This is a genomic window from Bacteroides sp. HF-4919, assembly GCF_018860125.1.
This window is the reverse complement of sequence record NZ_JAHKNF010000005.1, coordinates 288,357-346,027: the sequence shown is the minus strand read 5'-3', so window position 1 is coordinate 346,027 and position 57,671 is coordinate 288,357. Positions and strand designations below refer to the sequence as shown.

General features: G+C 40.6%; 53 protein-coding genes (2 of these 53 cut by a window edge). 16 read left to right on the top strand and 37 right to left on the bottom strand.

Annotated elements, in window-relative coordinates; translation table 11 throughout:
• The 9 genes from KO473_RS11285 to KO473_RS11245 all read right to left on the bottom strand — a co-directional run.
• On the bottom strand, positions 1-1,213 hold the 5' portion of the coding sequence (locus KO473_RS11285) for a transglutaminase domain-containing protein (RefSeq protein ID WP_005823422.1). 749 nt of this gene lie to the left of the window's left edge; the window shows 1,213 of its 1,962 coding nt (coding positions 1-1,213); it begins with the start codon at positions 1,211-1,213; its stop codon lies beyond the left edge, outside the window.
• A gap of 172 nt (positions 1,214-1,385) precedes the next feature.
• Entirely contained in the window at positions 1,386-3,347 is a 1,962-nt protein-coding gene (locus tag KO473_RS11280; protein ID WP_122130641.1) for a transglutaminase domain-containing protein, read from the bottom strand.
• A gap of 141 nt (positions 3,348-3,488) precedes the next feature.
• Complete coding sequence (locus KO473_RS11275) at positions 3,489-4,355, bottom strand: DUF1573 domain-containing protein (RefSeq protein WP_101603323.1); 867 nt, start codon at positions 4,353-4,355, stop codon at positions 3,489-3,491.
• Between the two features lie 9 nt (positions 4,356-4,364).
• Complete coding sequence (locus KO473_RS11270) at positions 4,365-5,366, bottom strand: hypothetical protein (RefSeq protein WP_122130640.1); 1,002 nt, start codon at positions 5,364-5,366, stop codon at positions 4,365-4,367.
• On the bottom strand, positions 5,356-6,348 hold the full coding sequence (locus tag KO473_RS11265; protein ID WP_101603325.1) for a BF3164 family lipoprotein: 993 nt from the start codon (positions 6,346-6,348) through the stop codon (positions 5,356-5,358). The genes KO473_RS11270 and KO473_RS11265 overlap by 11 nt, the downstream gene beginning before the upstream one ends.
• 27 nt (positions 6,349-6,375) lie before the next feature.
• Positions 6,376-7,506, bottom strand: a complete 1,131-nt coding sequence (locus KO473_RS11260; protein WP_250716559.1) for a 6-bladed beta-propeller — start codon at positions 7,504-7,506, stop codon at positions 6,376-6,378.
• 69 nt (positions 7,507-7,575) lie between these two features.
• The gene (locus KO473_RS11255; RefSeq protein ID WP_032542529.1) at positions 7,576-7,812 is read right to left on the bottom strand and encodes an NVEALA domain-containing protein; all 237 of its coding nucleotides are present in this window, start codon (positions 7,810-7,812) and stop codon (positions 7,576-7,578) included.
• Positions 7,813-8,044: 232 nt separating this feature from the next.
• Positions 8,045-9,106: a TolB-like 6-bladed beta-propeller domain-containing protein gene (locus KO473_RS11250; protein WP_216035113.1), complete on the bottom strand. Its 1,062-nt coding sequence runs from the start codon at positions 9,104-9,106 to the stop codon at positions 8,045-8,047.
• Between the two features lie 9 nt (positions 9,107-9,115).
• Entirely contained in the window at positions 9,116-9,325 is a 210-nt protein-coding gene (locus KO473_RS11245) for an NVEALA domain-containing protein (protein ID WP_005780273.1), read from the bottom strand.
• Between the two features lie 229 nt (positions 9,326-9,554).
• Between KO473_RS11245 and KO473_RS11240 the strand changes: the two genes are divergently transcribed.
• Positions 9,555-10,652: a helix-turn-helix domain-containing protein gene (locus tag KO473_RS11240; protein WP_005780275.1), complete on the top strand. Its 1,098-nt coding sequence runs from the start codon at positions 9,555-9,557 to the stop codon at positions 10,650-10,652.
• Between the two features lie 268 nt (positions 10,653-10,920).
• Here the strand turns inward: KO473_RS11240 and KO473_RS11235 are convergent, their stop codons facing one another.
• The 4 genes from KO473_RS11235 to KO473_RS11220 form a co-directional block, all read right to left on the bottom strand.
• Positions 10,921-11,715 carry a hypothetical protein gene (locus tag KO473_RS11235; protein WP_005780277.1) on the bottom strand — a complete coding sequence of 265 codons (795 nt, stop codon included), beginning with the start codon at positions 11,713-11,715 and terminating at the stop codon, positions 10,921-10,923.
• 8 nt (positions 11,716-11,723) lie between these two features.
• A complete protein-coding gene (locus KO473_RS11230) occupies positions 11,724-12,116 on the bottom strand; it encodes a DUF3244 domain-containing protein (protein WP_005780278.1) in 393 nt (130 codons plus the stop codon).
• Positions 12,117-12,281: 165 nt separating this feature from the next.
• Positions 12,282-14,045, bottom strand: a complete 1,764-nt coding sequence (locus tag KO473_RS11225) for a hypothetical protein (protein ID WP_032541780.1) — start codon at positions 14,043-14,045, stop codon at positions 12,282-12,284.
• A gap of 42 nt (positions 14,046-14,087) precedes the next feature.
• Entirely contained in the window at positions 14,088-14,816 is a 729-nt protein-coding gene (locus KO473_RS11220) for a DUF4369 domain-containing protein (protein WP_005807430.1), read from the bottom strand.
• A gap of 239 nt (positions 14,817-15,055) precedes the next feature.
• Here KO473_RS11220 and KO473_RS11215 point away from each other — a divergent pair, with 239 nt between their 5' ends.
• From KO473_RS11215 to KO473_RS11205, 3 genes are read left to right on the top strand one after another with little or no spacing between them, the layout of a single operon-like run.
• Positions 15,056-16,294, top strand: coding sequence for an anaerobic sulfatase-maturation protein (locus KO473_RS11215; protein ID WP_005821013.1), 1,239 nt, complete (start codon positions 15,056-15,058; stop codon positions 16,292-16,294).
• A gap of 41 nt (positions 16,295-16,335) precedes the next feature.
• Complete coding sequence (locus KO473_RS11210) at positions 16,336-18,501, top strand: S46 family peptidase (RefSeq protein ID WP_181996054.1); 2,166 nt, start codon at positions 16,336-16,338, stop codon at positions 18,499-18,501.
• A gap of 2 nt (positions 18,502-18,503) precedes the next feature.
• Positions 18,504-20,666 (top strand): S46 family peptidase, encoded by a 2,163-nt coding sequence (locus KO473_RS11205; RefSeq protein WP_216035117.1) that lies wholly within the window; start codon positions 18,504-18,506, stop codon positions 20,664-20,666.
• Positions 20,667-20,772: 106 nt separating this feature from the next.
• Here the strand turns inward: KO473_RS11205 and KO473_RS11200 are convergent, their stop codons facing one another.
• The 3 genes from KO473_RS11200 to KO473_RS11190 are packed head-to-tail and all read right to left on the bottom strand — an operon-like array spanning position 20,773 to position 22,879.
• The gene (locus KO473_RS11200) at positions 20,773-20,955 is read right to left on the bottom strand and encodes a type II toxin-antitoxin system HicB family antitoxin (RefSeq protein ID WP_216035112.1); all 183 of its coding nucleotides are present in this window, start codon (positions 20,953-20,955) and stop codon (positions 20,773-20,775) included.
• Positions 20,952-22,076: a glycosyltransferase family protein gene (locus tag KO473_RS11195; protein ID WP_005780293.1), complete on the bottom strand. Its 1,125-nt coding sequence runs from the start codon at positions 22,074-22,076 to the stop codon at positions 20,952-20,954. The genes KO473_RS11200 and KO473_RS11195 overlap by 4 nt, the downstream gene beginning before the upstream one ends.
• A complete protein-coding gene (locus KO473_RS11190) occupies positions 22,073-22,879 on the bottom strand; it encodes a UDP-2,3-diacylglucosamine diphosphatase (protein ID WP_005780295.1) in 807 nt (268 codons plus the stop codon). Before KO473_RS11190 ends, KO473_RS11195 begins: the two co-directional genes overlap by 4 nt.
• A 174-nt stretch (positions 22,880-23,053) precedes the next feature.
• Here KO473_RS11190 and trxA point away from each other — a divergent pair, with 174 nt between their 5' ends.
• Entirely contained in the window at positions 23,054-23,365 is a 312-nt protein-coding gene (gene trxA / locus KO473_RS11185) for a thioredoxin (protein WP_005807441.1), read from the top strand.
• Positions 23,362-23,829, top strand: coding sequence for a co-chaperone YbbN (locus KO473_RS11180; RefSeq protein ID WP_005780298.1), 468 nt, complete (start codon positions 23,362-23,364; stop codon positions 23,827-23,829). The genes trxA and KO473_RS11180 overlap by 4 nt, the downstream gene beginning before the upstream one ends.
• Positions 23,830-23,895: 66 nt before the next feature.
• On the opposite strand, the gene KO473_RS11175 is transcribed toward KO473_RS11180, so the two are convergent.
• The 5 genes from KO473_RS11175 to KO473_RS11155 all read right to left on the bottom strand — a co-directional run bounded on the left by KO473_RS11175 (position 23,896) and on the right by KO473_RS11155 (position 28,475).
• Positions 23,896-24,531, bottom strand: coding sequence for a SagB/ThcOx family dehydrogenase (locus KO473_RS11175; protein ID WP_022012470.1), 636 nt, complete (start codon positions 24,529-24,531; stop codon positions 23,896-23,898).
• Between the two features lie 133 nt (positions 24,532-24,664).
• Positions 24,665-25,222: an NADH peroxidase gene (locus KO473_RS11170; protein ID WP_005780311.1), complete on the bottom strand. Its 558-nt coding sequence runs from the start codon at positions 25,220-25,222 to the stop codon at positions 24,665-24,667.
• Between the two features lie 21 nt (positions 25,223-25,243).
• A complete protein-coding gene (locus KO473_RS11165) occupies positions 25,244-25,663 on the bottom strand; it encodes a Fur family transcriptional regulator (RefSeq protein WP_005807446.1) in 420 nt (139 codons plus the stop codon).
• A 169-nt stretch (positions 25,664-25,832) separates the two neighbouring features.
• Positions 25,833-26,180: a DUF805 domain-containing protein gene (locus KO473_RS11160; protein ID WP_005780313.1), complete on the bottom strand. Its 348-nt coding sequence runs from the start codon at positions 26,178-26,180 to the stop codon at positions 25,833-25,835.
• Positions 26,181-26,363: 183 nt separating this feature from the next.
• On the bottom strand, positions 26,364-28,475 hold the full coding sequence (locus tag KO473_RS11155; protein WP_005821022.1) for a M3 family metallopeptidase: 2,112 nt from the start codon (positions 28,473-28,475) through the stop codon (positions 26,364-26,366).
• 110 nt (positions 28,476-28,585) lie between these two features.
• Between KO473_RS11155 and KO473_RS11150 the strand changes: the two genes are divergently transcribed.
• The 5 genes from KO473_RS11150 to KO473_RS11130 all read left to right on the top strand — a co-directional run bounded on the left by KO473_RS11150 (position 28,586) and on the right by KO473_RS11130 (position 36,912).
• The gene (locus KO473_RS11150) at positions 28,586-30,511 is read left to right on the top strand and encodes an NAD(+) synthase (protein WP_005821024.1); all 1,926 of its coding nucleotides are present in this window, start codon (positions 28,586-28,588) and stop codon (positions 30,509-30,511) included.
• Between the two features lie 69 nt (positions 30,512-30,580).
• Complete coding sequence (locus KO473_RS11145) at positions 30,581-31,117, top strand: hypothetical protein (RefSeq protein ID WP_005780318.1); 537 nt, start codon at positions 30,581-30,583, stop codon at positions 31,115-31,117.
• Positions 31,118-31,220: 103 nt separating this feature from the next.
• The gene (locus KO473_RS11140; RefSeq protein ID WP_005821026.1) at positions 31,221-34,379 is read left to right on the top strand and encodes a SusC/RagA family TonB-linked outer membrane protein; all 3,159 of its coding nucleotides are present in this window, start codon (positions 31,221-31,223) and stop codon (positions 34,377-34,379) included.
• Positions 34,380-34,410: 31 nt separating this feature from the next.
• Complete coding sequence (locus KO473_RS11135) at positions 34,411-35,883, top strand: SusD/RagB family nutrient-binding outer membrane lipoprotein (protein ID WP_005821028.1); 1,473 nt, start codon at positions 34,411-34,413, stop codon at positions 35,881-35,883.
• A 24-nt stretch (positions 35,884-35,907) separates the two neighbouring features.
• Complete coding sequence (locus tag KO473_RS11130; protein ID WP_005780325.1) at positions 35,908-36,912, top strand: metallophosphoesterase family protein; 1,005 nt, start codon at positions 35,908-35,910, stop codon at positions 36,910-36,912.
• Between the two features lie 141 nt (positions 36,913-37,053).
• Here the strand turns inward: KO473_RS11130 and hisB are convergent, their stop codons facing one another.
• From hisB to KO473_RS11105, 5 genes are all read right to left on the bottom strand, one after another.
• On the bottom strand, positions 37,054-38,178 hold the full coding sequence (hisB, locus tag KO473_RS11125; RefSeq protein WP_005807455.1) for a bifunctional histidinol-phosphatase/imidazoleglycerol-phosphate dehydratase HisB: 1,125 nt from the start codon (positions 38,176-38,178) through the stop codon (positions 37,054-37,056).
• A gap of 5 nt (positions 38,179-38,183) precedes the next feature.
• Positions 38,184-39,221 carry a histidinol-phosphate transaminase gene (gene hisC, locus KO473_RS11120; RefSeq protein WP_005821031.1) on the bottom strand — a complete coding sequence of 346 codons (1,038 nt, stop codon included), beginning with the start codon at positions 39,219-39,221 and terminating at the stop codon, positions 38,184-38,186.
• Positions 39,218-40,504, bottom strand: coding sequence for a histidinol dehydrogenase (gene hisD / locus KO473_RS11115; RefSeq protein WP_216035111.1), 1,287 nt, complete (start codon positions 40,502-40,504; stop codon positions 39,218-39,220). The genes hisC and hisD overlap by 4 nt, the downstream gene beginning before the upstream one ends.
• Before the next feature lie 36 nt (positions 40,505-40,540).
• Complete coding sequence (gene hisG / locus KO473_RS11110; protein ID WP_005807457.1) at positions 40,541-41,392, bottom strand: ATP phosphoribosyltransferase; 852 nt, start codon at positions 41,390-41,392, stop codon at positions 40,541-40,543.
• A 246-nt stretch (positions 41,393-41,638) separates the two neighbouring features.
• Positions 41,639-42,130 (bottom strand): PaaI family thioesterase, encoded by a 492-nt coding sequence (locus KO473_RS11105; protein WP_005780335.1) that lies wholly within the window; start codon positions 42,128-42,130, stop codon positions 41,639-41,641.
• 121 nt (positions 42,131-42,251) lie between these two features.
• Between KO473_RS11105 and KO473_RS11100 the strand changes: the two genes are divergently transcribed.
• Positions 42,252-42,959, top strand: coding sequence for a pirin family protein (locus KO473_RS11100; RefSeq protein ID WP_005821036.1), 708 nt, complete (start codon positions 42,252-42,254; stop codon positions 42,957-42,959).
• Positions 42,960-43,036: 77 nt separating this feature from the next.
• Here KO473_RS11100 and KO473_RS11095 read toward each other — a convergent pair whose 3' ends face one another.
• Positions 43,037-45,046 (bottom strand): protein-disulfide reductase DsbD, encoded by a 2,010-nt coding sequence (locus tag KO473_RS11095; protein ID WP_005821038.1) that lies wholly within the window; start codon positions 45,044-45,046, stop codon positions 43,037-43,039.
• A 97-nt stretch (positions 45,047-45,143) separates the two neighbouring features.
• Positions 45,144-45,443, bottom strand: a complete 300-nt coding sequence (locus KO473_RS11090; protein WP_005780342.1) for a Dabb family protein — start codon at positions 45,441-45,443, stop codon at positions 45,144-45,146.
• A 101-nt stretch (positions 45,444-45,544) separates the two neighbouring features.
• Here KO473_RS11090 and udk point away from each other — a divergent pair, with 101 nt between their 5' ends.
• Positions 45,545-46,153, top strand: coding sequence for a uridine kinase (gene udk, locus KO473_RS11085; protein WP_005780344.1), 609 nt, complete (start codon positions 45,545-45,547; stop codon positions 46,151-46,153).
• Between the two features lie 2 nt (positions 46,154-46,155).
• Complete coding sequence (locus KO473_RS11080; protein WP_005780346.1) at positions 46,156-47,547, top strand: transglycosylase SLT domain-containing protein; 1,392 nt, start codon at positions 46,156-46,158, stop codon at positions 47,545-47,547.
• Between the two features lie 53 nt (positions 47,548-47,600).
• Here KO473_RS11080 and KO473_RS11075 read toward each other — a convergent pair whose 3' ends face one another.
• From KO473_RS11075 to KO473_RS11040, 9 genes are all read right to left on the bottom strand, one after another.
• Entirely contained in the window at positions 47,601-49,154 is a 1,554-nt protein-coding gene (locus KO473_RS11075) for a sodium:solute symporter (RefSeq protein ID WP_005780348.1), read from the bottom strand.
• Positions 49,151-49,276 carry a symporter small accessory protein gene (locus tag KO473_RS23790; protein WP_005821041.1) on the bottom strand — a complete coding sequence of 42 codons (126 nt, stop codon included), beginning with the start codon at positions 49,274-49,276 and terminating at the stop codon, positions 49,151-49,153. The genes KO473_RS11075 and KO473_RS23790 overlap by 4 nt, the downstream gene beginning before the upstream one ends.
• A gap of 154 nt (positions 49,277-49,430) precedes the next feature.
• Positions 49,431-50,036, bottom strand: coding sequence for a nitroreductase family protein (locus KO473_RS11070; RefSeq protein WP_122130637.1), 606 nt, complete (start codon positions 50,034-50,036; stop codon positions 49,431-49,433).
• Positions 50,037-50,049: 13 nt separating this feature from the next.
• Positions 50,050-52,800: a methionine synthase gene (gene metH, locus KO473_RS11065; RefSeq protein WP_005821045.1), complete on the bottom strand. Its 2,751-nt coding sequence runs from the start codon at positions 52,798-52,800 to the stop codon at positions 50,050-50,052.
• Between the two features lie 19 nt (positions 52,801-52,819).
• On the bottom strand, positions 52,820-53,272 hold the full coding sequence (smpB, locus tag KO473_RS11060) for an SsrA-binding protein (protein ID WP_005780358.1): 453 nt from the start codon (positions 53,270-53,272) through the stop codon (positions 52,820-52,822).
• A gap of 9 nt (positions 53,273-53,281) precedes the next feature.
• Positions 53,282-53,824, bottom strand: coding sequence for a Yip1 family protein (locus tag KO473_RS11055; RefSeq protein WP_005780359.1), 543 nt, complete (start codon positions 53,822-53,824; stop codon positions 53,282-53,284).
• Positions 53,825-53,855: 31 nt separating this feature from the next.
• Positions 53,856-54,659, bottom strand: a complete 804-nt coding sequence (locus tag KO473_RS11050) for a hypothetical protein (protein WP_005780360.1) — start codon at positions 54,657-54,659, stop codon at positions 53,856-53,858.
• Positions 54,660-54,741: 82 nt separating this feature from the next.
• Positions 54,742-55,242: a DMP19 family protein gene (locus KO473_RS11045; protein WP_005821047.1), complete on the bottom strand. Its 501-nt coding sequence runs from the start codon at positions 55,240-55,242 to the stop codon at positions 54,742-54,744.
• A 248-nt stretch (positions 55,243-55,490) separates the two neighbouring features.
• Complete coding sequence (locus KO473_RS11040) at positions 55,491-55,895, bottom strand: HsmA family protein (RefSeq protein WP_005780362.1); 405 nt, start codon at positions 55,893-55,895, stop codon at positions 55,491-55,493.
• Positions 55,896-56,134: 239 nt separating this feature from the next.
• Between KO473_RS11040 and KO473_RS11035 the strand changes: the two genes are divergently transcribed.
• Both KO473_RS11035 and KO473_RS11030 read left to right on the top strand, forming a co-directional pair.
• Entirely contained in the window at positions 56,135-56,836 is a 702-nt protein-coding gene (locus KO473_RS11035) for an iron-sulfur cluster assembly scaffold protein (protein WP_005780363.1), read from the top strand.
• A gap of 20 nt (positions 56,837-56,856) precedes the next feature.
• A protein-coding gene (locus KO473_RS11030) for a GGGtGRT protein (RefSeq protein ID WP_005780364.1) crosses the window boundary here: on the top strand, positions 56,857-57,671 show its 5' portion. The gene runs 196 nt beyond the window's last position; 815 of the gene's 1,011 nt are visible here — the first part of the coding sequence; its start codon is at positions 56,857-56,859; the stop codon falls past the right edge of the window.

Here is a 57,671-nt window from a genome sequence, read left to right as displayed (position 1 = left end):
TCCATGTAGCCAAACAACCAATCACACTACCCTCCGTATCTTGAAAGCGCAATGAGTCTTCTTCAAAAACAGTCCATTCTACAGGTACCCAATCCATCCTTGTGGAAAGGCAAAAATAGACAATATCTCCTTTGTGAACTTCCTTACACAAAATATCAGAAGACACTACCAGATCACGATTCAAGCTGTCGGCATACACAGCCGTGACATCCTGATATAGAGGTTTTCGAAACGCCGGATGCATCATTTTTCCCTGTTGTCTCTTTACATCTTTCCAGTTTAAGCCATACGTATTCCGATATACCTTTGCCTTAGGATTATACATACTCACAGCCCGTTTCCAGTTAGGATCGGGAAATTCCGTAATATACGTTTTGCCATCTTTATCCAATGTAAAATTCCAGAAATGCGATACGTTATTATCGCCACGCATCGCCATATAATCCGTCCCGCAAGGAATGCCCAAAGCACGCATTACATACACTACCAAATCGGCGAACTCGCGACAGCTCCCCGCACGCCATGATACTACCGAAGGACCTAAATGCGGACCGGCGGGAAACAGACCGGTAAAATGGGATTGTTCCACAACAAGCGAATCCATCAACACCTTTGCAGCAACCAACGGATCCTGAGCTTGAGGTAACAACCGGATACTATCTAATATCGGATTATAGCGTTTATAAATATCTTCCCGCCAGAAGCCAAGCGGTTCATCTCCCAATCGATAAGGTAGAATAAACTCACAAAAATTATCAAAACTTACATTCTTTCCCCAAGGCTGCTCTCTCCACACCTTAAAAGCCCAATCCACATTCTGCACCAGCAAAGAAGAATCTATATTGGCAATATCCTCTATCCGTCTTAATTGCGAAACAGAAAACGTATTTTCCTTTAAAGAATCAATCACTTCATGCGGTCCTAATTTTCCCTGGGCGTAAAGATCAAAATATTGATAGTAATGCTTCAAAGCATTTCCTTCATATCCGGCATGGAAAGGCATACTCTGGATCAGAAAGCAAACAGCCTGATACTTTAAGCTATCTCCTTTATAATGATCCAGTACTTTTCGCAATTCTTCTTTATTAGCGTACGGGAGAGATAAAGCATCTTCAAGATGTTTCTCCTCAAGTGTTTGGCAAGAAATAAGCCCCCATATCGTGATTAATGGAATCACCCATAAAATTCCACGAACTCTCAATTTTTTTTTCATGATCATCAAACTTTTATGTCAGCTTTACACCACAAAGTTTGAGAAAAAAAAGGGCTTTAAGGGACAATTACAGGTCAAAAAGCAGTAAATTCAGGTCATTTGAGCGTTTGTATCATATCCGACAAAGAAAATCAACATAGCTTTCTTTTTATGGTCTGATATTTTCATCTTTCTACCACTTCACAAAGAAAACCTGCCGGCCCTCTTCGTTCCGAAATACAGTTTCCTCTCTTCCTCTTGATAAATTTCGGAGCCAAAGCACTGCATTTTGGGGAATATTATCATAATGCAATGTTAATTCTGTGGCCACTTGCTTACCCAACGAGATCCAACCATTAAATCCATCCTGATAATACAACTCATACTGATCTCCTAACCGAATAAAGTTATCATCGTTACGAGGCATATAGACAATCTTTCCAATCTTTTCTGTTTTCCCTAAATCAAGTGTCACAAAAGCTCCTTTTTCTTTGGTGAGAAAAAAAGTCAGCCCATCGCCATCATTCACTTTTAAACTATCGAACCGGTCATCCGCAATAAAAGTATGACTGCCACCAACAACTTTCGCAGAAAGCTTCTCTTGATCATCTGAATTTCGGAACAACTGTAGTTCAGCCAGTTGAAGTGGCTTATCGGGAGGTGATGTGTAACGAATATACCGATACTTCTTTTCCGATGGCGGATAAGCTGCCTGATAGCTTACCTTAGGAGTATCTACTATCTGATACAGCAGGCAAGCATCCGAGAAGTCCAAATGATTAGCCCCTTCTATCTTACTTCCCACCACAGCACTGAGATAATCTTTCAGATATTGCCGTAGCAAGAATTTACGATTCAGATCCATACTTTCTTTTTTGGAAAAATCAGGCTTATGATACTTCACCTCTCCCTTTTCATCCACAAGAAAAGGGTATCCGGCCGCTACCCACTTCATGCCATTAAAATAAAGTGGTTGAAACAAAATGCCCGGTTCCACATTTGTAAATGTAGCTTTGTTTCCTTTCTGTGATGTAATATCTATTGGCATACACCCTTCCAACGTAAACACGCCTAAACAAATGTATTTCTTGTTAACCTGAGAATCAATTTCGATTTCAACCTGGTTTGCCGGAAAATAATCATCAGTCACATCTTTCAGATACGGATCTTTCAGTGGGAACGGAACCGACTGATCACGCCGGATACCCGATATCTTTTCCTGCTGCGCTCCAAAGCATTGCCTGTACACCTTCCCTTTTTCACGTTTATCATTTCCTCCCCGTTCCACTTTAGTCTGAATAAACCAGAAAGGTACATATCCCCCTGTTGTATCCCTCAATACATTCCAGACATGTCCGGCCCCTTTCCCAGGACCATAATGATAAATGTCTGTAGCGGCGGGAATACCCAGAGCACGTAAGACATAAACCGTAAAATCACAAGAAGCCTCACAACTTCCAACCCTATTGGCCAGCAAAAATCCTGCACCCAGATGCGGTAGTTCCAGCTCGACACTATACCTGAAATCTTTTTCCTGACGCAAATAGGCTCCCAAACAATCAGTAGCTTCCACAACATCTGTCCCTTGGTAGAGCGAATCCAATATAGATTCATAACGCTCTTTATACCAACTACGCCACTCCTCTAAAGGTTCATCCCCGACCCGATACGGTAAAATCAACTCGCAAAAATCATCAAACGGCAAATATTTATTCCAAGGTCGTTTTTCCCAAACCTCAAATGCTTGATCAATGTGATGAATCAGGAACTCAGCTCTAATTACCTTAGCATCATATACCCTTTTTAAAGTCCGATAAGAGAAATGCTCCCACTTTTTACGAGCTTCCTTATTTACCCAACCATCCGTATGTACTGTAGCCGCATGAATTGCTTTTAAAGTATCCAACTGCCACCCCTCATAACTAAAATAACGAGGCATATTTTCAATCAGAAATCGTGCGGCATCCTGTTTCAGCCCGCTATCCTTATAGTGTTCCAAAACTTTCTCAAGTTCTCCCCTATTCTCTCCGGCAAACTCCAAAGCATACTTCAGCCGCTTGTTCTCCGTACAAGAACAGCAGACAACAGCACCCAATAATCCGCAAAGCAAATAGATCTTCATCATAATTTTCTTCTTTCCTAATACCCCAATCATACTATGTTTCATAAAAAGCCGGCTTACAATGAATTGCAGCAAGTTTACCAACTACTCCTAGAAATAAACCATTGAACAAAATCGCCCCCCTTGGTTATTTGTCCACCACAACCCAATCGTCAGCCGGCAATATTTTTACCTTTATTTAGCGTCTCCTTTTATCTTCAGTTGCAAAGGCGAAGATTCCGAATTGCAATAAACCGTGATTGTTTTATTAAAATGCTCCGGATGCTCAGCTTTATAAGTTACCGCTATATCTATCGATTTTCCTGATTGAACCGGTTCTTTTGAATACTCTACGGTAGTACACCCGCACGAAGTGTTGATATCATCAATCACTAATAGATTCTTACCGGTATTCTGTATAGTAAAAATACATTTTTGTTCTTTCTTAGAATCGAAAATTCCCAAATCCACTAATGTGTCTTCAAGCTCGACATCGGTCTGAGTGCGATTTTCTTTTAAATCAGCTTTATCACCGGAAATAATATTTAAATATAAATCTTTTATTTGAGGATTTTGCACAGGATTACCCATTGCCACAACCTTATTGTCTTGATTAAGTAAAAAGGTCTGGAATCTTACATCTGAAGGAAAATGATTTAATTGGTTGAAATGATCAAGAGTATCAATGCAAACCGGATAAGTAAATTTATCCATCCGCATAGTATGATATATATCTCTACCATTCTTAGGAAAAAAGAAAAACAAAAACTGCACACGCTCAGGCTGCACAGAATCCATATAGTGAATTAACTCTTTCCATTTAGATAAATGTAACTTACAACTGGTGCAACCGGCAGAATCAACATAGGCGACAATCTTATATTCGGTGTCTTTTATACGAAAATCAACATTCTCTTTACCTTGAATACTAAAATACATTTTCTTTGGAAAAACAATTTCCTTATTCATCCATTCTTTCAAAATAGACTCCGCTTGTTTCTTGTTCTCATCTTTACAAGAAAACAAAAAGGAAAAAGCTAACAATACATACAAATATTTCATAAATATCTACTAATTTATATCCAAATCGAGAAAATAAAAGGACCGCTCATGATTCGAATTAATACCACAAAAAAGATTTCGGTCGGAATCGATAAAAAAGAAAAATATCTTTTCATTCAAACGATAACGCGCTATTGGCCTGCCTTCCCAATCTACTATAACCAGACTGGATTTCTCACCTTCCGGACATAGCAAATAAATATATTTATCGGTAACAAAACAGCCTTCAATAAACGTCGTCCAACGATTAGGGTCTGCATCCACAACATATTTATTAGATGCATAATCAAGACATACATCGTGCAATAATCTAAAATCTATATCATAAATACGAAATCGCCGAGTCCTTATATAAGAAACCAATATGCGGTCTCCATCGGGCTTTACCTGTATTTCATGCGCATAAGCAAACTTAAAATCTGATATTGATTTAAATCTACTGGTAGAACTTTCCGGATAACGTCCCTTTGAAGATAAAGTATGTGTTTCTGCATTCAGTACAAAAAATTCATTTAGTCCGGCATCATCAGAAGAACCTGAATAAACATACAATATATCATTCATTCTTTTCAGTCCTAACACTCTTCTATAATTCCAATTACATAAAAAATGAACAGACTTTTTTTCCAACTGATTATCATTTGTCAATTCATATATATATAAAGAATCTCCATTTACTAAAGAGAATGCCTTATCATATCCCACTAATGGTGTTACAAACTCCGACTGATTACCTGTGTAATTTAAAAATCTCATTTCCGGATAAGCAAACACGGCATAAATAGAATCTGAAGTCGACGTACGAACCAATACCCGCTTATCACCATCCCACACCATACACCGTGCATTTACCTGTATAGGATTCATCTCTACTTCAGAAAGCATAACAGTAGTATCTTTCAAAAGGAAAGACGAACAATAAGTAACAGGTACATCAACCTCCGCGGGTTTACATGAGACAAAAAGTACACAAGTTATCCCAATGCCCCCAAGCCAATTTCTATAAATCATATTTCGCCAACACAAAATCAGGATTAACTCCTATCGCATACAGGGCATTGCTTCGTCCGTCAGCAGCAATACGCATTACAGGCATGCCCAAATCTACTATTTTCAGTAATTTGCCATTATAATCATATACAAAAACCGTACGGGGACATTTACTTGCATTACGTCCAACAGTCCTTTCATCCAACGGATCAACTTCCCGGTCGCGCTCCAGAGTAACAATATACTCTTTAGTCATGCATATGTCTCTCACTCCCATCACACTACGATCAAACCTAATTGCCCCATCAACAACAGAATAGTTTTCTTTTTCAGGCATACGTTCCCATAATAACTTAAAATTGTCTCCTTCCTTTTTATATAAGGCCAAATAAGAAAAATTAAAAGGACCAAAAGCAAGCAGTCCACGATCTTTATCGTATGTTTTATAAGTACCCATATGCTGTTTCACTTCACGAACCGGATAGACTCCAAATGTAGATTCTTTCCCATTTGAACTCACCTTGAAATAATCGTTCTCGCCATTTTCTGTTTCAATCAGATACAGTTGTTTGTCCAGTTTAGCCATTTGTATATTCCGGTCAAAATCTGATAAAGACATAAAAGGTTCTTTTCCGGCAATTAAACTGTCAATAGATAAATAGCCCCTGGTTTTCCCGTTAGCATCATGAGCAGCAATACAGCGATTAATGGAAAAGCGATTGATCAAAGGACTTACAAATTCCTGCGGACCCTCTCCCTTCTGCCCCATAGAACCGATATATTTTCCATCGGAAGAACGATGTACATGCAGAAACTTGTTATCAGAGAAAGGATCAGACCATACTAAATAATCGTCTATCAGCAATAAATCACCAGGCATAGTCGTCAAAAGACTATCATTCATTACCTGAGGTTGTAAACTCATTTTATCAGGTACATCTGTGGATGTACAGGAAGTAAACACTGTTAAAACAGAAATAATATAAAAAGCAATCTTGTACATAACTATAATAAATAGATAAAAAACTTCTTATATCTCACCTCTTATTTTATTCAAACATAAGACAAATGCCCCTTGATCTATCTTGTTTTTTAACTCAAAGTTCAATTCATCTGATTGAGAATAGCTCGAATATATATCTTTATTAAAATAAGATACCAAAAAATTAGATCCTATAGAAGTAATCGGAAGATTAATATTCTTACAAGAAAAATCAGCTAACCTATTTAAAGCCATTTCATCTCGTTTCTGATCATAAATGAAAGTATACAATTCCCCTTTCTTATTAAGAACCCCCATTATCATACTATCAATCATAACCGGTGGGCAAGCTATGTAGCAATAATCTTTATCCGAATCCAGTAGAGCATTGATATCTTTCAAATCCTCCGCAACAATATTATAATCGCCAAAATCAAAGTGAAGAATCTGCTTATTTTCACCTTTGCTTCCCAATATATATATATTATTATTTATGACACGATTGTAAATTACATCATCACCAACAGGAATCATTGGAGAGAAAAATTCATAATTACTATCTATATTTTTATCATATTCCAATGCCGTGGCAAGAAGAGCAAACTCATTATCAGTATACGCTATTTGCTTGCCTAATGTCATATCATCCTGATTATATGGAGCCAATCCAAATAGAAATCCATCTTTAGTTGCCTGAAATTGTTCTGCCTTAAATGATATCGGATAATCTCTCAAAAAATTTGATTCTTTACCATATACAAGTATTTTGTTACTCGCACTATCATAAATATAAATGCTCCCATCTTTTTTTACACAAAAATCCGATAAAGAAGCAAACTCTCCGGGGCCCCCACCTAAATTTCCTATTTTTCCTAATATATTTCCCTGCATATCATACATAAGCAATCGCTTCAGATAAGTATCAGCAATATAAATAGTATCATTTAAAATGATTATTTTATCTAACTGTCCTAAAACAAGATCGTTTTCAACATCTTCTGCTAATGCTATTAACAAAGTTGTATCTACCACATTTAATCTCTTGAAATTTTCAAAAGAAGCTTCACTGAAATCAACACGAATGTTACTAATTAACGCCGACTTATTTTTAAGTTTTTGATCACAAGCTGTTAATACTAAAGTTATAATCAAAAATAAATAAAAGATTCTATTCTTCATACATCTATATAAAAAGTAGTAAAAGCATATCATAAATCTCTTTATCAGTATTTATGATATGCCATACATTTAATAAGCACAATCTACCTGATTCTCATTTTTACAATATTTTTTTCCTAAGAAAGGATTTCTTGTTGGACCATGATTATGAGTACCAGGTTCACCACCTCCTGTAGCCAATGCTTCAACATTAGCTAAAGCCAAATCCGACAAAGTGGCTTCCGCACTCTGGCCCTGATAAATATTGTAACCTGTAAACAGTGCAACAACAGCGACTATCGGTATCGCAAATATTTTTTTTTGCATTTTTCCAAATTAATATAAATTAAAGACTAAACATTTTCTGCCTCCTTTCTCGGAAGAGCCAACTCCCTCCGGCAGAAAATCGAAATGCCTCATTAATGTTTTTCATCAGTTTTTTTTATTATATTTGTGCCTGTTAAACCTCCTTTTCTAAAGGTTGTCAGGAGCGGAGAAATAGCTTCCCTATCGACAAGTCGGCTTTACCCGCTCCTTTTCGAACCTGTTACACTTGACCTTAACTAAAGCGGAACTCCACAATGGGCTGGTCATTATTAACATCTGTCGCTGTAATAGTCTTATTTTTTTCATCTACATGGAAACCTGTGATATAACGATCTAAGGTGTATTTACACAAAGGTTCACCCTCAAGATTAAATACATAAATATACTGTCCACCGTCTGTAGCTCTTCCTTCCTTCTGGTGTTGCGCCATGATCTCTTTAAATGTGCGTCCATGAAAAATAGCATAAATAGCATCATCTGTAACCTGTACATCCGAGAATCCCATGATCCCGTCAGGAATTGCATAACCACCTGCCAACTTAAATTCCGGCTCCCCTTTTGGACCTTGACAGACTTTATGAGAACCATTTTGAAGATTATAAATTTCAAGAACCTCTCCTAATTGAGTAGCGGCAATCAACACACCATTGTGAGGATTGTAGTCAATAAAACTACGCCAAGCTTGTGCCAAAGCCGGACGAGCTTCCTTCAAGGCTTCTTCATTGGAAGAAGGAATTGTCCCACTTTTCTTCAAGAACTTCCCCTGCCGGTTCACCCAGCAAAAACGACTATCTCCCGAATAATCGGGTATTAGAAAAGTAGTATCATTGAATGCAACAAAATCAAGAGCACGCAGAATGCTGTCTTTATCGAAAGAGATCGCTTCTGCACGCAGAAGCGAATCTCTATCCGAAACAAACTCAAACCTAGTTAACTCGCCTTTGTTGGCATCTAAAGTCCAATACGAACCATCTATACATTTCACTGTTTCTACTGAAAGCATCTCTTCCGGTGAGTCTCCCCGCCTGCCAAACGAAGACAGATAGTGGAAATCAGGGTAATGAAAAAGATGACAATACACATCACTACCATGTAAATCCAAAACGACCGCCTGATCACCGGACACATGAATCCGAAACGGATAACGCATATAAACTGAATCAAGCTGAATGACCTTGGAGTGTAGTGTCTCTTCCTTAGGGAAAGAAGCATACAACACTCGATCTTTCGGCAAATCCAAAGTGCACCCGGTAAATATTACCAAAAGAACGAGAAATGTCAGATAGTATTTCATAATTCTTAATTACCGATAATATAATACTTTGGATCCGTCATTGGGACAAACCACTGAACCATATCCAAAACATATAGCAGGTGAAGTCCCTTCACCTGTCGCCAATGCCTCTATGTTCATCATTACTAATGATGAAGGATTTTCTCTCTTTTCTCTTATAAACATAGAGACTATAACTACTGTAATAACGGCCAATACTGCCAAAATCTTTATTTTCATTTTACCAATAAATTAATAAATATCAGCAAAGATAAGCGAGCAGACAAAAGCATGCAAACATTCTACGTCAACACTTTTATTGATAACGTCATTTTATTTGATGACGTCTAAATATCAATATATTAAGTTCTAATAAAGTAGTAATTGATTTTATCACTAATTCAACAAATAAGGCGGTAAATTAAAACTTTTAAAGTAACTTTGCAGCACCAACACAAGATATGGCAATATGAATAAAAGAATATTTTTAATAATCGGAGTCATTATACTATTTATTATGATTGCTATGGGTGCTTCAACCTATACAATTATCCACTCCCTTATTCAAAAAGAAAAAGAAACATTCAAGCCACAAGTCGAAAATATTTTAAAAGAAGCGGTAATTAACAGCATAGCTCAAAAGTGCAAGGATTTACCTTTGAATGGACTTAGTAATTCACCTAAAAAAATAGGAACATACGAAACTCGTACTTTTTGTTCAAAAGATACGCTATTTACTTATCAACATAAAATTCAAGATATCGATACCGAAATATTCTTCGCCCGCCAATTAGGGTTACTTATGATGGAGCGTTTACAAAGCTATGATATAGAAGATCTAATAATTAAGCACTTAAATAAAAACGATATACAGGGATATGTCAATACCGGAATCATTGTTTCCAAACATCTACAGAGAGAAATATGGAGTCAGCCCCCAAGTAGTATCCCTCATAATTCAGAAAAGATTATCTACCATTTGGAGGATGAAATTATTAGCGTAGATTACATTATGTATATCGACTATAGTTTCTCAACTTTGTGGAAGCGAATGCCTAAAACCAATATCTACATCAATTTAATAGTGGAACTGATTCTCATCTACATCATCATTCTGTTTATACGGTATCATAGGAAGTATCGAAAAAAGACATCAGTACCAGCAGCCGATACAGCAGAGCCTGCACCTCATATCATCGAAACCATACCAGTCGGCAGTAGTGTAGAAACAGAAAAGCAAACTAATTCTACTATAAAAGAAGAGTTATCATTAAAGGATCAATTTGTTTTTGAAAAAGATTTTGTCTTATTCAACAACCATCCGATCAAAATGCCTAATCAGCAACAAAAAATATTAACTTTTTTCTTAAACAGTCCAAATTACAGAATAAACAAAAGTGATTTAAAGAAAGAATTCTGGCCTCAAAATGCTGATCCAACCAATAATATGACAAGTGCCATCAACAAATTAAAAAGAATTTTAGAAGAAATAGGCAGCAAATATACGATCATAACAGATAAAAAAAACGAAGAATGTTATATATTGGTAGATGACAAAACTACATAAAAACAGGAAGTTAACATTGTAACTTTACGAAGTTAACATCGTAATTGCAAGAAATTAACTTCGTAAAATTACGATGTTAACTTCTTGTAGACTATCTTATTGATTTCTTCCTCTCCATAAGAACCCTAAAAGCATACAGAATAAAAAAATGTGCGAGATACATCACGCACCCCGCACACAGCAACCATTTAAGTATTAAACAATTAAACTAAAAACATATGATAGTACTATATAAAAAAACAAGTCCCAATCCAGTGTTACATCAATGTTAACACCGAGATGAAACTACTCTTAGAATTTTCTCACACATATACTCATTCTCCTGTAGGAGTTTATTAGAGCAACTTTTCAACTCAGACTGCTCCATTTCAAATGCCTTATTTATCGCAATAGATAAATCATATAATGGAAAATACCCTCTATCACTCTGAACAGGTTTTGCAGTAAAACCGGCAACATATTGACTCATAAACGTAGCATCAGTAACTAAACCATTCCAACCATAAGAATCAACAATAATCACAGGCTTATGATTTAAAACAGCTTGAGCAGCGAAAAGTCCATCACTTATGATTAAATCAGCCTTCGAAGCATGCTCCATCACTTCGGAGGTCTGGCATAGCTGCGCTTGGAAAGTTTGTACAACCCGAGTGAAATCACGTAGTTTCAAATCGACTACAGACGTAGTACTCCACGTGGAATATCCTTTCAGCAGAGCTAAGACCCTCAATATAGAATGAAACTCATTAACCCAAATCAAAATAGATTTCTTTTCATTATCATTCACATTATTCGTCCATCTGTCACGAGAGGGCAACAAACAAGTATCACCCATTAATTCATTGACTGACAACAAATTGTTTTGCAAATTCATTTCTTTAACACGAACATACTCTTCATCTTTAAAAGTGATAATCAAAGGATAATTTACCCACTCTTGTTCACTTACTTCCGATGTATAGTTCACGTCATACCCCGCACCTTTCAATAAGGAAACCAAGGCTTCCAGATTACCTAATTGCGTATACGTTCTGTCGCATGTTGATAATAAAATTCTCTTCATTATAACAACTATTCTACAATAAACTGTCCATATACATACCCACCAGCTGCATTGGTAAATTCAAGCACATAAGTTCCCGGAGTTAAATCAGCAATAGAGAACGAAGTAATCTGACCGGCAGCATTTACATCCATAGAAGACGAATAAACTTCTTTTTTAGCATCTGTAATTTCTTTCACTGCGATATCTACATTACCTATAGCCTTTGAGAACTTAATAAATAAGGTAGAACCATCGATATCTGCAGAAATAGGAATGAGTGGATTGATGGAACGGCTACCTTCCTCTATAATTTCTCCATCCAAGATAATAGGTCTACGAAGGACTTCATTTGACATAGCATACATGGATTGTCCAATGAACAATGCCACAATCAATGATAAAATAACACGCAATTTCATATTTTATTTGTTTTGGTTTCGTCAAATATAGCGCATTTGGCTAAGATAGCAAAACAAATCACCCGGACAAATACAGCAAGGGTTAATACCACATAAAACACTATATATAAACAGTTTACACAAACAAGTAGAGGCATATACCCGGACAGATAGCATAAAATTAAACTAATATTTCTGCAAGAAATCATCCAAATCATCGGATACTGATAAATTTAATCGTTTTTTTAAACGTCCTTTAGCTTTTGTCACCGACTCAGAAGTCGTTAGAAAAGCGAGTCCCAAAACTTCATGTGTAATGCCAAATTTCAACAAGCAACAAATTTCGATATCATGCTTAGTCAAATTAGGAAATTCCTTTTTAATACGTATAATGAAATCATTGTGTAAAGCATTGGATAGATGAAATAACTTATCCCAATCACCATCCAAAAGTTGTTTTTTATCAGAGGCATTTTCCATGTCCTCTTTCTTTCTCAACATTAGTAGTATACGAAGTCCTTGCATGTAGATAGCATAAAGATCACCATCATCACTATCTGGTATATTCCCCTTCTTCTCAACTAAATGAACAGATAATGTTCTATTCTGATCTTCAAGAACGGACACCTTTCCTTGTAATTCTCCTATCTGATTTCGATAATCTCGTAATGTCTCTTTTTGCAAGTTTCTATAATTGAGTATTTGCTCTTGATACATTTCTATCTCGGTAACGTTCTGACGAATTCTTTGGCTAATATCTCTGATCAACTTCTGATTGGTTCGATATTTATAATAGATGTATACAATAACCAATATAGCAATAAAGCCTATAAACGAACCGATCAAGAGAATGTTCTTTTTCTCAATACTGGCTTGCAAACTTTCTTTCTGCCATTTTTCACTATCATACTTACCCTGCAAGTCCGCTATGTTATTCCGAGTTTCAATATCTCGAGTTATTATTTGTAAAGAATCTGCTATATCCTTATATCCAACAGCACTCTTAAAATCATTCAATTCTTTTTTCAAATCATATAGGCACTCACAAGCATCTCTCTTTACTATTAAATTCGCACTCTCAAGACACAATGCAAGATACATTTCTGCATCCTTCAACCTACCCATATACAAATATAAATTACCTAAAGCTAAATATCCAGAATATAATTTCTCCTGATCCTTTTCTTTCTTCAAGAAAGACAGAAAATAATATTCAGCCCCAACATAATCCCCTTGAGAACGATGAATAACCCCCAATTCTAAAAGTATAGATCCCACAGCCGAATATTCTTTCTGACTAGAAATATACAAAGCCTTATCATAATAATAATATGCACTATCTATTTGATTCTTATATAAAAACGCCCTTCCTATATTTCTATTAGCATATGTCATACAAAGTGAATCTGAAATACCAGAATAGTAAGCAAAAGATAATCTATAGTCATTCAATGCTGCATCAAATAATTTTTGCCTTCTGTTCAAATCTCCTATTCCTTCTGACACTAACCCTAACAATTTAAACTGCTTAGTATTCTGAAGTACATCTTTCGCCTTCAAATAAAATTTCATAGCGTCTTCCACTTTATCAAGACTTTCCATCACTCTTCCATAATAATAGAAAGCTTTTCCTTTGGATACAATATCTTCAGTATAAGATCCATAATAACCAACCGCAAATTTAATAAGGGAATCCGAAGTAAATTTCATGTAATTCTTGTCCATAGCCTGAGTCATTAGCAGGCTATAATCTGCTTGAGCTTTGCCATGAAGGCTTTCAGGAGTTGGGATGTGCTTTAAAATAGTCATAGCACTATCCGGATCAGATTCCATTATTCTCTCAGCTTGAGACAATGATAATACAACTGTATCCGGTGTCGAATGACATGATACAACCAAAAGACCAAATAAAACAACAAAAAGATAACCAAATCGTAAGTGCGTGTTCATTTTCATTAAGTTTTTCGCAAAAATACGGAAAAAACTTAAAGTTTAACGATTTAAAGTTGCATTTTGTTCCATGCGCTGATGCTCTTCAATCAGCTCCATGTTTGATTTCGCTTTTGTAATAAAATCTTTTACTAATTTATTATTTTTAAAAGAATAAGGAGCATCTTTCATGATGTCCTCAATTTGAGGAGTCATAACCGGATAAGGCAAAGTACTGCAAAGCATCATAAATACACTTGGACCTAAAACCGTTTCGTAATTATCGGAAATAAATTTTTTGATAAAACCATTCATATCCTGCATCAACGAATCACCTTCGTGAGTCAGTTGTTCATGAATATCTGCCAAGTCAGCACCATCCATCACCATGCGTGCCTCTTTACGTTGCAACTCTTCTATCTGGATATCTAATGAGTTCTTTTTATCAATAAAAGCATAAAGTGCATTGTTCAAGGAGGTGCCTTTCGCAACCAATTCAGTATTTGTAATTGAAACTTGAATATTACCTTTTTCAATTACCAAAGGCATGATACTCTCGTCGCCAATATAAAGTGTAGCCATCACTACCGAATCCACTTTGCCTTTCATCGAAAACAATCCATGTATCACTTCTGCAGAATCAATATTAAGCCACTCACCGTTCTGAAGCACTTTAATAAAAAGCATCTTACCATCCAGGCTGGTTACAGAAGAGGCGCCTTCAATCTTATACTTACGGCTACAAGAAGTGAAAACAAAAAGCAAAAGTAAAAAAGGCAATACTTTATTCATAGGATACACAACTTTTTCGGTGACAAAGGTACAACGGATTCGTAAGCAAATGAAACATTTTATCAATATTTAAAACTTGTAAGACTCTTTTCTTTAATAATCCTTATAAACATCTATATAAGGACGGATTTTTCATTTACTTTATCTAAATTTGCACTTTCGGAGTTGACAAATAGTCAATGAGTTATTGAATTAGTCAGCCCGTTAACCCGTAAAATTGTAATCGTATAATATAGAAAATGTCTACTACCTACGCACCCTTTGCCAAGCCGCTATACGTAATGCTCAAGCCCGTAGGGGCTGTATGCAACCTTGCATGTGATTATTGTTATTATCTGGAAAAGTCCAGACTTTATCAAGAAAATCCCAAACATGTGATGAGTGATGAATTACTCGAAAAGTTCATCGAACAATACATCAATTCGCAAACTATGCCGCAGGTACTCTTCACCTGGCACGGAGGAGAGACATTGATGCGTCCACTCTCTTTCTATAAGAAAGCGATGGAACTGCAAAAGAAATATGCTCGCGGAAGAAGCATAGACAACTGTATACAGACCAACGGTACCATGCTAACTGACGAGTGGTGCGATTTTTTTCGTGAGAACAATTGGTTGGTAGGAGTTTCGATAGATGGGCCTCAGGAATTTCACGACGAATACCGAAAGAACAAACTTGGAAAGCCATCGTTTGTGAAAGTCATGAATGGTATCAATCTTTTAAAAGAGCATGGAGTAGAATGGAATGCCATGGCGGTAGTGAACGATTTTAATGCAGACTATCCGCTCGACTTTTATCATTTTTTCAAGGAGTTAGATTGCCATTATATTCAGTTTGCCCCAATAGTGGAACGAATTTTTCCCCATAAAGACGGACGCCATCTGGCATCCCTGACACAACGGGAAGATGGAAAAATAGCTGAATTCTCCGTTACTCCTGAACAATGGGGAAACTTTCTCTGTACACTTTTCGACGAGTGGGTGAAAGAAGATGTAGGTAACTATTATATCCAACTTTTCGACTCAACGCTTGCCAACTGGGTAGGAGAACAACCGGGTGTCTGTTCTATGGCAAAAACTTGCGGACATGCCGGTGTAATGGAGTTCAATGGCGATGTATATTCATGTGACCATTTTGTGTTTCCGGAATTCAAATTGGGAAACATTTACAATCAGACTCTGGTGGAAATGATGTACAGCGAACGCCAGACGTCTTTCGGACAAATGAAACAGAACTCACTGCCCACCCAATGTAAGGAATGCGAATTTCTGTTTGCCTGCAACGGCGAATGCCCTAAGAATCGTTTCAGCCGCACAGCAAACGGCGAACCGGGGCTCAACTACCTGTGCAAAGGATATCATCAGTTCTTCAAACATGTGGCTCCTTACATGGACTTTATGAAAAATGAACTAATAAACCAACGTCCGCCCGCTAATGTGATGGACGCTATCAAAGGAAACAAATTGATCATAGATTAAAATAGAAAAGCAACAAATCATACTAATTTTTTAATAAACTAATGAACAGACTCAAACTTTACTTACTGGCGCTGACTGCGTTGGTCGTTTGTTCCGCAAAGGCGGACGAGGGTATGTGGTTACTGCAACTGATGCAGGAACAACACTCTATCGATATGATGAAAAAACAGGGACTGAAACTTGAAGCCCAAGACCTGTATAATCCGAACGGAGTTTCACTGAAAGATGCTGTAGGTATCTTCGGTGGGGGATGTACCGGAGAAATCATTTCACCGGAAGGATTGATATTAACTAACCATCACTGCGGATACGCTTCTATCCAACAACATAGTTCTGTTGAACACGATTATCTGACAGATGGCTTTTGGGCAACCTCAAGAGACAAAGAGCTGCCTACACCGGGGTTAAAGTTTACATTTATCGAACGTATAGAAGACATCACTAATATCGTAAATGCCAAAATCGCTGCAAAAGAAATCACCGAGACAGAATCATTCAGCAGTGCTTTTCTCAATAAACTGGCCAAGGAATTGTTCGAAAAGAGTGACCTGAAAGGAAAAAAAGGAATCGTTCCGCAAGCATTGCCTTTCTATGCCGGAAACAAATTCTACATGTTTTATAAGAAAGTATATCCGGATGTACGCATGGTTGCCGCCCCGCCTTCATCAATCGGCAAGTTCGGCGGAGAAACCGACAACTGGATGTGGCCACGCCATACCGGTGACTTCTCAATGTTCAGAATCTACGCCGATGCCAACGGAGAACCGGCAGAATACAATGCTTCCAATGTACCCTTGAAAACTAAAAAGCACCTGAACATTTCTATCAAAGGGCTTAAAGAGGGAGATTATGCAATGATTATGGGATTCCCGGGAAGTACCAGCCGTTACCTCACTGTATCGGAAGTAAAAGAGCGTATGGAAGCAAGCAATGCTCCCCGTATCCGCATCCGCGGCACCCGTCAGGACGTACTGAAAGAAGCCATGAATGCCAGCGACAAAGTACGTATTCAATATGCCAACAAATATGCAGGTTCCAGCAATTATTGGAAAAATTCTATCGGTATGAACAAAGCCATTATCGATAATAATGTTTTAGGCACGAAAGCAGACCAGGAAGCAAAATTTGCACAATTCGCCAAAGAAAAAAATAACACTGACTATATGCAGGTTGTATCTAAGATCAATGAAGCCGTATCAAAAACCTCTCCGATCAAATATCAGCAGACCTGCCTGACCGAAACATTCTTCGGCGGTATTGAATTTGGCAGTCCTTATCTGGTGATGGATAAACTGAAAGAAGCGTTAGAGCAGAAAAACGACTCTAATATTCAGGCTAACATCAAGGTATTAAAAGAGGTGTTTGACAACATCCATAATAAAGATTACGACCACGAAGTAGATCGTAAAGTAGCCAAAGCTTTGCTACCACTTTATGCAGAGATGGTTCCTGCCGGACAGCGTCCCGCTATCTACGAGGTGATTGAAAAAGAATATAAAGGAGACTACAATGCATACGTGGATGCAATGTATGATACTTCAATTTTAGCAAATCAGTCTAATTTTGATAAGTTTATCAAAAAGCCAACTGTAAAGGCAATCGAAAAAGATATAGCCACACAATACTCACGTGCTAAATTTGATAAATATACCGACCTGGCTGCACAGATGGGCAAACTGCCGGAAGAACTGACTTTATTACATAAAACATATATCCGTGGATTGGGTGAAATGAAATTGCCTACACCATCTTATCCCGATGCAAATTTCACAATCCGACTGACTTACGGAAATGTGAAGCCATATAGCCCCAAAGATGGTGTATATTATAAATATTACACAACAACCGATGGAATCCTTGAAAAAGAGAACCCGGAAGACCGTGAGTTCGTGGTCCCGGCCAAACTGAAAGAGCTGATTGAGAAAAAGAACTTCGGACGCTACGCATTACCGAATGGTGAAATGCCTGTTTGCTTCCTGTCTACTAACGATATTACCGGTGGTAACTCCGGAAGTCCGGTATTGAATGAAAATGGAGAACTGATTGGCTGTGCGTTTGATGGTAACTGGGAGTCACTGAGTGGCGACATCAATTTCGATAACAACCTGCAACGCTGTATCAATCTGGATATTCGCTATGTACTATTTATTCTTGAAAAACTGGGAGGATGCGGACATTTGATTAACGAAATGACGATTGTTGAATAATGATGAAAAAGCAATTATTATCTACTACGTTCGCACTGATGGCACTGACCATCAGTGCCGACGAAGGAATGTGGATGCTTACTGACCTGAAAGCGCAGAATGAAGCTGCCATGATGGACCTTGGATTACAAATCCCCATTGAAGAGGTTTACAATCCGGACGGAATAGCTTTAAAAGATGCTGTTGTGCATTTTGGAGGCGGATGTACCGGTGAAATTATCTCAGCGGAAGGATTGGTACTGACCAACCACCATTGCGGATATGGGGCGATCCAGCAACACAGCAGTGTAGATCATGACTATCTGACAGACGGATTCTGGGCAATGAGCCGAAACGAAGAGTTACCATGCAAAGGACTGACAGTAACCTTTATCGACCGTATTCTCGACGTAACGGACTATGTAAATGAACAGCTCAAAAAAGATGATGATCCTAACGGAGTCAATTATTTGTCTCCCAAATATCTGGCAACGGTTGCCGACCGTTTCGCAAAGGCGGAAAAAATCCAAATCACACCGGCAACACGCCTGGAACTGAAACCGTTTTATGGCGGTAACAAGTACTATCTGTTTGTAAAGACCGTCTACAGTGACATCCGCATGGTAGGTGCTCCTCCCTCCTCTATTGGCAAATTCGGAGCTGACACAGATAACTGGATGTGGCCGCGTCACACAGGAGACTTCTCTTTATTCCGCATTTACGCAGACCCAAGTGGCCAGCCGGCAGAATATTCTAAAGACAACGTGCCCCTACAAGTAAAAAAACACCTGACAATTAGTTTGGCAGGAGTAAAAGAGGGTGACTTCACCTTCGTTATGGGATTTCCCGGACGTAACTGGCGCTACATGATTGCCGACGAAGTAAAAGAACGGATGCAAACCACTAACTTCATGCGCCATCATGTACGCGAAGCAAGACAAGCTGTACTGATGGAACAAATGCTGAAAGATCCTGCGGTGCGCATACATTACGCAAGCAAATATGCCTCTTCAGCTAATTACTGGAAAAATGCCATTGGCATGAACGAAGGGCTTGTTCGCCTGAAAGTGTTGGATACCAAAGAAAAGCAACAAGAACAGTTATTGGCAATGGGACGTGAGAAGAAAGATGATTCTTACCAGAAGGCCTTCGACGAAATACGTTCGATTGTAGCTCACCGCCATGATGCGATGTATCATCAACAGGCTATTAACGAAGCATTGGTAACTGCACTTGATTTTATGAAAATCCCTTCAACCGACGGATTGAAAAAAGCGCTTGAAAGTAAAAATGCTTCAAAAATTAAAGAAGAAACCGATAAACTGAAAATTGCAGCAGATAAATATTTTGCATCTGTCCCTTTCCCGAAAGTAGAACAAATCGTAGGCAAAAAAATGCTCGAAACCTATGCCGGATATATTCCGGAAGATCAACAGATCGGTATTTTCAAAGTAATAAACAGCCGTTTCAAAGGAGACAAGAATGCCTTTATCGATGCTTGCTTCAAGTATTCAATCTTCGGGTCGAAAGAAAACTTCGACAAGTTTATCGCTCGTCCTACCCTGAACAAGCTCGATAAGGACTGGATGGTTCTCTTCAAATACTCCATCACAGACGGATTGCTGCAAACAGCTCTCGCAATGAAAGATGCCAATAAAAACTATGATGCCGCCCACAAAGTATGGGTGAAAGGCATGATGGACATGCGCCAGGCCGCCGGCACACCTATCTATCCGGATGCAAACTCGACTCTCAGATTGACTTATGGTCAGATATTGCCGTACGAACCTGCTGACGGAACAGTATACAACTACTATACGACTCTGAAAGGTGTGATGCAGAAAGAAGATCCTGGCAATTGGGAGTTTGTAGTACCCACCAAACTGAAACAACTATATCAGGCGAAAGACTTCGGACGCTACGCTATGAAAAACGGAGAAATGCCAGTATGTTTCATTGTCAATACAGACAACACAGGAGGAAACTCCGGAAGTCCGGTATTCAATGGAAAAGGTCAACTGATTGGTACCGGATTCGACCGTAATTATGAAGGTTTGACAGGAGATATTGCTTTCCGTCCTTCTTCACAACGTGCAGCAGTGGTTGACATCCGCTATACTCTATTTATTATTGATAAATATGCAGGTGCTTCACATATCATCAAAGAACTCGATATTGTGGAATAATATAAAAAGAGAGTGCACTTCACTTAAAGTGTACTCTCTTTCTTTAAAATATCAATGGAAGTATTTTTCAATAAAATTCTTCACTCCCACTGATTACCTGATAGCTTCAGACAAAATCTTCTACCAAATACATCTCTTCAACCATATCTTCTATGGTTTGTTCCAGATTTATTACCGCTTCTTCAGGTGAATCACCATACGCATTACACTGCATACTTACAGTAAGCCAGGCATAATAACCTCCATCGGATGTACGTTCAAGCACATAATCAGTTTTATTCAATTTCATATCGGAAAATAATTAGTTAATGTAGGTACAGTAATGACCGACTGCTGGTCGATAAGTCGTTCGAGTTCTCCTATAATCTGCCGCTCACTACTACGGGCCCAACGAATAAACTCTTTGTTGGGAACATACGTCCCGGCAAAACGTAGCAACGACTCCAAATCAAAAGATTCGCCAATAATTCCGGCACCGGACCGGTAAGCATCATAGGCATTGCAATCCTGTTCGATATGGGCAGGTACCATCAGTACAGGTTTTCCCAAATACATTGCCTCACAAATAGATTCAAAACCGGCCGTACTGGCATATGCTCTGCAACCGGCCATTCGGTTGAGGAATTTCACATCATCAATCTGATGGAAACTTAGGGTAGCATCTACCTTGATTACCTCGTCAACATCCTGTTTATCCCAGAAAAAATGCATAGGTACTTCAGGATGTAAGACATGAAAGGCTTCTACACTATCTGCAAAACCGGAATTAACCATATATCCGTGAATATAATTGCCTTGTTCCGGTTGGATGGCAGTCACTTCCCTACGAAGCAGAGGAGGAACGACGGTTATACCTTCTGCCCGGTCCGGATTCATCTTATGGAAAGAAAGCGCTAACCGCCTATTGGCACGCAGACTCGTCAAACGTGTAAAAAAGCGAAGTATGGAAAGTTGGATCATAGATTTCCGTGGAAACTCAAAGTTTTTATGCAAGAACAGATATTGATGCCCGACGCAGACATAAGGAACAGAGGGACGGAAGAGTGCGTAGGTAAGTCCGGTCAGAAGTTCGTAGAAGTTGATCACGACTTCCGCCCCTGTTTCCTTAATACGCTGATCGATATAACACATGCTGCGAAAGTATTCCGGTGTACGTATCAGGTTATAAACAAAACTCTTTTTCAGATTAGCCCGCTTATTTTCAGTGGTAGGCAAAAAATTCGGACTGGTGAAGCGCTTTACGGGTGCCTGAATACTCCGGTTAAAGAAACCGGGTAAAGTACGTGATGAACTTTTCCCGACAAGTACTTCCACTACTTCGTGTCCATTACGCAACAACATATCTTCCAGAGTAATGGCTTGGGTAAAATGTCCCCTCCCCTCTCCTTGAACGATAAACAAAAATTTCATGATGCTTTAGTTATTGGTGTAGTTTTTTTCTCTTTGTTATTATTTTCTTTCAATAGTTCACTATCAAAATAACGGATAGTCCAGTTTCCTTCTTCATCTTCTGTCAAAGCTGAAAGTGTTTCTACCCAGTCACCCGAATTAAGATAATGAATACCATCACAATAAGTATTGGCAGGGTGATGAATATGCCCGCATATCACCCCATCACACCTTTTAACTTTTGCCAGTCCTACAAGCTCTTTTTCAAAATCAGAAATATAAGAAACAGCGGTCTTCACTTTATTCTTGATAGATTGAGAAAGAGAATAATAAGGCTTACCCTGCTTCATTCTGCGGGCGTTATAAACTTTATTCAACCACAACAGAAAAGTATATCCAGTGTCTCCCAGTTTCGCCAACCACTTCATTTGGGTGGTCACTGTATCGAAAATATCTCCATGGGTCACATAATAACGTTTGCCATGACTCTCATAGATGCAGTCTTTCACAATTTGGACATTATAAAAGTTCAAAGGTGCCAGATTATCCAGAAAGTCATCATGATTGCCACGAACATAAATCACCTGTGTTCCGAAATTCTCCATCATTTTCATAATCACTTTAAAGAAGTCCGTATGTTTAGCTTTCCATTTGCCCAAACCGCTTTTCTGTAAATGCCATCCGTCGATGATATCACCATTCAGGATCAGGCGGTCACAATTAATCGATTTCAAAAAGTGAGTAACCTCTTCTGTTTTGGAATGCTGTGTTCCCAGATGAATATCCGAAAGAACTACTGTGGGATAATACGTGCGTAAATGCATAACTTTTTGTTTTTTCGTTACGCAAAGATCCTGTTTCCAGATTACAGGAGGATGAATGCAAGGTTACTATATGATGAACAAAATCGGGGTTTCTCTGTTATTATAATAAAACAAATAGCTATATTTGCCCTGTCTAAACGAGGGCTTATATTTATCAAAAGAAAGGAAAAAATTATGGAAAAATTCGAAGATTTGATACAGTCACAAAGTCCCGTTTTAGTAGATTTTTTTGCAGAATGGTGTGGACCTTGCAAAGCAATGAAACCGATTCTTGAAGATTTGAAACAACAGATAGGAGAAAAAGCCCGCATTGTAAAAATAGATGTGGATACCCATGAGGACTTGGCGGTAAAATACAGAATCCAGGCAGTGCCTACTTTCATCCTTTTCAAAACGGGAGAAGCAGTCTGGAGACATTCCGGTATGATCCAAGGTAGCGAACTGAAAGGAGTTATTGAACAATACACAATAAAAGACAAAGAATGAAGAAAGTATTATCATTAGTAGCTTTGGCCATGATCAGCACCATTATGTTTGCTGTAAACGATGGAGCCAAGACAAATCAAAACAAAAAGGAAGCAAAAAGCGGTGAAGTCATTGTGATGAATAAAGAGATGTTTATCAACGATGTGTTTGATTACCAAAACTCAAAAGAGTGGAAATACAAAGGTGATAAACCAGCTATCATCGACTTATATGCCGATTGGTGTGGTCCTTGCCGCATGACAGCCCCTATCATGAAATCGCTCGCTAAAGAGTATGACGGGAAGATCGTGATATATAAAGTGAATGTAGATAAAGAAAAAGAATTGGCTGCCCTGTTCAATGCAACAAGCATTCCTCTTTTTGTATTTATTCCCATGGAAGGCGAACCTCAATTGTTCCGTGGAGCAGCAGATAAAGCCACTTATAAAAAAGCAATAGACGAATTTTTGCTGAAACAGAAATAAAGTTTTAATAAAAAACATGATAAAAGGGTATGGTGCCGTCTTTGGCAAACCATACCCTTTTATCAATTACTTAAAGTATCCAACCGGATGATTCATCATCGGAATCTGACCATCTTTCAATTTCAAGGCACTTCTGAGCCGGGTTGTATCCATTGTTGCGCGTGGAACCGTAGCCAGTCGCGCTGCGGAACAAAATAATGAAATATTCTGAGAAACAATCCCTACATCCATAGCTCCTGTCATTTGAGTGCGATTATTTTTCACATCTCCCAATTTTGATAAATCACTGACCAGTACCAATGATAGCGGAGCACTATTGACAAAAGCCTGTCCCCCTGCAACTGCCGAACGATAATCGCCCTCAGAAATCAAGTTAAGCTTATGTCCTTTAGCATCATACAAATAAGTACCTTGCGGAAGGACTACGTAGATATCAACATCTTGACGATTCATGGCCGACGGAGCAGTGCGCTTGCCCTCTGCCGGACGACTAATCCCATTGGCGGCCCACAACAGGTCGGATAAATCGGTGTTGCTCAGAGCTTGGGAAGCATATTCACGGACAGAATGGCGCTCGGATAACGCTTTCATTAACTGTCCGCTACGATTTATATTGGGCTTGGGCAGCTGAATCACCTGATCGGCAGCATAAATTGTCATTGACAAAAGAAGAAAACACACTAAAGACTGTAGTTTTTTCATAATCCTTTTTCTTTTAAGTGAAATACAAATATAAAAAAATCATCAGTTAACGGCCCCATTTCAAAAGAAAGTTTAACAAAAAAGGCCTGTATCCGTATAGATACAAGCCTTTTTCTATAATCATCTATATGATTTATTTCTTACCGAAATAACGGTTATAAAGTCCTTCAAAACCTTTACCGTGACGAGCTTCGTCTTTACACATTTCGTGCACTGTATCATGGATAGCATCCAAATTCAAAGCTTTAGCACGTGTAGCAATGCGCTTTTTATCTTCGCAAGCACCGGCTTCAGCATTCATTCTCTTTTCAAGGTTTGTCTTAGTATCCCATACGCAATCTCCCAGCAGTTCGGCAAACTTAGAAGCATGCTCAGCTTCTTCCCAAGCGTAACGTTTGAAAGCCTCAGCTACTTCAGGATAGCCTTCACGGTCAGCCTGACGGCTCATAGCCAGATACATACCAACTTCAGTACATTCGCCCATGAAGTGATTGTTCAAGTCTTTGATCATTTCTTCGTCACAACCCTTAGCCACACCGATTACGTGCTCGTCAACAAAAGTGAGTGCACCACCTTCTTCTTCAACAACTTCTACGAATTTGCTTGCAGGAGCTTTACACAAAGGACATTTCTCAGGAGCTGCGTCACCTTCATAAACATAACCGCAGACAGTACATCTAAACTTTTTCATTTCGTCTTAATTTTAAATTAATTAGTCAATACGTATATCATTTAAACAATTCTTACAAATACCTTTATAATAGTAATGCATTTCACTTACTTCATGTCCATTCATTTGAAGTCCTTCTATTTGTTTCATTTCAACCTGGCACTTCAAATCATAAATACGTCCACAACGTTTACACAAAAAATGAGCGTGTTGTGAAGTATCTCCGTCAAAATTGGTATTCCGTTCGTCGATAGTAAGCATTTGTGCCGCTCCCTGTTCCGAAAACAGTCTAAGAGTATTATAAACCGTTGTCTTCGAAAGTGTTGGCATAGAGGGAGATAATGCAGTGTATATTTCATCAGCCGACGGATGTGTCCTATGTTCCATCAAATAGTTCATGATAGCAATACGCTGCATGGACGGTTTGATGTTATGCTCTAATAATCGGTTGTATGATTCCATCTTCTTCCTCTTTTACAAAATTGTATTCATTACAATTTTAAATCTGATGCAAAGATAAAGAGTTCTTTTATTTTCGCAAACAAAATACGGATATTTTTTTGATAAAATAGAAAAACGGCATACAAAATGACTTTTGCATGCCGTTTCTTATGACAATAATATGTACGTATTAAACTCCTTTGGGGTTTTCACCATATTGGTTGCTGCCCGGCTGTCCATCTTGGATAGTCAGGAAGAGATACCAAAGGCTACCGATTACCGGCACAAAAGTGATAAACAACCACCATCCACTTTTACCGATATCGTGCATACGACGCACGCTAACAGCAATCATAGGCAGGAGCATAGCCAGATAATAAAGCCCTACAAATACACAAACTGTACCTAAAATGCCATCAATAATACCTGCAACAATAGCGAAAATAGCCATAAACAAGACAAACATCCAGTATTCACGTCTTCTGGCTCTTCCGTCAAAGTCTTTCCACTTCTTCAAAACATCAATGTACTCTTTCATTTTTCTAATTCTTTTAATAGTTAATAATTGTTGGTATTTTGTGTTTATTTCAATAAACCGCTGCAAATATAATAACTATTATTTGTATTTTTTATATTTTCTGCGTTTATTTTTAGCAAAAAATAAAAGGGGAAGATTGTTTCTTCCCCTATAGTACAATGTAAAAGCCCTGTATAAGCCAATCTACAATCCTCTGTTCCGTAACAAAGGTTCTATACCCGGTTCCTTTCCGCGAAAGTTCTTATACATATTCATAGCATCGTCAATTCCTCCCGGAGTGAGAATATAGCGACGGAATCTGGATGCTACTTCCTGATTAAAAAGATCTCCAGTCTCCCTATAGGCTTCAAAAGCATCACTATCAAGCACTTCAGCCCAAATATAGCTATAATAACCAGCCGTATATCCACTATTCATAATATGGTTAAAATAAGTAGTACGATAACGGGGAGGTATCTGATTCGGCAACCCTCGTTCTTTAAGTACAGTTGTTTCAAATTTAACGATATCCATATCTCCGGGAATTTCTTTGAGCACATGATAATCCATATCAAGCAAAGAAGCAGCAAGATATTCGGTCGTAGCAAATCCTTGTCCATACTTGCCACTCTTATCAAGTTTTTCAATCAAAGCAGAAGGAATCACCTCACCGGTCTGGTAATGTTTTGCATATACCTTCAGTACTTCCGGCTCAAATACCCAATGTTCCATAACTTGGGACGGTAGCTCTACAAAATCGCGCGGCACTCCGGATACTCCATAAAAACGTACATCTTTAAACAAATTGTGCAATGCATGCCCAAACTCGTGGAATAAAGTGCTGGCTTCATCTGCACTGAGCAAAGCAGGCTGACCCGAAGAGGGTTTGGTGAAGTTGCACACAATTGTTACTACCGGTGCCAAACGTTTGCCGTCACGATAGGTTTGAGAGCGGTAAGTCCCGCACCATGCACCTGCTCGCTTGCTTGAACGGGGAAAGAAATCCATATAAAGCACCCCCAGATGACTACCGTCCTTATCTTTGCACTCGAAAGCCTGTGCTTCTTCATGCGGTTTTGGTATGTCATTTATTTCGGAAAAAGTGATACCATAAAGTTTATTAGCCACATAGAAGGCGCCGTCACGAACATTATTCAATTCAAGATAGGGACGTATTTCATTTTCGTCCAGACTGAACTTTGCTTTCTTTGCTTTCTCAAAATAGTAGCGCCAGTCCCATCCTTCAGGGGTGAAGTTAGCTCCTTCTTTTTTAATTTCAGCCTGAATGTCAGCTAACTCTTCCTTAGCTTTCGCAACTGCAGGAGTCCAGATCTGATTCAGTAAACGATACACATTCTCCTCGTTCTTCGCCATACGGTCTTCCAAAACATAAGAAGCATAATCGGCATATCCCATCAGTTTAGCTTTCTCCAGACGTAAAGTAACCAATTTCTTCACAATTTCATTATTGTCTGTCTCGTTACCATTATTGCCACGATTGATGTATCCCTTAAATATCTTTTCACGCAACTCACGATTATCCGCATATTGCAAAAAAGGCATCACACTCGGATTGTGTAAAGTAAAAAGCCACTCTCCTTCCAGCCCCTCTGACTTAGCTGCTTCGGCTGCAGATGCCACGAGACTTTCCGGCAATCCGGCAAGGTCCTCTTCCTTATCTATAACCAACCGGAAAGCATTGGTTTCTTTCAGCAGATTCTGCCCAAAAGTCAACTGCAACATTGAAATCTCGCTATTCAACTGGCGCAACTTTGCCTGGTCAACAGAATCGAGATTAGCACCTCCACGAACAAATTTCTTGTAAGTCTCTTCCAGTAATTTATTCTGTTCTTTATCTAAACCCAATTGCTCGCGTCGTTCATAAACCTCTTTCACACGAGCAAACAGAGCAGGGTTCAGACTAATATCATCACGGTGTGCCGAAAGCAATGGGGTAAGCTCTTTGTTTAGGGCCTGCATTTCATCGTTCGTATTACAACTGTTCAACCCATAAAATACTGTATTCACCTTATTTAATAACTCTCCACTCTGATCGAATGCAGCAATAGTATTATCAAAATCCGGAACCGAACGTTGATTTACAATAGCATCGATTTCTTTTTTCTGCTCTTCCATCCCTTTCAGGAAAGCCTCTTTGTAATGCTCTACTTTGATCAGGTCGAACGGTGGAACACCAAAAGGAGTTGAATACTCAGCCAGAAAAGGGTTTCCGGCATCGGTGGCTGCTTTCTGTGCACTTGTGCCGCAAGCAGTCATCACGGCAGCCATTCCGGCAGCCATAAGCATCTTCTTCATGTTTTTGTGCGATTTAATATTATAATGTATCAATTCAAATTTGACAAAAATACAAAGATTCGATTAAAATGCCTACTTTTGCCAGTAGAAATGATAAACCCTGATAGAAAATGAACTACGGATTCGTAAAAGTTGCGGCGGCTGTTCCCCGCGTAAAGGTTGCAGATTGCAAATTTAATTCAGAAAGACTGGAGGGTCTTATTGCCATTGCCGAAGGCAAAGGGGTGCAGATCCTTACTTTTCCCGAAATGTGTATTACCGGATATACCTGCGGAGATTTGTTCGCCCAGCAACTTCTGCTTGAACAAGCAGAAATGGCGTTAATGCAGATTCTGAACAATACCCGCCAGTTGGACATCATTTCTATATTGGGTATGCCGGTAGTAGTCAATTCCACGATTATCAATGCCGCAGTCGCTATCCAGAAAGGCAAAATACTGGGAGTAGTACCTAAAACCTATCTACCTAATTATAAAGAGTTTTATGAACAGCGTTGGTTTACATCTGCTTTGCAGGTCTCGGAAACCAGCGTACGTTTGTGTGGACAAATTGTTCCGATGGGCAACAACCTGTTGTTTGAAACAGCAGAAACAACTTTTGGAATAGAAATATGCGAAGACCTTTGGTCTACGGTTCCTCCAAGTTCTTCACTGGCGCTGCAAGGGGCTGAAATCATTTTTAATCTTTCTGCCGACGATGAAGGGATCGGCAAGCATAGCTATCTTTGTTCTCTGATCAGCCAGCAATCCGCACGGTGCCTCTCCGGTTATGTTTTTTCATCCAGTGGTTTCGGCGAATCAACGACGGATGTGGTTTTTGCAGGAAACGGACTCATATACGAAAACGGTGGCCTGCTTGCACGAAGTGAACGGTTCTGCCTGGAAGAGCAATTAGTTATCAGCGAAATAGATGTAGAATGTATCCGTGCCGAACGCCGTATTAATACAACTTTTGCTGCCAACAAAGCCAATTGCCCAGGTAAAGAAGCAATCAGAGTCTCTACGGAATATACCAACAGTAAAGACCTGGATCTTACCCGTACATTCAACCCACACCCTTTTGTTCCACAAGGAGCTGAACTCAACAATCGTTGCGAAGAAATCTTCTCCATACAGGTCGCCGGACTGGCACAACGCTTAGTACATACAGGAGCCAAAACAGCTGTAGTGGGAATTTCCGGAGGGCTCGACTCTACACTGGCATTATTAGTATGCGTCAAAACATTCGACAAGCTGGGATTATCCCGTAAAGACATTTTAGGTATAACCATGCCGGGATTCGGAACGACCGACCGCACTTATCATAACGCCATCGCTTTGATGAACTCGTTAGGGATTTCGATTCGCGAAATCAGTATTAGGGAAGCATGTATCCAGCACTTCAAGGACATCGGACATGACCTCAACGTACATGATGTAACATACGAAAACTCACAAGCGCGCGAACGCACGCAAATCCTGATGGATGTAGCCAACCAAATCTGTGGATTAGTAATCGGGACGGGTGACCTCTCTGAACTTGCATTGGGATGGGCCACATACAACGGTGACCACATGTCGATGTATGGCGTCAATGCAAGCATACCCAAGACACTGGTACAACATCTTGTACAATGGGTAGCTGAAAATGAAGTCGACGGGGAATCTAAAATAACCCTGCTGGACATTGTAGACACTCCTATCAGTCCTGAACTGATACCGGCAGATGAGAATGGAGAAATCAAACAAAAAACGGAAGATCTGGTAGGTCCTTATGAACTCCACGACTTTTTCCTGTACTATTTTCTGCGATTCGGCTTCCGCCCGTCGAAAATATACTTTCTGGCACAAACCGTATTCAACGGAATATACGATGCTGAAACCATAAAAAAATGGCTGCAAACCTTTTTCCGCCGGTTCTTCAATCAACAATTCAAACGTTCGTGTCTGCCCGATGGTCCAAAGGTAGGAAGTGTCTCCATCAGTCCGAGAGGTGACTGGCGTATGCCAAGCGATGCCAGTTCGGCTGCATGGCTGAAAGAAGTATCCGAATTGTAACAATGACGATACCTCTTTTTAATATGATGTCGCGACCTTTGCAACGTCATATTAAAAAGAGGTAAAGTTATGAAAAGACAATTTATTTTAGCATTTGTACTATTTGTATCCAGTATTGCCCTGAACGCTGCAAATTCAGTGCCGGATGATGACAAATCCGACAACAAGAATAAAGCGGAAGTAAGCTCAGTCGTAAAAACAACATGGGAGTTCTATTCTGCCATTAAACAGCCATCGGCAGAAGCACTGGCCAATGTAACTAATTACAAATTCGGACAAGAAGCCGGTTATCTCTATAACCAGTTCATGAATATCTATGTGGTAAGGGAAGAAGTAGTTCCGGGTGATCCTACCCGTCGTACCGTCATTCGGAAACCTACTATCTACAATGCCGTACGTTCTATCGAAAAACAACTGAACAGAGAACTCAAAAGTAACAAAATGGGGCAGGAACAAGTAACTGCCGAATTTACAAATGTACTCAAAATAGCCATCTCTGCTTTCGACTCTGAAACCGAATCATTCGAAGACGCTTTACAACAAAATCGCAAAAATGCAGCCGCCCTTCTTTCCGTTTTCCAAAACGTAAAACTAACCGATATTTAAACTTTTTCAATAGGTAAACTTATACTTGTAGCAAGCCTCGGACAATGGTAAATCTCTTGTCCCGGCATCTGCTATGCCCAAACACTAAATTAGTACATAACTTATGAACAGTAAATTTTATCTGTTTCTTTGTTGTATGTTTTTGTGCACATCACTTGCTTTTGCACAGACAATCAAAGTAACAGGAACAGTAACAGACAAAATGGGACCGGTAATCGGTGCCACAATCATGGTAAAAAACTCAACGAACGGTACGGTCACCGACATAGACGGACGTTACCGTCTCGAGGCCTCCATAGGTGATATCCTGACTTTCTCTTTCGTCGGATACAATACGGTAGAAAAAGAAGTGAAAAGCAATAATCCTATGATCAACGTTGAACTGACAGACGATGTACAGGCTATAGATGAAGTAGTAGTAACTGCTATCGGTATCAAACAACAAAAGAAAAAGATCGGTTACACCACCCAGCAAATCAATAGTGACGTATTGAATGCAACTCCCAGCCTGAATGTCGGTTCTGCACTTTCCGGGCAAGTAGCCGGCTTATTGGTAGCCAATCCGACCGGTATTTTTCAGGCACCAAGTTTCAAATTACGCGGTAATACTCCTTTGATTGTATTAGACGGTGTTCCGGTAGAAACGGACTTTTTCGATATATCGAGTGAAAACATCGAAAGTGTCAACGTGTTGAAAGGTACAGCAGCTTCGGCGTTATATGGTTCACGCGGAAAAAACGGAGCTATCTTAATTACCAGCAAAACAGCCAAGAAAGAAGGGTTGGAAATCAACTTTTCCACCAACAATATGATTACTGCCGGTTTTGCCGTATTACCCGAAACACAGCATCAATATGGTAGTGGTTCGAACGGCAAATACGAATTTTGGGACGGTGCCGACGGTGGTATCTCAGATGGTGATATGACATGGGGTCCCAAACTAAACGTCGGGACCAAAGTAGCCCAATGGAATAGCCCCATCCGAGACAAAGTGACCGGGAAAGAAATTTCTTGGTGGGGAGATGTGAAAGGGACTCAATATGATGACAAATCACGCTATGAACGAGTTCCTATCGACTGGGTATCTCATGATAACCTGAAAGACTTCCTGCAAACAGGATTAGTAACCAACAACAACATCTCTATCGCCTATAAAGGAGAGAAAGCACGCTACTTTGTAACCGGACAGTATGCTTATCAAAAAGGACAGGTACCCTCTACACAAATGCACAGCGGAGGGGTCAACTTCAACTCCACTTTCGATCTTGCTCAAAACCTGCAACTTGACGCCAATCTGGCGTATAACAAGGTGGTTTCTCCAAGCTATCCACGCTATGGATACGGACCTAAAAACCATATGTACACCATTGTTGTATGGATGGGAGACGATGTGAACGGTAAAGAACTCCGTAAACATAAATATGTTCCGGGACAGGAGGGATATCGCCAGGCCAGCTATAACTACGCATGGTACAACAACCCTTATTTTGCCGCCGAAGAGCTTCAGCAGTCGGAAAACCGTGATGTAGTGAACGGTCAGCTACGTCTCAATTATCAACTCCTGCCCAACCTGAACATTCAGGGACGCGCAGCCTTACGTCAGAAGACAATTCTACAGGAAATGAAAGTTCCCAAAACTTACATGAACTATGGTGACTCACGTGAAGGCGACTACAAAGTCTGGAATGACCACCAGACCAATGTGGATGCTGATGTACTGGCTACCTATACACAAGATCTTACTCCCGATATTCTTTTTACACTGAATGCGGGTAGCTCTGTATTTTACCGAAATTACCGTCAAGAGTACCAGTCTACCGACGGTTTGATCGTTCCTTTCGTATACAGTATCAAAAACACCCAAGGACCATCCATTACCGATGCCAACCGGAACGAGAAATCCATCCGCAGTATTTATGGCTCTGTCAACCTCGACCTTTATAAATATGCTTACCTGACCCTGACGGGACGTAATGACTGGTCATCCACTCTCGCAAAAGGCAGCAATTCTTACTTTTATCCTTCCGTAGCAATCAGTACAATGGTGTCTGAATATGTCAAACTACCTACATTCATGGATTATCTTAAAATGTATGGCTCATGGGCAGTCGTTTCTACCGACTTGTCTCCATACCAGATTATATCTACCTACACTAAAGATACCAACTATGGTTCAAACCCGTCTATCTCCTATCCCTCGTCTCTGGTGAACTATTACATCAAACCCCAGAAAACGACCTCTTGGGAAGCAGGTTTATCAACTTCTTTTTTCCGGAACCGTCTCTCCTTCGACCTGACATATTATCACACGATTGACGAGAACCAGATCATCGACCTGAACATATCGAATGCTTCGGGTTTCACCAGCCGTAAAGTGAACGGTAATCAATATACCACTAACGGATGGGAAATCATGGCAAACGTACAGGCAATCCAAAATAGAGATTTCCAATGGGAATTTGCCCTGAACTGGAGCAAAAGCATAAAGAAGCTGACAGAAATATATGGTGGACAAAAAAAATTCGGTGACTTGAAAGTAGGCGACCGTGCCGACGCATTCTACGGTTCACAATGGCAAAAAAGTGCTGATGGAGAACTGATTCTCGATGAAAATGGCATGCCGACCAAAGACGCCTACAAGCAATATCTGGGACATCTGGACCCCAACTTCCGTATGGGTATGCAGAATACGTTCCGTTATAAAGACTTCACCCTGTCTGTCGATCTGGATGGTGCGTACAAAGGAGTCATCTATTCCGTACTGAGCGAAAAGTTATGGTGGGGTGGTAAACATCCGGAGTCTGTTGAATACAGAGATGCACAATACGCAGCCGGACATCCGGTATATGTGCCCAACGGTGTAGTGGTAACCGGAGGTGAACTGAAACGTGACATTGACGGAAATGTCATCTCGGATACCCGTACATACAGACGTAATACAACAGCCGTCGATTGGCAGCAATGGTGTCAGAATTACCCTTATCAGGCTTATGTGTCATCCAAAGAGAATGCGAAGTTTGCCAATGTATTCGACCGTAGTTACATTAAATTGCGCCGAGTAGCCCTGACCTACAACTTCACTAAATTACTTTCAAAACAAAGTCCCGTGAAAGGACTGACTGCCACAATCTTCGGCAACAATCTTGCTGTATGGAAGAAAGTTCCTTTCGTCGATCCTGACTATACGGGAGACAGCAATGACGGAGGGGCCAACGATCCTACTGCACGCTATATCGGTATGGGAGTCAACATAAAATTCTAAACATGTTATGAAACCAATAAGAATTTATAAAATGAAAAAGATATTATTATTTATGGCATCCATATGGATGTGCGTATCCTGCGGAAACCTGGAAAAGATGAATATAGATCCGGACAACGCCACTCAAACCCATCCCAAACTTTTGCTGACACAAATCAGTATGAATGCATTCAAAAGAGGAACCGACGGAATGTATGCTACTAAAAAAGTGATTCAGACTGACGGAGAAAGTGCCGACCAATACTACAAATGGACACGGGGAAGCTTTGGCTACTACAATAACCTGAGAAATGTACAAAAAATGGGTGAAGAAGCCGAACGTGTGAACGCTCCGGTATATACGGCGCTTACCAAATTCTTCCGTGCCTATTACTTCTACGAACTGACCTTACGCTTTGGGGACATTCCTTACCGCCAAGCCTTAAAAGGAGAAAAAGAAGAGATCTATACTCCTGAATACGATACTCAGGAAGATGTTTTCACGGGCATCCTTCAAGAACTGAAAGAGGCAGATGAAATACTGGCAAATGACGCCTCTGTAATTGATGGTGATATTATTTACAATGGTAATGGCAATCAATGGAGAAAGCTGATCAACTCTTTCCGGTTGAAAGTACTGATGACTCTTTCGAACCATACGACTGTGGGGAATCTTAATATTGCCTCCGAATTCAAGGCCATTGCAACAGGCAGCCCACTAATGGAAAGCCTGACCGACAACGGGCAGCTGGTTTATCTGGATCAACAAGGGAATCGATACCCTCAGTTTAACGCACAATGGTCCGGCTATTACATGGATGATACTTTTATCCAACGAATGCGTGAACGTCGGGATCCACGGCTTTTTATCTTCAGCGCACAAACCAATAAAGGAAAGACTGAAGGAAAGGCCATCGACGATTTCAGCTCTTACGAAGGAGGTGACCCGGCAGCTCCTTACAGTGATGCTATCATTAAAGTAAGTGAAGGAACCATATCACCTATCAATGACCGTTTCCGCACAGACCCTATTGTAGAACCAACCATGTTAATGGGGTATGCAGAACTGCAACAGATTCTCGCCGAAGCTGTCGTACGAGGATGGATCAATGGCAATGCGCAAACATATTATGAGAATGGTATCCGTGCCTCTTTCTCCTTTTATGAAACACATGCCAAAGCCTACGCCTCTTATCTCAATGCCGATGCGGTCAACCGATACTTACAGGAACCTTTGGTCGCCTTCGACAAAGCTGCCAACGTAGACGAACAGATAGAGCGCATCATTATGCAAAAGTACCTTGTAACCTTCTATCAAGGCAACTGGGATTCTTTCTACGAACAATTGCGCACCGGTTACCCGGACTTCCGCCGGCCTGCCGGAACAGAGATCCCTAAACGTTGGATGTATCCGCAAGGTGAGTACGACAATAACGGAGCTAACGTAGAAGCGGCCATCATGCGGCAGTTTGGTACAGGAAATGATAAAATCAATCAAACCACCTGGTGGCAAAAAAAAGACTAACCCAAATTCAAAAAAGTTATAACGATGAAAAAAATAATTCTAAGCAGTGCACTGCTACTGGCAAGCTTATGCGGACAGGCACAACAGGCTCCAGAAAAAATAAACTTCAATAAGAACGGAGAATTCAAGATTGCACAGTTTACCGATATGCACCTGGGACATGACCAGGAAAAAAACATGATTGTAGCAGACATGATAAAAGAAGTACTTGACTCTGAAAAGCCGGATCTTGTGGTTTTCACAGGAGACATTACCACGATGGACGAGGTCAGCCAGGCATGGGAAGCCATAGCCGGCGAACTCGCCACTCGCCAGCTCCCCTGGACTGCCGTCTTGGGTAACCACGATGATGAATATGCAGTAAAACGGGATGAGATTATACGTATCATCCAGCAACAACCTTATTGTATGATAAAAAACATCGCTGAAGGTATTAAGGGAGAAGGTAATCACATTATCCCAATCTATGGTTCGGCAGATAACAAAAAAGTAGCTGCACTGCTCTACTGTCTGGACACGAATGCCTACTCAAAACTCAAAACAGTGAAAGGATACGATTGGATCGGACAATCACAAATCAACTGGTATACCCGTGAAAGCCAAAAATATACCGAGCAGAACGGAGGACAACCTCTGCCCGCATTAGCTTTCCTCCATATTCCATTGCCGGAATATACTCAGGCATGGGAGTCATTTGATACCAAACGATACGGCGACCGCAACGAGAAAGAATGCAGCCCAAACATAAATAGCGGAATGTTTACCCAAATGCTGGAATGCGGTGATGTGATGGGAATTTTTGCCGGTCATGACCATGTGAACGACTACATCGCTACACTTTACAATATCGCTTTGGGGTACGGACGCGCTTCGGGCGGTAAAAACACTTATGGTGACAAAACACCCGGCAGCCGTATGATCGTTCTTAAAGAAGGTAAACGGGAATTCGACACTTGGCTTCGTGAGAAAGAAAATACGGAAAAGCTAAATGTCTGCACCTATCCGGACTCGTTCGTGAAAAAGAAATAGAGATCCTTCTTTTTCAGCTTACACAAAACGTTCTATAAGGAAAGTTACAGAGTTATTCATAAATCCCCCTTTTATAATAAACGTGCATTTATTACAAAAGGGGGATTTATAATTAAAAAAGCAAAGATAATCCTTGATTCTTTACAGTACCCCTTTACTGGATGGCAATTCAAAATGATAAATATCCCGTTTCAATGCCATTTTCAGTGCACGGGCCAAAGCTTTGAAAATACCTTCTATCTTATGATGTTCATTCTGTCCCTCGGCTTTGACATTCAAATTCATCTTGGCAGCATCGCTCAACGACTTAAAAAAGTGTAGAAACATCTCAGTGGGCATCTCTCCTATTTTTTCACGTTTGAATTCGGCATCCCATACTAACCAAGGACGACCTCCGAAATCAAGGCATACCTGGCAAAGGCAATCATCCATGGGTAAAGCATAGCCATAACGTTCAATTCCACGTTTACTGCCCAGCGCCTGATAAATACAATCGCCCAAAGCTATGGCCGTATCCTCTATGGTATGATGCTCGTCTACCTCCAGATCACCCTTCACCCGAATGCTCAGATCCATGCCGGAGTGCTTACCGATCTGCTCAAGCATGTGGTCGAAAAAGCCCAATCCGGTAGAAATTTCACAGGCACCATTACCATCCAAGTTGAGAGCTACCCAAATATCCGTTTCCTTTGTCGTACGATGCACTTCTGCTTTTCGTTCTCCTGCAAAAAGAAATTCAGTTATCCGGTCCCAGTCTGTAGTAGCAAGGACACAGTAGGATTCTAATCCCTTTTCTTTCAATAAGTCAGTGTTCTCCTGAAGATAGATAGCACGGCAACCTAAATTTTTGGCAAGTTCGACATCTGTCGGACGGTCACCTATGACAAAACTGCCTTCCAGATCATATTCCGGATTAGAAATGTATTTAGTCAGCATACCGGTACGCGGCTTCCTCGTAGGTGCATGATCTGCCGGCATACTACGGTCTATCAATATATCATCGAACGTAATACCTTCTCCCTCTAAAGTTTTCAGCATCAGATTGTGGGCCGGCCAGAATGTCTCCTCCGGAAAAGAAGAAGTACCCAGTCCATCCTGGTTGGTCACCATAACAAATTCAAAGTCGAGTTTACTATGGATAAATCCCAGATTACGAAAGACTTTAGGATAAAACTCAAGCTTCTCCAAAGAATCGAGTTGATAGTCGATGGGAGGTTCGATGACAAGAGTGCCATCACGGTCTATAAACAGTACTTTTTTTTTCATTTTTCCTATTGATATTTTTTCAGTGCTCCAATCAGTCTGGCATTCTCAGCCCGTGTACCTACAGTTACACGAAGACAATTACCACACAATGAAATGGAATTTCTGTTACGTACAATAATTCCCTCTCCCACCAGGTAGTTATAAATCTTCACCGCATCGGTTACACGCGCCAGGAAAAAATTCGCATTCGACGGAAACACCTGTAACACGCAAGGCAGCTCAATAAAAGCTTCTTCCAGATATCCCCTCTCCTCTTTCAACGTTTTTACCCAACGTTCTATCTCGTAATATTTGTGAAGCATCTCTATAGCTTGCTGCTGGGTCAACTGATTCACATTATACGGATATTTAATTTTGTTCAGGATTGCGATAATCCCTTCGGAAGCAAAGGCCATTCCCAAACGAATGGCTGCGCACCCAAATGCCTTGGAAAAGGTCTGTAAAACAACCAGATTCGGATATTTATCCAACTCGGATAAGAATGACGGTTGGTCAGAGAAGTCATTGTAAGCTTCATCCAAAATAACCAATCCTTCGAATCCGCCAATGACCTTTACTATCTCAGAACGAAGCAGATCGTTTCCCGTGGGATTATTAGGAGAACAAATAAAAATCATCTTTGTCCGTTCATCCGCCGACGCCAACAACTCTTCAGCCGAAAACTGGAAATCATCGTGGAGTAACACTTTGCGATATTCCACATCATTGACATCGGCACAAACCTGATACATGCCGTATGTAGGATCAATGGCTACTACGTTATCTTCACCCGGTTCACAGAAAGCACGGAATACCAGGTCGATAGCTTCATCACTGCCATTCCCGAGAAATATATGGGCGGGAGGTACTTTTTTGATTTTAGATAACTCCGATTTCAGATCCCGCTGCATCGGATCGGGATAACGATTGTGCGGTAAGTTATAGGGATTCTCGTTAGCATCCAAAAAGACGGATGCAGCCGCTCCGTTATATTCGTCACGAGCCGAAGAATAAGGTTTTAGCCTCCAGATATTCGACCGGGTTAATTCTTGCAATGTTCTCATTTTCTTATCTCCTTTAATCTAACGGTTACTGCATTTTTGTGTGCATCCAAATGTTCATTTGCAGCCATTACTTCGATAGCCGGACCAATAGCAGCCATTCCATCAGGAAGTATCTCCTGAAAGGTAATTTTACGGATGAAACTGTCGAGACTTACCCCACTATAAGCTTTGGCATAACCATTCGTTGGCAGGGTATGATTAGTTCCCGAAGCATAATCACCTGCACTTTCGGGAGAGAAGGCTCCCAAGAATACAGAACCGGCATTAATGATCCGTCCGGATACTTCCATGTAATTCTTAGTCTCAATAATCAGATGTTCTGGCGCATAAGCATTAGTCAATTCCAGCGCCTCATCCATATCCTTCACTAATATCAACTTACTATTGGCCAAAGATTTCTCGGCAATGTCGCGGCGGTTCAGATAGCCCAACTGTCGCTCAACTTCATATACGACTTCCGTTTGCAATTTTTCAGACGTCGTAATCAACACAGCCTGACTATCCACTCCATGTTCCGCCTGAGACAGAAGATCAGCGGCAACAAACACTGGATTAGCAGATTCGTCAGCCAGCACTTCTACTTCTGAAGGTCCGGCCGGCATATCAATGGCTACATCCCTCAAGCTAACAAGTTGTTTGGCTGCTGTAACATACTGGTTTCCCGGACCAAATATCTTATAAACCTTAGGAATACTCTCTGTTCCGTATGCCATAGAAGCAATGGCCTGTACTCCACCCACCTTAAATATTTTGCTGACTCCGGCCAAATGGGCAGCAAAAAGGATTGCCGGATGCACTTTCCCATTTTTGTCAGGTGGTGTGCAAAGTACAATCTCTTTGCAGCCGGCAATCTTGGCAGGAATTGCAAGCATAAGCACGGTAGAGAATAAAGGGGCCGTTCCTCCGGGGATATATAAGCCGACCTTTTCAATGGCTACTGCCGTCTGCCAACAAGTAACCCCTTCCATAGTATCTACCTTTTTCCCCTCAAAACGCTGTGCAGCATGGAAAGCCTCAATATTGCGTTTAGCCAGATAAATGGCAGCTTTCAATTCTATAGGAACCTCTTTTTCAGCTTCTTCAATCTCTTCGAGTGTAACGGCCAGTGAAGTGAGTTCGGCTTTATCAAACATAGCTTCATACTCCATCACCGTCCGGTCCCCACCAACTCTTACACGATTAATAATATCACGTACAGTATCAAAAAGGCTTTCTGTGTTGAGTACGGGCCGCTTCAGAATTTCATCCCACTGCGATCTATCGGGGTATTTAATCAGTTTCATTATTTTTTTAATTAAAAGTTCAACAAACAGACTCGCTTAAATAATCATCTTTTCAATAGGCAATACTAAAATTCCCTCCGCTCCCAGTGCTTTCAGTTTGCCTATAATCTCCCAAAATCGTTTTTCATCAAGTACTGTATGCACAGAGCACCAGCCTTCCTGTGCCAATGGCATTACGGTAGGACTCTTCATCCCCGGCAATACGGCAATAATATCATCCAACTTATCTTTAGGTGCATTCATCAATACATATTTTTTATCTTCGGCTGTTTTCACGGCATCCATACGGAAAAGCAATTCGTCCAATACCTCTTTCTTCTCTTTACTCATATTCTTATTGCCTATCAGCAGAGCTTCCGACTTCATCACGACCTCCACTTCTTTCAGACGATTGCTGACCAACGTAGAACCGGAACTGACAATATCAAAAATGGCATCCGCCAGTCCGATGCCTGGAGCAACCTCTACAGATCCGGTAATGACATGAACCTCGGCTTTAACTCCATTACTTTTCATGAAATTATCCAGAATTCCCGGATATGAAGTAGCAATTTTCTTTCCATTAAACCAACTTAGACCGGGATATTCAATATCTTTGGGCATAGCCAGAGATAAACGACATTTGCTGAATCCAAGACGCTTAATAATTTCTGCGTCTTCTTGTTTTTCTACGAATTCATTTTCTCCCACTATACCAAGATCAGCAACTCCCGTAGCCACAGATTGTGGAATATCGTCATCACGGAGGAAAAGCACCTCAATTGGAAAATTAGACGACTGTACGAGTAAAGTACGTTTAGTTGTGCTCAGTTTGATGTCTGATTCTTCAAGAAGGGCCATCGTTTCTTCAAAAAGGCGCCCCTTGGCTTGTACTGCGATTCTTAACATAATTACAATATCTTAATTTACAATTTAAATTCAATATCCGGAAAATAAAAAAGGCCCACCTTATCGGTAAGCCTCGTATTCTATCATATATATACACAATATCATCCTGCCCACCGAGTTATTCGATCGAGTAATGATGATGGCGATGTGTAATAGTAATGTTCATATCTTCATTCTTTATGCGACAAAAATAAACTATTAGTTCCGAATCACCAAACAATTATCAGAAAAACTTCCGTTTTTCTTTCAAATCAAAGGGAGTATCTCTTCATCTTCTACTCCACATGATAAAAAGTGCATCTCTTCTTTAGCTTTTTCCTTCGGAAAAGTGAAATAAGTGCAGATCGCTTCCGTACACAATTCTCCATTTTTGTTATAAAGACGTGCCTCTATCAGTACAATATTGCGTTTCACCTCTTTAATATGTGCCTTGAGTACTACATGCGAATCATTAGTATTGATCGACTTACGATAGCGAGTTTCCATTTTCGATGTCACTCCTGTCGTCTGTAACTTCCGGAGAACCACCCAGGCACAGATTTCATCGAGAAGTACCGCCTGAATGCCTCCATGCAACGTATCAATCCATCCTTGGTATTCGGGACGCGGACGCCAGATACTTATCACTTCATCATCCTCTTCATAAAATTCCATTTTCACACCGGCTTCATTGTTGGGAGCACAACCAAAGCAATTATATCCTTCCATTCCCTTCCAAGGATTAATAATCTTTTTCATACTTTCCTATTTTAAATCGCTCAAAGATATAAATCTTTTTGTAAAATGCACAATTCTCGCTACCAGAACTTTATCTATCATTCATTTGTTATACGAATATTCTATTGAAGAAAGGAAAAATATGAAAACAGTAGTAGACAAAGCCTCCTCCAGAGGTTATTTCAATCATGGCTGGCTTAAAACCTACCATACATTTAGCTTTGCAAACTATTACAACCCATCGAGAATGCATTTTGGCGCATTGAGAGTGCTGAATGATGACAGTGTAGCTCCATCAATGGGATTTGATACACATCCTCACCAGAATATGGAAGTGATTTCTATTCCCTTGAAAGGTTATCTGAGACATGGTGACAGTGTAAAAAACACCCAAACCATCACTCCCGGCGATATCCAAGTAATGAGTACGGGTAAAGGTATCTTTCACAGCGAATATAATGGCAGCGATAAAGAACAGTTAGAATTCCTACAAATATGGATATTTCCGAGAATCGAGAATACAGAACCGGAATATAACAACTACGATATCCGCCCCTTACTGAAAAGAAACGAACCGATCTTGATTATCTCGCCTGACGGTAAGGTACCTGCTTCCATCAAACAAGATGCCTGGTTTTCCATGGGAACATTTGATGCCGGAAAAAGCTTTGAATACAAATTGCACCAAGAAGGCAACGGAGTTTATATCTTCATCATCGAAGGGGATGTGAAGGTTGCAGATAATCTGTTATCAAAGCGTGACGGTATCGGACTCTGGGATACGAAGAACTTTAAAGTGGAGGTAATCCAGGAAGCAACTTTATTGTTAATGGAAGTACCAATGCGATAAAGCAATAATAAAACATAAGAAAGGCTGCCCCGCTTTATGCGAAGGCAGCCTTTCTTTTCATTTATTGAACACACTATTTATTTTTCTTTCCGGTAGTTCTCAAGTCCGGTCTGCAAGAAGTCTATATACTTGGATATATCTTCATCATAAGCATATGACTTGTTCAGCGGCTTACCTTCATTATCAATCAAAACATAAAAAGGCTGGGCATTGGCACCAAATTTCACACGCTGCAGATAACTCCATTTATCACCTACCGTACGCAGAGTACGTTCTGTTCCATTCTCTGTAATCTTCACCGGTTCAGTAAGTGGAGTCTTGTTATCAACATAAAGGGTAATCAATACATAATCATTATTGATAATGCTACTTACCTTCGGATCAGTCCATACGGCAAGCTCCATCTTACGACAGTTCACACAACCATATCCTGTAAAATCGAGCATCACCGGTTTGTTATGCTGGCGGGCATATTCCATACCCAAGTCATAATCGTCGAACTTAGCATGTACCTCATTGGTATAAAGATTAAAGTCCTGAGTCTTCATAGGTGGTGCAAACGCACTGACAGCCTTCAAAGGTGCTCCCCACAGGCCCGGAATCATATAAATGGCAAAAGCCAAAGAGATCAGTGCCATGAAAAAACGAGGAACGCTCACTTTCGTATCATCGTCATCGTGTGGAAACTTGATCTTGCCTAACAGATAAAAACCAAGCAAAGCAAAAATCACAATCCACAAAGCAAGGAAAGTTTCACGATCCAGAATTCTCCATCCATATGCCAAATCGGCAACAGACAGGAATTTTAGAGCAAAAGCCAATTCCAAAAAGCCCAATGTTACTTTAATCACATTCATCCAGCCTCCTGACTTAGGCATTGATTTCAGCCAAGACGGGAATAAGGCGAATAAAGTGAACGGCAGAGCCAGCGCAATGGCAAAACCGAGCATACCAATCGCAGGAGCAACTACGCTGCCGGTAGTAGAAACCTGTACTAACAGGAATCCGATAATAGGGCCTGTACAAGAGAAAGATACAAGCGATAATGTAAATGCCATCAAGAAAATACTCAGTAATCCGCTGGTAGCTTCTGCTTTACTATCTACAGCCGTACTCCATTTTGCAGGAAGTGTCAGTTCGAAAGCTCCAAAGAAAGAGGCGGCAAATACGATCAACATCAGACAGAACAGAATATTGAAGACCGCATTGGTGGAAAGAGCATTTAGCGCACTGGCACCAAATATCAAAGTAATGGCAAGTCCCAATGCCACATAGATCACAACGATAGATGCACCATAAGTCCATGCATCACGGATACCTTTCTTTTTATCTTTGCTCCTTTTTAAAAAGAAGCTTACCGTCATCGGTATGATAGGCCATACACAAGGAGTAAACAAGGCCAGCAAACCTCCCAGGAATCCTGTAATAAAGATATAGATCCAAGACATATCTTCCTGAGAATTTGCTTCTCCGAACTTCTTCAAATCATTAATAACCGGCTTCCATAAATCAATGCTGCCTACAGCAGGAGTAACAGCAGTAGCTGCCGGTTCTATAATACTATCAGAAACTGATGCGACAGGCTCTTCAACCGATGCTGCAGGAGTCTCTTTTACCGAAGTTGCAGCAGTTACAGCCGCCTTACCCGAAAGCTTGAAAGGGACTTGTGTAGGAGGTAAACAGTTTTCATCGTTACAAGCTCCATACTCCATATAACCTTCAATTGAATAATCATTGCCGGTAAACTTTATCTTTTGTACGAACTGGGCTGTCTTTTCAAAATAACGCACCTTCATTTCGAATAGCTTATCAAAGCTCGAAACTTCTTTTCCCCTCGGGGTCAATTTACCAACCACTTCGGCACCTGATATCTTATCCACATTAAAAGTAGCAGAAATAGGACCACCATCACCCAGATCGGTAGAATATACATGCCAACCGGCTTCAATCGTACCAGTAAAAACGATTTCGGCTTCAGCACCCGATAGGGTTTTCAGCTCTGTTTTAAACTTTACAGGCTCTTGTATCTGCGCCTGTGTCGTAAACACAACCAGCAGTAAAAGCAGAAAAGAGGATAATTTCTTCATTCTTTAATTTTTTATGATGTTTCTAAAAATATAACAGCTATCGAAATTTCCAGGTTTGAGTTTTCGGCAAATCTTAAATAGCTATCATTTTTTATAACTAAAATTCATAATCTACACACGCCCGGCTCTCTTTCGTTTCCGCCAGAATTTTACCGGCAGCCACATGTTCGGGATGGGTAGCGTAGAACTTTACATCATCCAGATTATCAAATTCACTATACAACGCAATATTCCAGGTTTCCCCCGGATTCATATTCAGCCCGACCTCAATCTTACGGATCACAGAGATTTTAGCAGGCAATGCTTCGATAGCTTCTTTAAAACTATTCATCACAACGAGTTTCTTTTCTACAGAAACATCGTCTCTTAACTTAAATAATACAATGTGTTTTACCATTACGTTGTTATTTTAATTATTTGTTTTTATATTTGTCAGCCGAAGTTGTTTTTTACAATTGCAAAATTACTCTATTTGTTTCAAATATACACTATAAAAGGATGTTAATAATAGGAATAGCAGGCGGAACAGGCTCAGGAAAGACCACCGTCGTACGGAAAATCATTGAGAGTCTGCCGGCTGGCGAAGTAGTATTACTGCCACAGGATTCATACTATAAAGACAGCAGTCATGTGCCGGTGGAGGAACGGCAGAACATCAATTTTGATCATCCGGACGCTTTTGAGTGGAGCCTTTTGTCTAAACATGTTTCCATGCTGAGAGAAGGCAAGTGCATTGAGCAGCCCACCTATTCCTATCTGACCTGTACCCGTCAGCCCGAAACGATACATATTGAGCCACGTGAAGTTGTCATTATCGAAGGTATACTGGCCCTATGCGACAAAAAACTGCGTAATATGATGGACCTGAAAATATTCGTCGATGCCGATCCTGATGAACGGCTGATACGCGTCATCCAACGTGATGTAGTGGAACGGGGCCGTACGGCAGAAGCTGTAATGGAACGATACACACGCGTCCTGAAACCCATGCATTTGCAGTTCATCGAACCTTGTAAGCGTTATGCCGACCTGATTGTCCCTGAAGGGGGAAGCAATCAAGTAGCTATCGATATATTGACCATGTACATCAAAAAACACATCGGTTAGTCATGAAACGGCACCTCGTAGTTTACTCTCTCTTTTTCCTGCTCTTCTGTATACTGTCCTGCCGTAATAAGCAGGTAATCGTTACAGAAGATACCTCGGCACACGATCTGGAGCAAATCAAAGATAGTGGCGAACTCGTCGTTCTCACTCTTTACAGTTCAACATCTTATTTCATTTACCGTGGGCAAGACATGGGTTTCCAGTATGAGCTCAGTGAACAATTCGCTAAAAATTTAGGCGTAAAATTACGCATAGAGGTTGCCAAGAATGTACCGGAATTAATCCGGAAATTGCTGAATGGTGAAGGAGATCTTATCGCATATAATATTCCAATTACCAAAGAATTAAAAGACAGTCTGATTTATTGCGGTGAAGAAGTGATCACCCACCAGGTGATTGTTCAACGAAACACCGGAAAAATAAAACCACTGAAGGATGTAACCGAATTGATCGGCAAAGATATATACGTGAAACCTGGCAAATATTACGAGCGGTTGGTCAATCTGGATAAAGAGCTTGGCGGAGGTATTCATATTCATAAAGTAACTAATGACAGCATTACCGCTGAAGACCTGATAACTCAGGTTGCACAAGGTAAAATCCCCTATACAGTTGCGGATAATGATGTAGCCAAACTGAATGCTACTTATTATCCCAATCTGAATACCGGCCTTTCTATCAGTTTTGACCAACGGGCTGCATGGGCAGTGCGTAAAGATTGCCCGCAACTGGCAGAAGCAGCAAACAAATGGCATAAAGAAAATATGACCTCACCTGCGTATACAGCCAGTATGAAAAGATATTTCGAAATCAGCAAAGCAATGCCCCACTCTCCCATCTTGTCTTTAAAAGAAGGCAAAATCTCTCACTACGATAACTTATTCAAAAAATACGCCAAAGAGATAGGCTGGGACTGGCGCCTGCTGGCATCTTTAGCTTATACAGAATCCAACTTCGATACAACTGCCGTATCATGGGCAGGAGCAAAGGGATTGATGCAATTAATGCCCGCTACCGCACGTGCAATGGGAGTCCCACCGGGAAAAGAGCAAAATCCGGAAGAAAGTATCAAAGCTGCCGTAAAATATATTGCAGCCACAGACCGTAGTCTGAGTATGGTTCCAGATAAACAGGAGCGGATTAAATTTATCCTCGCTTCATATAATGCCGGATTGGGACATATTTTTGACGCTATTGCACTGGCAGATAAATATGGCAAAAATAAAACGGTATGGACCGATAATGTAGAAAATTACATCCTACTGAAAAGCAATGAAGAGTACTTCACCGATCCGGTGTGTAAAAACGGATATTTTCGTGGAATAGAAACATATAATTTTGTGAGAGATATCAATTCGAGGTACGAATCGTACAAGAAAAAAATAAAAAGCTGAAATGCTTCTAAAGTCTGCAATCAAAAAAATTGCAGACTCTTGACAACGCATTTTTATTTTTTTCCTTTTCCTGTCAGCAAACTTATAATGATAACAGCTGCCACTGACAATGGTAATGCAAACAATATAGGATCTATCATCGGAAAAGGATAGGTTTCAATCAACACATCCTTACCGAAAAGCCATCTGCATACCCCCATAGCTGCCGCTTCTTTCTGATGAAGAAAGGCTAAAGCAAATAAGCTTCCTATAGTTCCTATCCAAAGGCTTGCCATCACTCCCTGCCGGGTAGCGCGTTTCCAATATAAGGCACAAAAATATGCGGGAAGGAAAGCTGCTGCACAGATACCCATAAAAATAGAAGTTCCACGGGCAATAATATCATTGGGCAACATGTAACAGATGATATAACTAACTAATATTGAGAACAGCACTCCCAGACGAATTACATTAGTCAGTTTGCCACGTGAACGAGGCTTGTAAGTACCATAAATATCAGAACCGACCGAGGCACCCATCGTATGGAACTGTGAACTCAGTGTAGACATACTGGCAGAAAGAATGCAAAGCATGAAAAGTGCGGCAAACCAGTCCGGCATTGCTTTATTTATAAAGTATGGAATAATTTTATCCATATCTTTGACTGCTTCTGTAGCCACTACACCTTCGGTTTTAAGAAAGAAAAGATTACTTAGTGCCCCTGCATGATAAATAGCACCTACGGTGATAATCAGGAAAAAACATCCGATAAAGACTCCCCGGTTCAGTTGTTTACTACTCTCTACAGTCATAAAACGAACCACCAGTTGAGGTTGAGCAAGACAACCGATCCCAACTCCCAGAATCAAAGAAGTGACCAATGTATACCATTGAGGTGAACCGGTAACAGGCATGGCAGTCCATCCTTGATGTCCTAACGCTTTGAATTTCTCCGGAACCAAAGGAGCAATATCTGTCAGCGCCTGATTAGCTTCCGTAAAGCCCATATCCAGTACCCGATACAATGAAAAAAGCAAGAACAGCATACAGCCAAACATAATAACCGCCTGCAAAGCATCCGTATACATCACCCCCTTCATACCTCCAGCTATCACATAGGCTGCTATCACCAGGGTGAATATCAAAAGCGAGACATTAAAATCAATCTGAAAAATCTGTTCGATAAAAACTGCTCCTCCCTTCATTACCACTGCCGCATACAAAGGCATTCCAAGAAAAATAACTGCGGCCACAAACACCTGTATCCCCCGTGAACGATAATGCCTGCCCAACAATTGTGGAAATGTACTGACATTCAGTCTGGCTCCCATCCTGCGTGTCCGGAGGCCGAAAAAGATAAACGCAATCACCACCCCGATAAACATATTCAGAAAACAAAGCCACTGAATACCCATACCGAAGGCAGCAGCCACCCCACCAAAACCGACAATGGCAGAAGCAGATATGAAAGTAGCACCATAAGAAAGTGCCATGACAAATGGATTCATCTGTCGCCCCCCTACCAGATAATCACTGGCGGAAGTTGTCTTTTTATAACCTAAAAAACCAAGATAAGCCAATGATAGCAGATAAGCTATCACAATCAGTCCAAGTGTAAATGTATTCATCGTGTTTTATCTTTTTCGTCGTCTTTATTCCAATATTTAAGACCAAACCAGGCAGCAAAAAGCACACATACTACCGAAAGCAGATATGGCAAAATGATAAGATAGTCGCTTATTCCAAACATTCTTGTATTAGATTTCGATTAATATTGGTGCAAATGTAAGGAATTTATTGAAATGGAAAAACAAAAGGCAGAATTTATAAAAAAAGAAAAGGAACAAAAATAAAAAAGCCGCCTCTTTTTATCAGGGCAGCTTTCAGAAAAATCAATTTACGGTTTAATATTTCTCGTAATGAACTTTCTTCTCATCGTATTTCTGCTTAGGTTCCTGCAGAGCAGCCGGATACCCGAAAGGAATCACACATAAGGGCACTATGTTTCCCGGAAGCTCCGTATACTTGCGGACACCCCGGATGCGGTCTTCATAAGGATAAGCAGCTGTCCATACTGCACCCAATCCCTGAGCCTCAGCAGCTAACAGAATATTCTGCGCAGCAGCCGAACAATCCAGATACCAATAAGAAGAACGGGCTACATCACCACATACAACAATGGCATAACGAGCCTGAGTCAACATCTTTGCATAAGGCAATGCAGAAGCCATAGAATCGAGAGCAACCCGATCAGTGACCAGCACAAACTCCCAGGGACGAAGGTCTTTTCCTGACGGAGCAGCCATACCGGCACGTAACATCAAGTCTATTTTCTCTTTCTCTACTTCCTTATCCAGATAAGCACGTACACTCTTACGCGCAAAAATATTATCCAAAGCAGCATTGGATGTTGACGGGGCTTCTTTTGGGGAAGAAGATGAACAAGCAGTGAATGAAATCATCCAAAGCAATCCAATCGCCCATGCATAAATCACTTTCTTTGTTCCCATAGATTCTTTTTTATCAAAATAGTTTCAACCTGTTTTCTTGAGCTTCTTTCAATGAAACAGTTTCCCGCTTCATCAGACCGCTCTTATCACGGAGTACCTGATATTCACCAGACAGCTCCTGCGCCAGTTCTTCTTTCAATTTCGGACTCATCAACCGGGCAGCGACACCGGCATTCTGTGAAGCATCTTTCAGATGAACCACCGGTGCATGATATACCGGAGCAATTTTCAGTGCAGTATGTAGTTTGGATGTGGTTGCTCCACCTATTAATAATGGAATATCCAGTCCGGCTTTCTCCAACTCCATAGCCACATGCACCATCTCCTCCAACGAAGGAGTAATCAATCCACTAAGGCCTATCATATCTACCTTTTCCTCTATGGCTTTTTGAACAATCGATTCAGCCGGCACCATCACTCCCAGGTCAATGATATCATAACCGTTACAAGCCATCACAACCGAAACAATATTTTTACCGATATCATGCACATCTCCCTTCACTGTAGCCAACAGAACCTTTCCGGCAGAAGAGGTTCCTTCCACCTTTTCCGACTCTATGACCGGTTGTAAGATTGCAACGGCTTTCTTCATCGTACGGGCTGTTTTCACCACTTGCGGAAGGAACATTTTACCTTCACCGAACAACTCGCCTACATGATTCATTCCATCCATCAACGGTCCCTCAATCACATCTACCGCCTTATCATATTGAGGCAAGGCTTCTGCAAGATCTTCTTCCAGAAAATCTCCGATCCCCTTTACCAAAGCATATTGCAACCGTTCTTCTACCGTACCGTCCCGCCAGGCATCATGCTTCACCGGTTGTCCTGCCGCAGCATTACCTGCCGAAGCCTCCTTCAATTTATCAGCCAGTTCAATCAATCGTTCGGCAGCATCAGGACGCCGGTTCAATACCACATCCTCTATTCTCTCAAGCACATCCGCCGGAATATCCGTATACAGCACAGAAGTACCAGGATTTACAATCCCCATATCCATACCTTTCTGAATGGCATGATAAAGGAATACGGCATGCATGGCTTCACGAATATAATTATTTCCACGGAATGAGAATGATAAGTTACTTACTCCTCCGCTGATATGTGCTCCGGGAAGATTCTTTTTAATCCAGGCAGTTGCTTCTATAAAGTCTACCGCATAATTATTATGTTCCTCAATACCTGTTGCTACAGCCAGCACGTTCGGATCGAAAATGATATCGTGCGGGTTAAACCCAATCTTATCTACAAGTAAACGATAAGCACGTTCACAAACTTCTATTTTACGGGCAGCCGTATCAGCCTGTCCTTTTTCGTCAAAAGCCATCACTACTACAGCCGCACCATACTGACGAACTGTTTGAGCATGTTCAAGGAATTTTTCCTCTCCTTCTTTCAACGAAATGGAATTCACAATTGATTTTCCCTGGAGACACTTCAAGCCGGCCTCGATAACCTCCCATTTTGAAGAATCGATCATCACAGGGACACGAGCTATTTCAGGTTCCGAAGCCACCAGATTCAGGAAAGTTGTCATCTCTTCTTTCGCATCCAGCAGTCCGTCATCCATATTGACATCGATAATCAGCGCCCCGTCTTCCACCTGCTGCCGGGCTATAGACAATGCTTCATCGTATTTCTTTTCATTTATAAGACGGAGGAACTTACGGGAACCCGCTACATTGCAACGTTCACCAACGTTGACAAAGTTAATTTCAGGCTTTACTTCCAGCAGCTCCAATCCCGAAAGCCACATACAATCCGGCTTACGAGCCGGAACATGCGGTTTGGCACCGGCAATCAACGCGGGATATTCGGCAATATAAGCATCGGTAGTACCACAGCATCCGCCGATGATATTAATCAAACCTTCATGGATATATTCTTCTACTTCATGTGCCATATCCGCCGGGGTCTGGTCATATTTTCCCAGACTGTTAGGCAAACCTGCATTCGGATATGCACTGATATAGTAAGGAGCACGCGCGGCCAGTTGCTCCAAAAACGGCTTCAGTTGCTTTGCACCAAATGAACAGTTCAGACCGACAGAAAAAATATCGGCATGTTGTACCGAAGCCAGAAAAGCTTCCAGTGTCTGACCGGAAAGGGTACGCCCCCCTGTATCAGAAACCGTCACCGACAACATAACCGGTACTTTAAGCCCGGTTGCCTGCATAGCACGCTCCGCTGCCAGAATAGCGGCTTTTGCATTCAGCGTATCAAAAATAGTTTCTATCAACAAAGCATCTACCCCACTTTCAAGCATCGCTTCCATTTGCTGTTGATAAGCATCGGCCATTTCATCATAAGTCACGGCACGATAGGCCGGATTATTCACATCCGGAGACATGGAACATGTTTTATTGGTAGGACCAACCGAACCGGCCACAAAACGAGGTTTATCGGGATTGAGTGCCGTATATTCATCGGCAACTTCTCGTGCCAGCTTCACGGCCGTCTGATTGATTTCACGCACATACTCCTGTACATGATAATCGGCCATAGAAATTGTGGTGGAACTAAATGTATTCGTCTCAATGATATCGGCACCGGCTTCCAGATATTTACGGTGTATATCCTGAACCACGTCAGGGCGCGTGAGACAAAGTAAATCATTATTCCCTTTCAGTTGACCGGGAATATGCGCAAAGCGCTCACTGCGGAAATCCTCTTCTCTAAGATTATATTGCTGAATCATAGTACCCATAGCGCCATCCAATATAAGGATACGTTCAGGTACCAGCTGTTGAATAGTTCTTTTCATTGCTAAAGGTACAAACCTATCATCGTTTAAACATTCTGTCCATATCGCGGCGGTCGTCTTTTTCTTTCAAAGCCTCCCGCTTGTCATATTGCTTTTTACCTTTTGCCAAAGCCACAACTACTTTGGCCAGGCCTCTTTCATTAATAAACAAACGAACCGGGACAATGGTAAATCCGGCGTCTTTCGTCCCTCGTTCCAACTTATTCAGCTCCTTTTTGCTCAATAACAATTTACGGTCACGTCGGGCCGCATGGTTATTATACGAACCATAAAAATATTCGGCAATGTGCATGTTCTTCACCCACAATTCACCTTTCGCAAAATAACAAAACGTATCTACAAGACTTGCTTTTCCCAAACGGATGGACTTAATCTCCGTTCCTGTCAGCACAATACCTGCTGTATAAGTATCAATCAACTCATAGTCGAAAGTAGCACGTTTATTCTTTATATTTATAGGAGCCAGTTTCATTTTATTTTCTTAATTTAATATAGCTGTTAGCTTGTTGAACACAACTTGTATTACCGCCGGACATAGTATTAACAAAATCGACGAGAAAATGGTGTAACGCAACCGATTCTTTTCTTCCACCAGCATCACGACTCTTGCTCCTTCCCATACCACATAAACGATATAAAACTGGAGCAACCAACCGATAATACTGAAATCCGGAAGCAATCCGGTCACTATATGCAACAAAAAGGTGACAACTAATGCATAGCCTGCAAACTGCTGTGCCAAAGGGATATCATTGGACATGCCAAACATTTTTATCCCCATCTGATTGATGGCATAAGCTGCCAGAAAATAGCCTCCGAACAAAGCTACCGCCACTGCACAACACTGCGTCATGGCCAATTGGAAACTTTGCGGTCCTCCCCATCCATTGGTCCACAAAGCACCAATGAATACGGATAAACCGCATAAACCAATCATAGGATAGACAAAAACAGTAAGAACTGCCCGTCTATCCTCTAAACGAATTTCCTCCCAGGCCTTGGCCGGAGAGGAAATCAATGACATTGCTATTTGAAATAATGCTTTGTAATTCAAATTATTTAGCGGTTTTATATTCTATTTCATACGCCTTCTCTGTAGTGGAAGTATCGTCCAACTTATTGTTGTATTCATTCTGCTGTGCCACCACAATAATTTTGGCTGGTTTATCTTGTCCACTCTTCTGCTTATATTCTCTCAAAAATTCAGTGATATCATAAGCTTTAAAGCTGGAAGTACGTGTCGCACGTTCTACTATAGCAGTAGTTTCATCATTAACAGCATAACGCAAATGGAGTTTCAGTTCTGTAGCACCTGAAGTAATATCATCTGTATAACAAACCAGAGTAAAAGAATGTTTAGCGAGTTCATTCTTAATATCTTCCGGAGTACTTACATTTTTCACACGGTAAAGTACCGGCAATACAATTGTATTTTCACTAAACTGGAATGGGGCTACCGTTGAATATCCTGATGCAAAACTCAATGAACCAATTGGTGCATTAGTAGTCACATCTCCCGAACCACCGACAGCCGTAGTAGTAACTGCAGGAGCATCAATTCCAGTCGCATCTGCTAAAAGCGTAACCTTAATCTGTTTAGGATTTGTCGAGAGGTCCTGACCTTCATCAACCTGACAATAAATATAGGCCATTCTTGCACTCAAAGTAACAGGAACTGTGTTAGTGGGGATAAGTTCCGTACCGGCGGCATCTGTAAACGTAACATAACCCATTCTATCATTAACTTTCACCACACCAGCCCACTGCTGAGGACCGTTTTCTCCGGAATCCATACATGAAGTAAACATAGTACCCATCAACAGGGTTAAGGCCAACACCATTAATTTCAATTGTTTCATAAATCTATTTTTTAGAGTTTGCAAAGATATAAATTCTAATTCACAATAAGTAAATGCAGAGACTTAAAAAATACTGCATCCATCACTTAACTATTTTTGCAAACAACTCCAAATGATCGTCTACATAGCTTGCTACCAGTGCTGTAACCTCCTCCTCAATATCCAGATATTCTTCTTCAAGATCATCAAAGGCCTCATATTGCTCGTACATCGCCATAAACTCATCCTCGGTACGCTCTTTTTCCAGATCGACACGGTGCGCATCATAAATCTTCTTAGCTTTATAAACCAACTTCGAAAAATCCTCGGCTCCCCACAAACGCATCACTTTCGCAAAAGGATTATCAAAGATATAACCTCCATACCCATTCTGAATCAATTGACAAAAGCCACCAAACATGACTTCATCCCGAAAAATCTGATAGGCCAACAAAGAGTGCTGCTCTCCTGTCAACAGTGGCATTGTTTCGGCAGTAAGCTCCCCGCCAATCACTTCTTTATACTTATCTGTAAACACCTGGATAAATTCATCCATTCCCTCACCCGCAGCTTGTTGCAAGGAGGCATCCGTAACTTCTATCATTTCCACTATATATAATAAGGTAAATTCTATATTTATAAATATCAGGAAACAAAAATACGGAAATATATGGTTCAGAAAGGCTTTTTGAAGAGTTTTTTAGAAACTGTCCTATTTTTAAAGCCCATAATTAAAAATTCCCCAATTGCTTTGGGATAATCCCCTGAGTTCTTCAATGGTTCTCTTACGGGATAATTCTTCATCTTAGCGGCTGAGATGAAGCTTTATTACTTTCTCAAATAAGGTTATTTTCAATGATGCAACGACATACCAAGATATACGCCTATACAGTAGGGTATCAACCAAATGCACCACACCACAATACTGAAACGATTGAAATGTTCTTTAGCCTTTTCACTCCCTTTTACATACGTCCAGATAGCCCACATAGCGTGAACAAACATCAACAAGATAGCGATAATGCCGGTCACAGTATGTATTTCATCATGCAAATGTGTGAGTCGGGCAATATTCTCCATTAAAGCTGTTCCCACAGAATCAGCCAACAGCCCCAATAAGAAAAAGACCAGATGCCAAAATTTCAGTTTCTTCTGCAACCGCTCTCCCCACACTCCTATTGTGTAAAACACCAATGCAGAGGTTATCACACAAATGGCTGCTATTAAATAATGTATATCTACTTCATTCAAATTCATAACCAATCAATTTTTCTCAAAAGAAACAAAGAATCAGAGTAATAGTTCAACAAAATAAAGATTATCTAAAATGTCATCTCCACATTACAATCTAACGAAACTGAAATTTCTATTTTTCCTTTTCATAAAAAAGTAATAAAACCCGATTTGCAAAAACAAATAAAACGACTACCTTTGTGAGCGATTTGAGAATCGTGACTACGTATTTTTAATTATATCACTAAAAAAAAGAGCTAATTATGACTTATTCACACGAAGTGGAACACATGTGTGTTGTAAAGAAGGGTCCTAACCATGGACCGGCTCCCATACCCGAAGAAGGAAAATGGGTAAAATCAAAAGAAATTGTTGATATTTCAGGTCTGACACACGGTGTGGGTTGGTGTGCTCCTCAGCAGGGTGCATGTAAGCTGACTCTGAACGTAAAAGAAGGTATCATCCAGGAAGCTCTGGTTGAAACTATCGGCTGTTCAGGTATGACTCACTCAGCTGCTATGGCTGCTGAAATCCTCCCGGGAAAAACTATCCTCGAAGCATTGAACACAGACTTAGTTTGTGATGCCATCAACACTGCTATGCGCGAACTCTTCCTGCAGATCGTTTACGGACGTACTCAGTCAGCTTTCTCAGAAGGTGGTCTGATCATCGGTGCAGGTCTGGAAGACTTGGGTAAAGGTCTGCGTAGCCAGGTAGGTACATTGTACGGTACTTTGGCTAAAGGTCCTCGTTACCTTGAAATGGCAGAAGGTTACATCAAGACAATTGCTCTTGACAAAAACGATGAAATCTGCGGATACGAATTCGTCCACATGGGTAAATTCATGGACGAAATCAAGAAGGGTACTGATGCGAATGAAGCATTGAAGAAGGTTACCGGTACTTACGGACGCTTCACTGCAGAACAGGGAGCTGTTAAACACATTGATCCACGTCACGAATAATATAAGGAGGAAAAGAAATTATGATTAGAGAAGTAAAATTTGAAAGTCAGGACCGCCGTATCAAAGGCATCATCGAAGCCTTGAACGCTAACGGTATCAAAGACATCGAAGAAGCTAACGCTATCTGCGAAGCTGCTGGAGTTGATCCTTATAAAACGTGTGAAGAAACTCAACCGATCTGTTTTGAAAATGCTAAGTGGGCTTACGTAGTAGGTGCTGCTATCGCTATCAAGAAAGGTTGCAAAAATGCAGCTGACGCTGCCGAAGCTATCGGCATCGGTCTGCAGGCATTCTGTATCCCGGGTTCTGTAGCCGACGACCGTAAGGTTGGTATCGGTCATGGTAACCTGGCTGCTATGTTGTTGCGTGAAGAAACTAAATGTTTCGCTTTCCTGGCAGGTCACGAATCTTTCGCTGCTGCCGAAGGTGCTATCAAAATCGCTGCAAAAGCAGACAAAGTACGTAAAGAACCTCTGCGTTGTATCTTGAACGGTCTTGGAAAAGACGCTGCTCAGATCATCTCTCGTATCAACGGCTTTACTTATGTTCAGACACAGTTTGACTATTTCACAGGCGAACTGAAAGTAGTACGTGAAATTGCTTACTCTGACGGTCCTCGTGCAAAAGTAAAATGCTATGGTGCAGATGATGTACGTGAAGGTGTAGCCATCATGTGGAAAGAAGGCGTGGACGTATCTATCACAGGTAACTCTACTAACCCGACTCGTTTCCAGCACCCGGTTGCAGGTACTTACAAGAAAGAACGTGTATTGGCCGGTAAGCCATACTTCTCAGTAGCTTCAGGTGGTGGTACAGGTCGTACTCTTCACCCGGA

What these genes read in the sequence shown, in the direction of transcription:
- KO473_RS11280 (WP_122130641.1), bottom strand. Translation starts at nt 3,347, where the DNA reads ATGATTGGGGTATTAGGAAAGAAGAAAATTATGATGAAGATCTATTTG.
- KO473_RS11275 (WP_101603323.1), bottom strand. Translation starts at nt 4,355, where the DNA reads ATGAAATATTTGTATGTATTGTTAGCTTTTTCCTTTTTGTTTTCTTGT.
- KO473_RS11270 (WP_122130640.1), bottom strand. Translation starts at nt 5,366, where the DNA reads ATGATTTATAGAAATTGGCTTGGGGGCATTGGGATAACTTGTGTACTT.
- KO473_RS11265 (WP_101603325.1), bottom strand. Translation starts at nt 6,348, where the DNA reads ATGTACAAGATTGCTTTTTATATTATTTCTGTTTTAACAGTGTTTACT.
- KO473_RS11260 (WP_250716559.1), bottom strand. Translation starts at nt 7,506, where the DNA reads ATGAAGAATAGAATCTTTTATTTATTTTTGATTATAACTTTAGTATTA.
- KO473_RS11255 (WP_032542529.1), bottom strand. Translation starts at nt 7,812, where the DNA reads ATGCAAAAAAAAATATTTGCGATACCGATAGTCGCTGTTGTTGCACTG.
- KO473_RS11250 (WP_216035113.1), bottom strand. Translation starts at nt 9,106, where the DNA reads ATGAAATACTATCTGACATTTCTCGTTCTTTTGGTAATATTTACCGGG.
- KO473_RS11245 (WP_005780273.1), bottom strand. Translation starts at nt 9,325, where the DNA reads ATGAAAATAAAGATTTTGGCAGTATTGGCCGTTATTACAGTAGTTATA.
- KO473_RS11240 (WP_005780275.1), top strand. Translation starts at nt 9,555, where the DNA reads ATGAATAAAAGAATATTTTTAATAATCGGAGTCATTATACTATTTATT.
- KO473_RS11235 (WP_005780277.1), bottom strand. Translation starts at nt 11,715, where the DNA reads ATGAAGAGAATTTTATTATCAACATGCGACAGAACGTATACGCAATTA.
- KO473_RS11230 (WP_005780278.1), bottom strand. Translation starts at nt 12,116, where the DNA reads ATGAAATTGCGTGTTATTTTATCATTGATTGTGGCATTGTTCATTGGA.
- KO473_RS11225 (WP_032541780.1), bottom strand. Translation starts at nt 14,045, where the DNA reads ATGAACACGCACTTACGATTTGGTTATCTTTTTGTTGTTTTATTTGGT.
- KO473_RS11220 (WP_005807430.1), bottom strand. Translation starts at nt 14,816, where the DNA reads ATGAATAAAGTATTGCCTTTTTTACTTTTGCTTTTTGTTTTCACTTCT.
- KO473_RS11215 (WP_005821013.1), top strand. Translation starts at nt 15,056, where the DNA reads ATGTCTACTACCTACGCACCCTTTGCCAAGCCGCTATACGTAATGCTC.
- KO473_RS11210 (WP_181996054.1), top strand. Translation starts at nt 16,336, where the DNA reads ATGAACAGACTCAAACTTTACTTACTGGCGCTGACTGCGTTGGTCGTT.
- KO473_RS11205 (WP_216035117.1), top strand. Translation starts at nt 18,504, where the DNA reads ATGAAAAAGCAATTATTATCTACTACGTTCGCACTGATGGCACTGACC.
- KO473_RS11200 (WP_216035112.1), bottom strand. Translation starts at nt 20,955, where the DNA reads ATGAAATTGAATAAAACTGATTATGTGCTTGAACGTACATCCGATGGA.
- KO473_RS11195 (WP_005780293.1), bottom strand. Translation starts at nt 22,076, where the DNA reads ATGAAATTTTTGTTTATCGTTCAAGGAGAGGGGAGGGGACATTTTACC.
- KO473_RS11190 (WP_005780295.1), bottom strand. Translation starts at nt 22,879, where the DNA reads ATGCATTTACGCACGTATTATCCCACAGTAGTTCTTTCGGATATTCAT.
- trxA (WP_005807441.1), top strand. Translation starts at nt 23,054, where the DNA reads ATGGAAAAATTCGAAGATTTGATACAGTCACAAAGTCCCGTTTTAGTA.
- KO473_RS11180 (WP_005780298.1), top strand. Translation starts at nt 23,362, where the DNA reads ATGAAGAAAGTATTATCATTAGTAGCTTTGGCCATGATCAGCACCATT.
- KO473_RS11175 (WP_022012470.1), bottom strand. Translation starts at nt 24,531, where the DNA reads ATGAAAAAACTACAGTCTTTAGTGTGTTTTCTTCTTTTGTCAATGACA.
- KO473_RS11170 (WP_005780311.1), bottom strand. Translation starts at nt 25,222, where the DNA reads ATGAAAAAGTTTAGATGTACTGTCTGCGGTTATGTTTATGAAGGTGAC.
- KO473_RS11165 (WP_005807446.1), bottom strand. Translation starts at nt 25,663, where the DNA reads ATGGAATCATACAACCGATTATTAGAGCATAACATCAAACCGTCCATG.
- KO473_RS11160 (WP_005780313.1), bottom strand. Translation starts at nt 26,180, where the DNA reads ATGAAAGAGTACATTGATGTTTTGAAGAAGTGGAAAGACTTTGACGGA.
- KO473_RS11155 (WP_005821022.1), bottom strand. Translation starts at nt 28,475, where the DNA reads ATGAAGAAGATGCTTATGGCTGCCGGAATGGCTGCCGTGATGACTGCT.
- KO473_RS11150 (WP_005821024.1), top strand. Translation starts at nt 28,586, where the DNA reads ATGAACTACGGATTCGTAAAAGTTGCGGCGGCTGTTCCCCGCGTAAAG.
- KO473_RS11145 (WP_005780318.1), top strand. Translation starts at nt 30,581, where the DNA reads ATGAAAAGACAATTTATTTTAGCATTTGTACTATTTGTATCCAGTATT.
- KO473_RS11140 (WP_005821026.1), top strand. Translation starts at nt 31,221, where the DNA reads ATGAACAGTAAATTTTATCTGTTTCTTTGTTGTATGTTTTTGTGCACA.
- KO473_RS11135 (WP_005821028.1), top strand. Translation starts at nt 34,411, where the DNA reads ATGAAAAAGATATTATTATTTATGGCATCCATATGGATGTGCGTATCC.
- KO473_RS11130 (WP_005780325.1), top strand. Translation starts at nt 35,908, where the DNA reads ATGAAAAAAATAATTCTAAGCAGTGCACTGCTACTGGCAAGCTTATGC.
- hisB (WP_005807455.1), bottom strand. Translation starts at nt 38,178, where the DNA reads ATGAAAAAAAAAGTACTGTTTATAGACCGTGATGGCACTCTTGTCATC.
- hisC (WP_005821031.1), bottom strand. Translation starts at nt 39,221, where the DNA reads ATGAGAACATTGCAAGAATTAACCCGGTCGAATATCTGGAGGCTAAAA.
- hisD (WP_216035111.1), bottom strand. Translation starts at nt 40,504, where the DNA reads ATGAAACTGATTAAATACCCCGATAGATCGCAGTGGGATGAAATTCTG.
- hisG (WP_005807457.1), bottom strand. Translation starts at nt 41,392, where the DNA reads ATGTTAAGAATCGCAGTACAAGCCAAGGGGCGCCTTTTTGAAGAAACG.
- KO473_RS11105 (WP_005780335.1), bottom strand. Translation starts at nt 42,130, where the DNA reads ATGAAAAAGATTATTAATCCTTGGAAGGGAATGGAAGGATATAATTGC.
- KO473_RS11100 (WP_005821036.1), top strand. Translation starts at nt 42,252, where the DNA reads ATGAAAACAGTAGTAGACAAAGCCTCCTCCAGAGGTTATTTCAATCAT.
- KO473_RS11095 (WP_005821038.1), bottom strand. Translation starts at nt 45,046, where the DNA reads ATGAAGAAATTATCCTCTTTTCTGCTTTTACTGCTGGTTGTGTTTACG.
- KO473_RS11090 (WP_005780342.1), bottom strand. Translation starts at nt 45,443, where the DNA reads ATGGTAAAACACATTGTATTATTTAAGTTAAGAGACGATGTTTCTGTA.
- udk (WP_005780344.1), top strand. Translation starts at nt 45,545, where the DNA reads ATGTTAATAATAGGAATAGCAGGCGGAACAGGCTCAGGAAAGACCACC.
- KO473_RS11080 (WP_005780346.1), top strand. Translation starts at nt 46,156, where the DNA reads ATGAAACGGCACCTCGTAGTTTACTCTCTCTTTTTCCTGCTCTTCTGT.
- KO473_RS11075 (WP_005780348.1), bottom strand. Translation starts at nt 49,154, where the DNA reads ATGAATACATTTACACTTGGACTGATTGTGATAGCTTATCTGCTATCA.
- KO473_RS23790 (WP_005821041.1), bottom strand. Translation starts at nt 49,276, where the DNA reads ATGTTTGGAATAAGCGACTATCTTATCATTTTGCCATATCTGCTTTCG.
- KO473_RS11070 (WP_122130637.1), bottom strand. Translation starts at nt 50,036, where the DNA reads ATGGGAACAAAGAAAGTGATTTATGCATGGGCGATTGGATTGCTTTGG.
- metH (WP_005821045.1), bottom strand. Translation starts at nt 52,800, where the DNA reads ATGAAAAGAACTATTCAACAGCTGGTACCTGAACGTATCCTTATATTG.
- smpB (WP_005780358.1), bottom strand. Translation starts at nt 53,272, where the DNA reads ATGAAACTGGCTCCTATAAATATAAAGAATAAACGTGCTACTTTCGAC.
- KO473_RS11055 (WP_005780359.1), bottom strand. Translation starts at nt 53,824, where the DNA reads ATGTCATTGATTTCCTCTCCGGCCAAGGCCTGGGAGGAAATTCGTTTA.
- KO473_RS11050 (WP_005780360.1), bottom strand. Translation starts at nt 54,659, where the DNA reads ATGAAACAATTGAAATTAATGGTGTTGGCCTTAACCCTGTTGATGGGT.
- KO473_RS11045 (WP_005821047.1), bottom strand. Translation starts at nt 55,242, where the DNA reads ATGATAGAAGTTACGGATGCCTCCTTGCAACAAGCTGCGGGTGAGGGA.
- KO473_RS11040 (WP_005780362.1), bottom strand. Translation starts at nt 55,895, where the DNA reads ATGAATTTGAATGAAGTAGATATACATTATTTAATAGCAGCCATTTGT.
- KO473_RS11035 (WP_005780363.1), top strand. Translation starts at nt 56,135, where the DNA reads ATGACTTATTCACACGAAGTGGAACACATGTGTGTTGTAAAGAAGGGT.